We start from the raw sequence: 57,671 nt of genomic DNA on the forward strand, positions 1-57,671 counted from the left end.
CAGTAGAGATTGTTCCCCGGGGAAACTCCTAGCAGGGCACAGAACTGCTCGTAGTAGCTCACCCGCGCCTGAACCTGGGCGGGGTTCCCGCCGTTGCACTCCAGGGATCCGTTGATGGTGCGGATCGTCTCAGCGAAGCTGCCGCCAACAATGCCGTTGTGAGCGGTCTGGCTGCCTGCGCCGGTTTGAGTCATCCAGAACCAGAGCCCCGTTTGCCAGGCGACCTTCGCGTCGCGCGCTACCAAGTCGGGGTCCGCTTGCAGGTTTAGCCCCAGGGCTTGACCCGCTGCGCAGTAGTTGTAGTTCCAGCTCAGCTGAATCGGGCCGCGACCGTAGTAGCGTTTCCCTGGGGCACAGGGGCAGCCCGGGCTGGGCGTACAATACTCGCCCTTGGCGATCTCTTCGATGTACACGAGCTCCCCCGTCTCGTGCGCCATGTTCGCCAGGAACGCCGCGACCTCCCGCTTCTTCGTGGTGTCGTCTCCGGTTCCGGCGAAGCTAGGATAGGTCGCAGTGGCGCTGACCAGGTCCCAGTAGGTGTAGAAGCTGTTCCGGTTGGGGAACATGGCGTTGAACTGACTCTCGCTGATCAGAGCCGAGAAGCCAGTGCTACCGCTGCTGCCACCAGAACCGCCGCTGCCACCAGAACCACCGCTGCCCGTACCCGCGGTGCCGCCGCCTGAACCGCCGCTGCCTGCCGTGCTACCACCGGAGCCACCGCTGCCGCCTGCGCCACCGCTGCCGCCTGCGCCACAGGACGCGACCTCGTCCCACGCGTCCTGCCAGTAGAGACCAGTTCCCGGCTCGTAGCCACGGATCCCGCACCAGCCAGAGAACGGGAAGGGCTTGCACTGGAAGTAGCGCCCCACGTTCTCCACCACATCACCCGCGCCATAGCTCGTTCCCGCGCGGAACGGCTCCGCGCTGCATCCCGCGCCACCACCTGAACCGCTGCTGCCGCTGGCTCCGGCGCCAGACCCTCCGGCTCCACCGCCGCCGGTCGTGCCACCGCTCGCCCCGGTGCCAGCGCCTCCACCAGAGCCTCCTGCGCCGCCTTGACCGCCGCTTGGGTTCGACCCGCTGCACGACTCACCGTTGAGCCAGAACTCGCTCGGCAGGCCATTGCTCCCGCTCGTGGACGCGGTGAAGCCGAAGCTCTTCGACTCCCCTCCCCCGATCCGCCCATTCCAGCTCACGTTCTCGGCACTGACCGCCGCCCCGGATTGCGACAGCGTTGCATTCCAGTCGCTGGTCACGCGCTGGCCGCTCGGGAAGTCCCACTCGAGCACCCAACTCTGCTTGGCGCTGCCCTTGTTGGTCAGCGTGACGTTCGCCACGAAGCCACCATTCCACTGGCTGCTCACCTCATACTGCACCTTGCAGGCAGCGCTCTCGACGACCAACGGACGTGTTGCGCTCCCCACGGGTTCGCCCTCAACACACCCAAGCGGGAGCAAACCTGCGACGAGCAGCGCAAAGAACCGACGATTGGCTAGCATCTTGTGCATCGAACGACCTCCGCCGTTCAAGCTAGCGACCCCGACGGAGCGGACCTGTCCGAAACCGCTCAGAGCGGGGGTTCAAAGCCGTTCGCGCAGGGATGACTTGGTTCCGCTAGGATCCGCCAGATCCGAGGCGCAGAGCCCCATGAGCGACCACATCGCTCAACGCCATGTGCGTTCGGCGCAAACGTGGTGCAAAATCTCACTCGTGATGTCGATTTCGAATCGCGAACCAAAACGGCTGATAGAAAGCCACCCACATCCGGGCGAACGGGAGTCGGTCGCGAAGGATTGGATCAGCGCAAGCGGGCTTGCGCTTCGCGATTCCCAGGCTCTACCTGCAGCGCCTTCGTGTACGCATCTTTCGCAGAGGCCTTGTCACCGAGATCGGTTTGGATGTCACCCAGGAGCACCCAATAGCTACCGCTCTTGGGGCGTTGAACCACGAGCCACTTGGTCCAAGCGAGCGCTTCCTTCTTGCGGTTCCACCGCTCGAGCACTCGCGCCAGGCCTGCTGCGGCTTCGATGCGCCTTGGCGATAGCAACACCGCACGGCGATAGAGCCGCTCAGCCCGCGGGTAGTTGCGCTGGCGAAACGACTGGTCCGCTTTCGTCTGATTGATGTGCGCGAGGCTCTCGATTTGAGCGACATCGCCAGCCTCGATGTCGGCTGCTTTGAGCCACTCAGCCTTGGCCTCTTGGTAGTGGCCGGACAAGGCCAGGGCGTCGCCATAGAGCTGCCGCGAGTCGTCAACGTCGTCGTTGATCGCTTGCTTCAGATAGGTCGCGGCCTGTTCGCCGTCGCCCTGCATCATCAGCACGAGGCCTAACCCGCTCATCGCTCGCGTTTCCTCGGGGGAAAACACGAGCGCCTGGCAGTAGGCGCGCTGGGCGCGTGGCAGGTCTCCGGCTACGATTGCGCGCTTCCCGCGTTCAATCTCGCGCAGCGAGGCGCCCTTTCCGCCTGCCTCCGGGTCCTCTGCGGCGAGCGCTTGCTTGCACGTCTTGGCCTTGATTTGGATTGGCGTGGGCAAGCCCGATGCGTCACCCCCGGAGTCACTCGGCGGCGGCGCGGCCTCGGCAGGCTCCGGCTGTGGCATCTCGGCTTCCGCCGCCTTCGGCTCAGCGGACTTAGACTCAGGCGGTTTGGACTCGGTCGTCTTGGGCGCAGCCTGCTTCGCCTCGGTCTCGGTTGGTTCAGGTTTCGCTTCTGGCTCGGCGGGCGCGGGTGCCGTTTCCGCGGGCGTCGCCTTCGTCGGCTCGACGGCGCTTGCGGGCTCCTCCCGCTGTAGCGGCACGCTGGCGAGCGCTTTTGGCTCCGGCTTGCCCTTGCTTCCGAGGGCGATTGCGAGAATGAGCAGGAAGCACAGCGCACCCACGCCAGCCCCAACGCCGATCATCAGCTTCTGCCTGCGCCCGAGGCCCGGCTTTGGTGGTGGCCGCAGGCTGAGATTCGGCCCTGGGAGGTCCTCCGAGCCATCGCTCAGGTTGGGGACCGGCAAGTTCGGAGCCGGCCGCGCTCCTGGTAGCGGTGGCGCCGCCAGCGCGCTCGCGGCTGCCTCGGGGAAATGGTTTTCGACGGGCGGAGCGATCAGCTGAGTGCTGTTCAACCCCGCTGGCTGAGTGCCGACCCGCGGCAGCGCCGGTGGAAAGTCGGTCGGTGGAGGTGCAGGGATGGACTCCGGGATCGGCGGCTCTTCAGACTCTGCCAAGCCCAGCGCGACGTCGACTGTCGACATCAAGTTGGTCGCGTTGCTCGCGCGCCCTGGCTCGACGTGTACGCGACCGGAGCCGATGTTCAGCAGCGCCGCCAACGCCTGGGGCCCTTCCAAGCGAGCACCGGCCTGGGTGAATCCCACGGCGCCTGCGATCAGGTTCTGGGCGATCGACACCTGCACGTAGTACCGAGGATTCCGCACGGTAACACGCAAAGCCTGCTCTGTGGTCAGCGCCCGTACCAAGCGCGCGGGCCCGAGGGCTTCCAGTCGGGTGTCGAAGGCTTCCTCGGTCGCCAAACGCGTAGAGATCAGCCGCTCCGGCTCCGCCAGCCCAGCCAGGCGATTGAGCAACACGGATGTGTTGGGGACACCACGCTCTTCGGACCAGAGCTCGTCCCAGTGCACGACTAATAGCGATGCCCAGCGCAGTCGACGATGCTCGCGCATCATCTTGACCAGATGGTAGCCGGCGCCTTGGAGCTGATTGTCTCCGATCACCAGGACCATCGGATCCAGCTGCCGCAAACGCCCGAAGTGGGCCGCGGAAGGCTCCAAATCGGTCACCACGACCTGCGCGCCGTGAGCCCGCAGCTCCTGAGCAACCGCATCAGCGCGTGCCGAGTCGTCGTCAGCGAGGATGATCCGCAGGCCCGTGACATCAGCCGCAGGAAGCTCGTCCTCGAGGTCCGCGGCGAGCAGCTCCACGGTTCCCATCGCGCGCTCGTCGAACTCGTAGAGCAGCGGCTCCGCGACCTCGATCTGGCTGCGCACGCGGGTCACGAACTCGTCGATCAGCGTTGCCAGGGGACGTCCGCGACCCAGCACCAGGCGCACGCCTTCGCGCTCGCCTTCCTGTTTCACCGACAGGATTCCGCTGCGAAGCTCGTGGGCCAACGTGTCGACCAGCTCGTTGAGCGTTGCTTCGCCGACTCGCCCCAGCGCGTCACCGCGCTCGGGGATTTCACGCACCAGCTCGGAGATGCGCTCCGCCAACGTGCTCACGCTGGCGCTCTTCGGAATCACCGCAGCTGCGCCGTGACGGAACGCTGCCAAGCGCGCCCCGAGATCGGGATCGTCGGTGACCAGCGCCACGGGAACCACGGAGCTGAGCGGCGAAGATGCCAGCTCATCCAAGAGCGCTCGCGTCTCTTGCCGACCGCCATCACCCATCAGCACGACAAGGTCGGGCGCCGCCACGGTAACCGCTGGAACCACGGTCCCCGCTTCCGCCGTCTCCGCAAACACGGACTGGCGCCCCAGGGCCTCCGAGAGCGCCTCGCGTAGCTCGTCGCTGAACCCAACCAAGAGCACTGCGGGCTCAGCAGTTCCGTCGGGAACCGATGGCGTCTTGCGTCTTGCTCCGGACTTCTCCCGCGCGAGGCTCTGCAGATCCACCCGCCGCGTGGGCGCCTCGTCGTCGAACGCGTCGGGATCATCCGCGGGGGGGCGTGCTTCATCACCGAGCGGCGGTAGCTTCAGCTCGAGCCCTTTGGGCCTCGGCCCTGGCCGCTCAGCCAGTGGCTTGATGCTCGTAATGGGAACGGCTTTTACGTGGGTTGGTTCGTCATCCAACACCGCCAGGTCGGCGGGAGGTGAAATCGTTTCCGCGGCGTTCGCATCGTAAGCATCCTCGATTGGACCCCCAGCCGCCACGGCTGCGGGTGTCGCGGGCGGGACGATGGGAGTTGCCAAGGCAGGCGGCTTTGCGCCCGAGTTGGGCAGGACGAGCGCTCGGTCAAAGGTGCTCGAGCTGGGCGCCGGGATCACGGCGGTCTTTCCCAGATCCGTCTTTGGAGCGATGACTGCCGTCTTCCCGAGGTCCGCCTTCTCAGGCAGGATCGCCGTCCGCCCTAGATCGACTTTCTTTTGCGCCCCGCCCGACGCCCGGTTCCGCGGGGGAATGAGATCCGGAGAGACGCGCGCGGGCGGCGGCGGACGCTTGGGAGGAGGCGGGGGCACAGCGATCACCTCCGCCGGTTCTGGTTCGGGACTCGACGGCATGCGGGAAGGCCGCGCACCGCTTGGCCCCGGAATTCCAAGCAGAGTCTTCTGGGGCGCGCGGCGCGGGGCCGCTGGGAGCGACGCACGATGCGTCCCAGACCCAAGTCCAGAATCGTCTGGTCCCTTTGGACCTGGACGCGGGATCTTCGGACGGGGGTCGGCCATCCCTCCCATTCTTTCTCAGCGGGCGCCAGTGAACCAGCCCTGAAGCGTGAAAGCATTGAGGTTCGAAGTGCTTAGGTAAGTCGATCCCATGGCTGCGACGTGGACGGCGCTGTTCGAGCGTCCGTGGTTCGAGCGTCCGTGGTTCGAGCTGCCGTGGAAATTCGCTGCGGCTCGCCGAACAGCACACACGCGCCGCTCGTCTACTACCTGCGCGCGCGTGCACCACCGTGCTGGTCGATGCTGTTTTCTCGAGCCTGAAGAACCTTCCACTGCTCCACCAGTCCAGCGGCATGCTTCCGTGGATCGCAGCGATCACCGGGTGCGTGCGCCGTTGGCTGTGAGAGCCGGGCCTGCCATGCGCGCTGCATCCAGGAGTGGGGGCTGATGCACGCCAGTATTGGGTCCGGCGAATCAAGCTGGGCGTCAAGCGAGCGCCAACGCTCTTTGATGATCAACCGTCGTGCTGATCAACCGGCGTGCTGGCCAAGCGTGCACTTCGCAGAAGATCTGAGGCTCACTCACGCGCGCAGTCGCGAGGGCGGCAATTCTCGCACTGAAACACTTGATGCACGGTGGCTTTTCCCTCAAGGGAAACGCAGCGCGAAGGGTGACGTCAAGAGCTCGAGCGGTGCGCTCCTGGGCGGCGCACCCTTCCGTTCGGTGGCTGTCTCGAATGGCGCTTGGGTCGGGTCGCTGCGAAGCAACGCACCTCCCCCCCAAACCCCGCAAGGTGTGCCGGAAGCGCCAGAAACGCCTCCTCCGGGTGGTAACGGCCATTGTCGGACGCGGGAATCTGTCGGATTTTGTGCTGCCTGGCCGCGCGCTGCCGAATTCCGCGGGTGCCAGAGAAAAACCTGAGGTCGAAGTCAGTTTTCCGGGATGTGTCGGGCGTGATAAGAACGTCGTTCGCGTTCGACTCGCATCTGAAAAGACCCGAGCCGGACGACGACGAGGTTGGGCGACACACCGGGGCGCATGCACTGGGCTTTCTCAGGCAGCGAACCAATGGAGACGACGATGAAGCTTAAGGTTGTTGGGTTGGCTTGCTTGGCAGTTGGGATGAGTCTGAGCGCGTTCGGCTGCTCCAGCGACAGCGAGGGCGGAGGAAGCGCGGGCAACGGCGGTAGCGGCGCGAGCGGCGGGACCGGAAACGTCGGTGAGTGCATGCCCAAGGCTGCTGAGTGCTACGTCGATGGCCCCACGGGCCCAGGCGCCGAGTGCCTCGCGAAGGCAGACAACTCCAGCTCCGACGTCTGGACGGGTCGCTTCTCATACTTGAAGATCGACAAGCCCGCAGCCCTCGCCAACAAGCTGATTCAAGAGGTCGTCGTCAACAAGGGCATCGGCCTGAATCAAGAGGCCTGCAACGAGACCGGCGATGGCACCTTCACCTGGCTCATCGAGTTCGACTCGAAGGCGGGCAAGCTGAAGACGGGTGGTGGCGATCCCATCACGGATCCCAAGGCGGGCGCGTGCTTCGTCTCGATCCCCAACTCGAACCCGGCGCTCGACGTGAAGCCCGCGCAGGTCGACGTGACCGTCGACGACCAAGGCAAGTTCGGCGCGTCCGTGGACGGTGTCGTGGTGCCGATCTTCCTGGACGTCGCCAAGACGAAGGTGATCTTGCTGCCGCTACACGGCATCGACTTCGACGGCACGTTCAGCGCCGACCACAACTGCGTAGGCAAGTACAACGGCGACCAGTTCACGTCCGCAAACTTGTGCCTCCCGGACACCACCGCCGGTGAGACGACGTGGACCACCGGCGGTCACCTCAAGGGCTACATCACGATCGAGGAAGCCGAGGAAGTCTACATCGACGACCTGAGCACGAGCCTGTGCGCGCAAATCGCAGGTGCTGACTGGAAGGGCATGCCCGACGGCAAGTGCTCTGATACGGACGCTTGGAAGAACGGCGAGCGTCCCGAGGGCGACTGGTGCTCGACGACGAACGCCGCGGCGACTGCTGATTGCAAGGACGCATGGGCACTCGAGGCTGGGTTCGCGGCGTCTGCCATCAAGATCAACGGCGACTGTCAGTAGCGATTTCCAGCCACGGCTGACCACCCGTGAATCGAGCGAGCGTCGTCTCCGTTTGGAGCGGCGCTCGCGGCTTTTTGTAGCCAAGACGCACGCGTGTCTTTTTTGGACGCCCCGCTTGGCAGGATCCCAAGTGCGTGACTTCGTGGTAGAGGCGCGCGATGCAGCTGGCACGGCTCATCGGTCCGGAGCTGAAGGCGCTCCTCGAGGAGAGCCCGGCGGAGCTGCAAGAGCTGCTGGACGACATCCACCCCGAAGACGTCGCTGACGTCATCGAGGAGCTGGAGCGCGACCACGCCGCCAAGGTGCTCGAGAGCCTGCCGACGGAGTACGCCGCCCAAGTCTTCGAGCGCCTCGACGACCCGGTGCAGGAGTCGCTGGCCGAGGCAATGGGTGTCGAAGTCGCCGCGGAGCTCGCGGTGGAGATGGACACCGACGACCTAGCGGACTTCGTCGACGATCTCCCCCCGGAAATGAGCCTGCCGCTGATCAAGCGGCTCGAGGAGCTGGACGCCGAAGTCGCTACGGAAGTGCGCGAGCTACGTCAGTGGCAGGACACTTCCGCGGGTGGTCTGATGACCACGGACTACCTCTGGGTGGAGCCCGGCCTCACGGTGCAGGGCGCGATGGAGGAAATCCGCAAGCAAGCCGTCGACGCCGAGACGCTGGACGCGATCTATGTGGTCGACAGCGAAGACCTGGTGAAGGGCTACTTGCGGATCCGTGACGTGCTCCTGGCGGACCCGATGGCGAAGGTGGAAGAGGTCATGCGCCTCAACCTGATCAGCGTGCCGCCCGAGATGGACCAGGAGGACGTCGCGCGTACCCTGGGGAAATACGACATGAACACCCTGCCCGTGGTCGACGAGCGAGGTGTAATTCTGGGCGTCATCACGGCGGACGACATCCTAGACGTCTTGGCCGAGGAGCAGAGCGAAGACGTCCACAAGATGGGCGCCATCGACCCCCTGAGCGAGACGTATTTCGAGACGTCGCTGTTGACCTTCGTCAAGAAGCGGGCGCCCTGGCTGCTGGTGCTGTTCGTCGGCGGTTTCTTCACGGCAACGGCGATTCAACACTTCGACGGGGTGCTCGCCTCGATCGCTCACTTGAGCTTCTACCTGCCGATGTTGATCTCGGCGGGAGGCAACTCCGGCTCTCAGTCTTCAACGCTGATCACCCGCGGGCTTGCGGTGGGCGATGTGCACCATCGCGACTGGTGGCGGGTCCTCGCTAGAGAGCTCAGCCAGGGGCTGATCCTCGGCGGTACTCTCGGCGCCGTCGGGGCGCTGCGGGTGGTTGTCGCGGGGGAGAACTCCACGTTCGCGTTGCTCGTCGCGGTGACGCTAGTCTCCATCGTCGTGATGGGGTGCGTGGTTGGCGGGATGATGCCGCTGCTCTTGAGCCGGATTGGCCTCGACCCGGCGACGAGTTCGACTCCGTTCATCGCCACTCTGGTCGATGTCTTGGGCATCATGATCTACCTCGGGCTCGCCCGCTGGCTCCTGCTCGAGAGTGGCATGGCGGCGTTCACGGGCAGCGGATAGCGGCCCGCGTCAGAGACCGCTCCGCGTTCAGGCTCGGCGCTCCCAGCGCTCAGCATAATGGCCTTTTTCAGGGGGTTTGGGGGGAGGTGCGCCGTTTGTAAACAGTTCGGCCAGCCACACACATCCGTGTACAGTGTGCACGAGCGTTGACATCCCTGGGTACACCCAGAAACTTTCAGCCAGAAACCCCGCGCCAAGCCCCTCGTATGCCCACGCTTTCCTCGAGCATCGTCAAGCATTCCGTCGCCACGATGCGCGAGGTCGAAGACGCACTGGCGAGGCAGGTGCTGTACGGCGGTGACTTGCTGACGAACCTCCTGGAAATCACCCAGGTGGACGAAGGTCAGTTACTGAACCTGCTGAGCCAGCTCCACGGCCTGCAGCCGGCGCCACAAGGCACGCTCCCTCGCGCCACCGCGGAAGCGCTTCGTCTCTTGCCGAGCGACGTTGCGAGCCGACACGCCATCTATCCTCTGGACGAGCAACCGGGCGCTCTGGTGGTGTGCGTTGCGGGGCCGCTACCGGAAGACGTGGAGAGTGACCTCGGCTTCTTGCTGGGTGTCCGGCTGGAGCAGCGGGTCGCGCCCCGCGCGCGCATCGCTCAAGCCATCGCGAGGGACTACGGCGTTCCCATCGATCGCCGCTCGGCCCGCATCGTAGCGCGGCTGGACGGAGAGCCGGATCCGCACCCAAGCGAAGGGCCGCCAGCGATCGACCTGCCCCTGAATTTCGCGGACGTACCCCGGCCACCTTCCGTGCCGCCGATCGCGTTCCCCCCGGCCACGGAGCTGCCATCCATACCGCCCCCCAGCGCAGCTAGCGACATCCACGAAGCGCAGACGGACAACGTCCCTGAAGTCGCCCTGCGCGAGCTGGTCAAGCAAAGCCAGCCGCCGCCGCCGCCAGATTTCCCCGAGGAAAAATTCGAGGTGCCGTCACTGCGAGTCCCCGCAGGTGCGCCGAGTCTGCCCTCGCCCCAAGCTGCTCTGGAGGAACAGTCTCCGGCAGAGGCGAACCACCTCGACTTGTTCGGCCCCACCTCGGTCGAACCCGAGACCACCATCTTTCGCGCGTCGGATCCGCCAGCTCCCCCGGAGGCCAAGGAGGAGGCGACTGCCAAGCCAGACGAGCCGAAAAAAGGCAACGAAGAGAACCAGCGGACGCAGCCCTCGCTGCGGGTGCCGCCGTTGTCCACCGAAGATCACCACCCCAACGTCTCGGTGCAGCCATCAGTACATCCACCGGAAGCTGCACCGCCGGAGGCTGCACCGCCAAGAGCTGCTCCGGCCAACGCCACCGAGGCCCCTGCTGCTGCTCAGCCAGTCGCTCCTGAACCCAAGTTCGAAGAAGCGCCTGACGATGCGCCGCCGGTTTCCATCGGACCTTCCCCCAGTGAGAGGCTGGCAAACCTTGGACGCGACGTGGAACGCTGGAAGGCGGCGGAGCCCAAGGCGCGGCGACGCGGCCCCTACACGGCAGCCGAAGCCGAGCAGGATCTGATCGACGCTGAGTCTCGGGACGACGTCCTCTCGGCGTTCTTTGACTATTCAGCGCAGTACTTCGAGTACACGGCGTTGTTCGCAGTACAGGGAGACCTCGCGGAGGGTCGCAACGCCAGCGGCCCCGGCGCGACCACTGCGGAGGTGCGCGGGATTGGTGTACCCCTAGATCTCCCTGGCATCTTGCGCAGCGCGAAGCAGGCAGGCGCCCCGACGCTCCAAGCCCTCGCAGGCGACGGTCTCGACAGGAGCCTTTCCGAAGACCTCAAGCGCCCAAGCGAAACCGCGAAGCTCGCCATCCCTGTTTCCGTACGTAAGCATTGCGTGTTGATCCTGTACGGCTGCGAGGGCAACAACGACGTGCAGCTGGATGCGGTCGGGCAAGTCCTGGCGTTCTCCCCGCTAGTGAGCCAAGCCCTCGAGCGCGTGATCCTGAGGCGCAAGCTAGCAGTGCGCCGCGAGGTCAAACGAGAGATCCCAACGGGGCTCGCGCGTCTCGCCGAAGCGCGCAAACGAGAGCGCGCGGAACAGATCAAAGATCAACCGAGCCCAGAGGTGCGGGCATCGGCCCTCGTCTCGGCGCTGAGCGGTGACCCGAAGAAGCGAGCGAGCCAAGCGCCCGCAGGTGCAAGCACCCTGGCGCCCCCTCTCGCTGAAACAGCGCGTCCGGAGCGCGAGCTACTCGAGCCAGTAGAAAACCAGGTTCGCACTCAGGCGCCGGCGAAGCCGGTTTCTCAGCGTCCAACCGCGATGGTTCCACAATCAGTCGCGGAAGAGCTCGCGGCGTCATTTCCCGATCCGGTCGATGCGCCAGCAGATGTCGACCTCGCAAAGACCCAGGCCTCTGTAGCGTCGGAGCCACCGCCGAAGAGCGCCGACCTCACCAAGACTCAAGCCTCCGAACCCCCGAGGAAACAGGACCTCACGAAGACCCAGGCGTCGGAACCCGCACCGAAGCCAAATCTCGTGAGTGTGGTGAAGCCGGTCGCACCGGAACCTCCCGTCATCGACCTGGCCAAGACCCAAACGTCTGGACCAGCGCAAACGCCAGACTCCGCCGAGCCGGAAGCGAAGGCAGATCTCGCGAAGACCCAAGCGTCTGAGCCTCCGCAGAAGCGGGCCGCAGCGAAGCCCGAGACGGACCTTGCGAGCACGGGAGCCTCCGACTCTCCACGCCCCCCGGCTGACCTCGCAAAGACGCACGCGTCAGCCGAAGCTGAAGCCAAGCCACAATCCATTGCTCCGAGTCGGACCATCGTCATTGGCCCGAGCTCGACCGAGCGGGACGCCAGCCCCCCAACGATCACGAGTCCAACCCGAGAAGGGCGTGAGGACTCGGGTGAGCAAGAGCCGATCCCCCTCAGCGTCAACAAGCGTTCAAAAGCAACGGCGGTACTGGGCACCCTGGCGCACACTCAAGCCTCGGCAAAGCCAACCGACTTGAAGGCCGCTGACACGGGGGAACGACGCACCAGCACACCACCCCAAGGGACGCCAAGCTCGGTTTCGCAACTAGCGCGCGCGAGGCGCGAGGTCATGGCTCCGAACAGTCGACGCGTGCCGGCCCTGCTCGAGCAAGAAGCGAAGGCAGACAAACTACCTGAGAAGCCCAAGAAATCGATTCCGCGAGGCAAGACGCTTTCCTTGGGCTCGGTGGGCGAAACCGAGATCCAAGAGACTCCCCCAACGCGGCCTAGCGAGCCTCCGGTGTTTCCGCTCACCCGGCGTTCCGGCGGCAAGATGAAGGTCGCAGAGGCCGTCGAGTACGAGGCGGAGCACAATACTGACCCCGGCATCGGCAGTCAGCCGCTCCCGACCCCTTCGCACGAGGAAGGTCCAGAGATATCAGTGAGCGCGGTCGATGAGCGCGTGAGCTACCCAGACGAAGAGTTCCTCGACGAAGCACCGCTGGCCGCGTCTTCTCGCCGTATGTCGGTGGCGCCCTCCGCGCTGGTGTCTCGTCACGACTCGGTTCACCTACCGAAGGTAATCGTCAACGAGTCGGACACGCACGACCTCGTACAAGACCTGATCGCGGGCAACGAGATCGCCTTCGAAGCAATCGTGGAAGACGGCAAGCGATCTCTCGGTGCGCTGTTGGCGGCATTTCCCGGGCCAATCCATGCGGAACAGAAACCCGTGGGCTCTGACGGTCCCATCCGCGCCAGCGAGTGCGGCCCGGTGCTCAAGGCGCTCGCTGCAATCGGCCAAGACGCGGTCGGCTTCGTCGCCGTTCGTACTCAAGACCGCGATCCGGTTGTCCGTGGTTGGGCCACGCGATTGTTGGGGGAGATGCCCTGTGGCGAGTCGGCCCGCAACGTGGGCCGACGGGTGACCGACAAGGATCCGGACGTAAGACGCGCGGCACTGGCAGCCGGGCGCATGTTGCTCTCGGACGAAGCTTCCCGTAGCGAGCTCTTGCGAACCCTGATCCAATTCGCCGGAGATGCGCGCCAGAGCGAGGACGCAGCGCACGCGGCGATCGAGATGTTGGCCGACCTCAGAGAAGGTCGCGCGGTGAGTCCGCTGATCGACCTATTGAACAGCGAGTACACCGACATCGCGAAGAGCGCGCAATGGGCCCTTGTCGTGCTGACCCGGCAAGACTTCGCACAGGATCAGGCGGGGTGGAAGAAATGGTGGGCAGCCAATTCCTCGCGGCACCGCATTGAGTGGTTGATCGACTCGCTTCTCCACGAGGTGCCGGAGATTCGCCGAGCCGCAGGTGATGAGCTGAAGAGCCTGACGAAGGAATACTTTGGCTACTACGACGACCTGCCGCGAGCGGAGCGCGCCAAGGCACAAGCCCGCTACCAGGAGTGGTGGGAGTCTCGCGGCAAAGCCCGGTTCCGCTAACGGCAGACGCGCATAAGCGCTCTGGCTGTCCCTCGGCCTAGCGTTCGAGCGACCAACCCCGCATCGCTAAGATGTTGAAATCGCTACGATGAACCGCTGAATCCATGGACCGCCTCGACATCCATCGACACGCTGTGTCAGAACCCCGTCCCGATGTTGGACGATCAGCACGCCACCGCAATCCGCGCCGCCAACCTAGCGTTGAGCAACGGACAGCGCCGTGAGGCCAGCCGCTTCGCCTCCATCGAGCTGCGTTTCAGTGATCCTCGCGCGAGCCGCTGGGAAGTCGCCGCCCTCACCTCCGTGGCGGTAACAGCCACGCTGGTCGTGCTCGCGCTGTGGTTTCTATAGCGTTCACCAACAGAGGGCATCGGCACGCATTCGCCCCCTCAAGGTGAGGGGCGCCTGCGTGCCTGCGTATCCCCTAGATTGTTCACGCTACACCCTATTTTCTGAGGGGTCTCACCCGAGACCCCTCCTCTGTTCCTCGCGCTTACGCGCGGAAACAGAGTCTCCTACGCGCCCGCTCGCCGCTGAATGCAACGGCAGTTGCGCGCCCCAGCGGGGTGAGGGCGCTCAACTGCCTGCGTTTGCACACCCGTGCTCGCTCTTGCCTCTGCTTCTCGAGGGGATGACCCCATCCCCCTCCTCTGTTTTGCTCGCTGGCTCGCAAACAGAGTCTCCTCCCCAAGGGTGGAGCACTGAAGTGCATTGGCGCTCAAAGGATGCACCGATTGGGGTGGGGGCCCCGCTTGCGGGGGAAGCCACCCAACGCCCGAGCCGAAGCAATCACAACGTTTCCTCGCGGTTATTTGCCGTACCCTCCCCTATCAGCTCAGCGCCTGTTCGACGCTGCCGATTGGGGTGGGGGCCCCAGCGAAGCTGGGGGAGGGGGCGTCGGAAACGCCCCCTCAACAAGACAGCAGCGAGGGAACAAACCGCGCGGAAATGAGGTCGAGCGCGCGCCCTCGCCCCCGGGGCGCGGGCTCGACCGGTTCGCGCTAGTTCCCAAGCTTAGGTAGGCGCTTCAGGCGGGGGGTCGTGGATGAGGGTGCTGGGGTTGGCGCCGGGGCGCTGGACGAAGGTGAAGCCGAGGGCTTTACCGAGGGCCGCGGGATGCGCTTGAGCAGGTTCGGGATCTCGAGCTTGGGGGGCGCCGGGGTGCTGCTTGGGGCTGGCGTGGGGGCTGGCGGGGGCTCGGGCTGGCTTGTCGCCGGCGGCGTGAAAGTGGGGATCGGTAGCGGAAGCACCACACCAGGGATCGTCGGTTCTGGGGTTGGAGCCGGAGCGGGGGCCGGGCGACTCGGCGCCCTCGGGACCGGAGCCTGAGAGACTGGTTCCTCAGGGATACTCTGATTGAGCTCGGGTTCCAGCGCCGGAGGCTCGGCTTCGATGGGCGCCACCTCAGTCAGCTGGGCAGCGGGAGCCAGCTCCTGGGTTGCGACCGTGGTCTCGCCGCTCGTGTCGATCAAGCCTTGATCCATCGCGACCGCGAGCGTGGCGCCGCCCAGTGCAAGTGCAAGCGTCGCGAGGATGGCCGGCAGCTTGGAGCGCTTGCGTGGCCGCTCCTGCGGCATCGGCGTGAACACCAGGGGCGGCATCGCCATCGGTGAAGCTGCCATCGGTACACCCATGCTGGCCTGAGTCGGCAGGCCGGTGTGACCAGGGGTTGCGCGCATGGCCTCTGTGCCGGTGCGCTTCCCGCGGGACGATGGCACCTCCAGGGTGTCTAGCGTGCCGGCGATCGCTGCATCGAATTGCTCAGCAAACTCGATGGCAGTGTCGGGCCGCTTGTGAGGATCTTTAGCGAGGCCCTTGAAGATCACCGTCTCGATCGCGGGGTCCACCGTGAGGCCGCGAGTGACCAACGGCACGGGCTCGGAGCTCATGTGGCGGCTGGCCCACTCCCAGGGAGTGTTGGCATCTCCGTACGGCATCTCGCCGGTCAAGAGCTCGTACGTGATCACCGCGAGCGCATAGATGTCGCTGTGCTGGTCGACCGTGGACTCGGTGAACTGCTCGGGGCTCATGTACGCCGGGGTACCGAGCACACTGCCGTCGTTGGTTAGCTTGACGTCCTGGGTGGTCCCATCCGGACGGCAACGCCTCGCGATGCCAAAGTCGAGCAGCTTCACCACTTCGCGCTCACCGCGGCGCACCACGTAGATGTTGTCGGGCTTGAGGTCGCGGTGGATGACGCCTTGACCGTGTGCCTCACTGAGAGCGCTGGCGATCTGTCGCACGATGTGCGCGGCGCGCGCTGGCGCTAACGGCCCGTCCTCGAGCAACTCGCTGAGTGACTTGCCGTCGACATACTCCATCACGATGAACAGCACGCCATCGCTGGTCTCGCCGAAGTCGTAGACACGCACGGTGTTGGGATGGGCCAAACCGGCAAGCGTCTCGCACTCGCGATAGAACCGCGCAACGAGCACCGAGTCGTGGACATCACGCAGCGTCTTGATCGCAACCCGGCGCGAGCTGCCACCGATGGCTTGCTCGCCCTCGTACACGACGCCCATCCCGCCTTCGCCGAGTACTCTCAGCACGCGGTATCGGTCGTTGAGGACGCGACCAATCAGCGGGTCAGCGCCTGGGGCGACCTGCACCACCGCGCCGCACTGGTGACAGAAGCGCCCGGATCCCAGCTTCGCGCCGCACACTCGACAGTTCTGCGTTTCCATGCTCACGGGCTCCTCATGCCTCCCTAGCTTCCCTTGTGAAACCGGTTTGCACCTCTCACTTCGTTCTTTGGAGCTGGGTGTGGCCGCTCGCAACTGAAGTCTGTGCAGGGGTCACGTAGCTAAGTTGCGAGAATCATGCCACTTCTCACGAACTCAAGACCGCCACGTTGGTCCCCAGCCACTGAACATTCAAGGAGCTGCGGCCGCAGCCGTTCTCCCACGAGTCATGCTCGGATCTCGCACGCTCCATGGTCGCGCTCGTTGGCTGCTTACCCTCGCCCTGACTGGGGTTGGCGCTTTCGCCCAAGGCAGCAACACCGCGGAGGCAAAGAACGTCCCTCCGAAACCAACTTGGACCGCGACCATCGGCAGCCCGACTCACAGCGCCGGGTTCTGGGAAGCAGCGTCGACAGCTCGCTTCGAGGCGTTCAATGGCGCCCGCATCACGCTACATCCGTTCGCCGGTCAGCCAGCTCGCGTGCGACTGATGAACGAACGTCAGCGCATGATGATCGACGGCAAGATGCGTGTTCTCGCGATGCTCTACGTCGACCAAGGCCGAGTCGAAGTGAACACCGTCGCGACCGATGCTCATGTGCTGTTGTTCAGCAGCCACCGCGGAATCGCTGTCAGCTATGGCGGGCGCATGGAAGCGCTCGTCGAAGGTGAGTATGCGTCATTCGCCAATCGCTCGGGCAACGTGCTGACCAGCACCGGGCGTCGCTACTCTCCTCTCGCCACGAACCGCATCAAGAGCTTCAACAGCGCGATCCCGGAAGGTTCCGAGAGCTCCCTGCTCGCACCACCAAAGACCGTCAGCGCAGAGCGACAACTCTACGCTGTGACCAGCGCTCCCGTTCAGCTGGCCGGACTCAGCTGGAGCCCCGCGGAAAAGGCCAAGGGCTTCGAAGTCCGTTTGACGGGCAGCGACGTGAGGTACACCGTCGAAACCGCCCAGCCGACGCTGGCGTCAGTCCCCGTTCCACTGCGTCCCGGTACCTACGAGACCGTGGTCGCTGCGATCGACGGCTTTGGGCATCGCGGGATCGCCTCGACACCGCTGCCCATACGAGTGGTCGGTGTGGATTTACCTCCAGGCGCCTACGTGGACACGAAAGGCGTGATCCGTTTGGGGGAGAGCCAGGCCATGCACTTCACCGCGGCCCACGGCTTGCGGCTCACCCAGGGCGCAAGGCGCCCTTACACCGACGCGGGAGCCCCGATCGGTTTGCTGAACGATCAGCTCACCTATGTGCACCTCAGGTTGCCGGAAACGAACGAGCTCTTGACAACCAAGCTAGCTCCACGCGGAATCAAGGCGGAGGTCAAGCTAAGCCCTCGCCTCGCGACCTGGCCCAGGGATGATGTGAAGGTGCGGGTCGTGCTCAAGAACACCGATGGCGGCGGTGTCCCGAGCTTCATTCAGCCCAAGCTGAGCGCTACCCTGGGTGTAGACCCGCTAGACCTCGCCTGGCAGCGTGAGGGCGAAGCGTATGTCGCGAAGGTTCCGCGCCCCCGCACAGCTGGCCCCTGGGTCGTGCGCGTCCAAGTCGACGATCAGTACGGAATCGAGCTTGGGCGCGACGTGCTCGAGATCGTGCAGAGCAAGTCGAAGTCCAAGTAGCGCTCAGTCGAATCCGGACAGCGCGTCGTAAGCGGCGTACTTGAACGTTTCCGAAAGCGTCGGGAAGTTGAACACGAGCTCGATGAACGTGTCGACGGTGCCTCCGAGCGCGATCGCCGTCTGCCCGATGTGCACCAGCTCGGACGCGCGATCTCCCATGCAGTGACAACCGATCAGCTTGCGTGTCTGCTTGTCGAACACCAGCTTCACGATGCCTTCATGGTCTCCGATGATCTTGCCGCGCGCGTTGTCCCGGTAGAAAGCCCGCCCCACGACGATATCGCGCTTCTCCGCCTCAGCGTCTTCCTCCGTAAGGCCGACCGCCGAGACCTCGGGGATTGTGTAGATGCCGTACGGTAACAGCGTGTCCATGGATCGCTTGTAGGCAAAACCGAAGGCATGACACACGGCGACGCGCGCCTGCTCCATCGACGTCGAAGCGAGAGCCGGGAAGCCGATGCAATCACCCGCCGCCCGAATGCTGGGCACCGCGGTCTGATAGTCGGCGTCGACCTTGATGTAGCCACGCTTGTCGATCTCGATGCCGAGCTCCGTGAGACCCAGGCTCTTGGTGTTGCCCCCGCGACCAGCGGCGAACAGCAGCTGCTCGGAGACGACCTCCGTCCCCGACGCGAGGCGCGTCACGATCCCACGCTCGTCGCGCTTCACTGATTCGTGACCATCGCCAAAGTGAAGCAGCATGCCCTTGCTGCGCATCGCGCTCTCGAGGCGGCGAACCAGCTCATCATCCAGGAAGCCGAGGATCTCCGCGCGAGCCTCGACGAGGGTCACCTTCACGCCAAGCTCCGCGAACAGCGTCGCGTACTCGCAACCGATCACACCCGCACCGATCACCGTCAGCGACGCCGGCACCTGCGCGAGCTCGAGCACGCTGTCCGAGTCCTCGATGTCCGGATCATCGAAGTCGATGCTGGAAGGGCGGTACGGGCTCGAGCCAGTTGCCACCAGGAAATGTTTGGCGCGGAGCAGTAGCTCGCTGCCGTCAGGCCGCGTGACCGCGAGTTCATGTGGTCCGCGAAAGCGACCGTAGCCGTGGATCAGCTCGACGTGATGGCGCTCGAGGTTCCAGCGCATGCGCGCCACCTCTTCAGCTCGTACGGCGTCCTTGCGGCTTGCCAAGCGCGGCGCGGCGGCGCACCGCTCTACGGCGACGGATATCCCGTAGAGCTCTCGATGGCGGTGCCCAGCGAGAAAGAGACTCGCTTCTCGCAACGTCTTCGAAGGCAGTGTCCCCGTGTGGACGCAAGCGCCTCCGGGGTCCACTGCGCGCTCCACCAACGCCACGCGTTTGCCGAAGTAGGCAGCCTGGACGGCGCCCTTCTCTCCGGCGGGTCCACCACCGACGACCACCAGATCGTACTCCGCGTCGTGCGGTGCACGGGGAGTCGCTGGGTCGTCGGTGTCCGTCACGCGGGTTTCCTTCGGGGCCTACTCGCCTTCGCCGCCTTCGTCCTTGGCGTCCAGGTCGATGTCCCAGTCGACGATGTGGTCGTCACCGCTGAAGGGCGGAACGACGACGTTGGCCATCGCGTTCAGGATGCATTTGCCAAGGGGCGTGTCCTTGAACGGGCTGTTGATGTCTGACGCCTTCACGTTTCCGTCGGGAGAGAACGTCAGGGTGACCTTCGCCGTGCCCTGGGGGCCCTCGGAGGTCACGACACCAACGCAGCTCTTGGCAGAGCGTGCCGCGCGGATCAGCTCCAGCTCCGACTGGTGCTTGTCCCACTTGGCGCGCTTGTCCATATCGGTCTCTTCAGTAGGACCACCTGTGTCGGTCTGATTCGCAGCGTTCTTTTCGTCCTCCTCGAGCTGCTCGTCGAGGATCTCCTCCGGAGACTTCACGCCTTGAGCGCCGTAACTGGGGCCGCAGCCAACCGCGAGGGCCGCGAGCAACAACAGAGCAGACTTTCGCATGGCGGGAACATACCAGGCGCGTCGGGGCTGCAACAATGCTCTGACTAGCACCTGGCGTCGTGTGGCAGACCAAGGCAGCCACGAAGCGCCTCCCCCCCAAAACCCCCGGCAAAGGCTGCGCGGGCTGGCGGGTCCAAGGCCGCGCCGCTTCCGTCCAATTGCCGCAGCGCTCCGAAACGCAGCTGCCACACCGCGTTCAGAGGTCGGTGATCTGGTAGTCCTTGATCTTGTAGAGCAGCGCGCGGTGGCTGATCTCCAGGATTTCCGCAGCGCGAGTGCGGTTGCCCTTGGTCTTCTGGAGCGCTCGTCGAATCAGGATCTCTTCGATGATGCGTGTGGTCTTCTTCACGCTGAGCTCGCCGCTCTGCAACTGCAGCTGGATGGGGTCGCGTGCCTCACGCACGCGCTCAGGCAGGTCGGTGGCCACGATTTGCTGCCCCTCGGAGAGCACCATGGCGCGCTCGATGGTGTTCTCGAGCTCGCGGACGTTTCCGGGCCAGCCGTATTCGTAGAGCAGCCGCCGTGCCTCGGTGTCGAGGCCGCGGATGGCGGTGCCGAGGCGCGCGTTGTTGCGGCTCACGAAGTGCTCGATGAGCAGCTGGATGTCTTCGCGGCGTTCGCGCAGCGGCGGCACGTGGATCGGCAAGACATTCAGTCGATAGAACAGGTCTTCGCGGAAGCGACCGGCCTGGGTCTCCTTCATCAAATCGCGATGAGTCGCCGCCACGATGCGCACGTCGATCTGCGTATCCTTGCTGTCGCCGACGCGGCGAATGGTCTCCTCCTCGAGCACGCGCAGGAGCTTCACCTGCAGGCCGAGAGGCAACTCGCCGATTTCATCCAAGAAGAGCGTGCCCTGATCGGCTTCCTCGAAGAGGCCACGGCGGTCACTCGAGGCGTCGGTGAACGCGCCCTTCTTGTGGCCGAACAGCTCACTCTCCAGGAGGTTTTCCGGGATGGCGCCGCAGTTCACGGCGACGAAGGGCTTGCCTGCCCGACTACTGCGCCGATGCAGCGCCCGCGCTACGAGCTCCTTACCGACACCGCTCTCACCGGTGATCAACACCGTCGTCTTGTAGTCAGCGATCTTCGTGATGGTGCGGAAGATGCGCTCCATCTCGGCACTCTTCGCCAAGATGTCCTCGAACCGATGCTCCTTGCGCATCTCCTCACGCAACGCGCGATTCTCGCGCCTCAGCAGTTCACGCTCTTCAGCCTTCTTGAGGGTGAGCACGACCTCTTCCGGCTTGAACGGCTTCTGGATGTAGTCGTAGGCGCCTTGCTGCATCGCCTCGAGGGCAAGGTCCATGTTGCCGTAGGCGCTCATCACGATCACCGTCGCCTCGTGACCTTTGGCCTTGAGCGTGCTCAGCAGATCCAGACCATCGAGCTTCGGCATGCGCACGTCGGTGATCACGACGTCGGGCCCAAAGGAGTCGACCAGCGTCAGCGCCTCTTCGCCGTCTCCCGCGGTCTCCACCTCATAGCCATTGCGCTTGAGCAGCGTGCGCAGCACGAGCCGCAGGTTCTCTTCATCGTCGACTACGAGTACTCGGCGCACTATGCAAAAAATGCTAACTGCGCCGAAACTGGCATGCAAGAAGTTCCAGGTGGGCCCTGCAACCGGCGCCTAAGTGCCCCGACTTCATGGTCTATTGGCTGGCTGGATCTGCTAGGAAAGGCGCCATGCTCGTCGGACTCGACCAGATCGCAACGGGGCAATTCTCGGCCACCCGCCGCCGCCTCCGCAGCTCGCGCGTGGCGGTGCTCACTCACTCCGCAGCGACGGATCGCCGTGGCTACACGACGCTCGAGGCGCTCGAGGAGCTCGGCGTGCACCCGCGCGTCCTCTTCACGCCTGAGCACGGCCTCGACGGAGCAGCCCAAGCGCAAGAGCCAGTGCCGAGCCCTGACGGGAATGACAGCGAGTGGTCGCTGCGTTCGATCAGCCTGTACGGCGACACCAAGGAGTCACTGTCTCCGAGTGCGGATCAGCTGAGCGGCATCGATGTGCTGCTCGTCGATCTGTGCGACGTGGGCAGCCGCTACTACACGTACGTCTGGACCGCGTTGCTCGCGGCTCGCGCAGCGCGGGCCGCCGGCGTGCACACCTTGGTGCTCGACCGCCCGAATCCGATCAGCGGTGATCCGAGCTTGCTCGAAGGCGCACCCCAAGCAGAAGGCTTTCTGTCCTTCGTGGGTCTCGAGCCGATCCCGATCCGTCACTCGTTGACCCTCGGGGAAATCGTCGTGCGCTATTTGCAGCAAGACGGCGCAGAGCTGGGGCCTGAAGGCGCAGTGAGCGTGGTCCCAGTGCGCGGCTGGGAACGTCACAAGACTGCGCGCGCTTGGGGGCGCCCGTTCATTCCGCCGTCCCCCAACATGCCCAGCATCGAGACCGCGCTGGTGTATCCGGGCGGATGCTTGCTCGAAGGCACGAACCTCTCGGAGGGGCGCGGCACCACCCTGCCCTTCCTCACCATCGGCGCACCGTTCCTCGACGCAGAGAAGTTCGCACACGCCATCCGCGACGCCGTGCTCCCGGGTGTGATTGCGCGTCCCGTTGGCTTCAAGCCCAGCTTCGACAAGTTCGCGGGTCAGCTGTGTGGCGGCGTGATGCTCCACGTGACTGACGAGCGGACTTTCCGCCCGGTAACGACGTATTTGACGCTGATCAACGCAGCGAAGACCCTCGCGCCCGACGACTTCCAGTTCACCACCGACCCCTACGAGTTCGAGACGGAGATCCCCGCTTTCGATCTCCTGACGGGCTCCAGCGCCGCGCGCGAGGCGATCTTGGAGGGCTCCAGCTCCACCCGCGTGGCCGAGCTTGTCGCTCCCGTGCCCGAGGAATGGCAACGGGCCGTCTGGCAAGCGGAGACCGACCTCGCCCGCGCCTTGGCCTGACGCAGTATCTCCGGAAGTATTTTTGGGGGAGAGGCGCGCCGCAAGGTCAGCGCGCCCGACTGCACCCCACGCTCAGCCTTGCATCGCCGCTTCGACGTCGCCCACCGACTTCGGAATGCCACGCGTCAGCACATCGCGCCCGGTCTCCGTCACCAGCACGTCGTCCTCGATGCGGATCCCGCGCACGTCGTCGTACTTCGCGAGCTCATCCCAGTTCACGAGATCCGCGAGCTTGCCCGCTGCGTCGCGCTCGGTGAGTCCGGGGATCTGATAGAAGCCAGGTTCGATGGTGACCGCCATGCCTGGCTCGAGATCGCGATCGAGGCGCAAGTAGCGATCTCCAGCACCCGGTAGGCGAGAGCGCCCGGGCGCGTACCCCGCGCGGTCCCCCAGATCTTCCATGTCGTGGACATCCAGCCCAAGCAGGTGCCCAACTCCGTGGGGAAAGAAGAGCCCCGCGAGGCCAGCTTCGTAGCACTCTTGAGGGTCACCCTTCACGATGCCGAGCGCGCCGAGACCAGCGAGCAACGTCCGCCCGGCGTGGCGATGAATTTCCAAGTAGCGCACCCCCGGGGCGACACGCTCGATGGCAGAAACCTCCGTCGCCAGCACCACTTCGTAGATCGCCTTTTGAGTGGCGCTGAAGCGCCCGCTCACGGGCCAGGTACGCGTGACGTCGCCTGCCCACCCCTCAGCAGTCTCTGCGCCGACGTCCGCGAGGAGTAGATCCCGCGCTCCGAGCAAGTGGTGATGTTGCTCGTTGTGCAGCACTTCCCCATGCACGGTGACGATCGAGTTGTAGCTGGTGGTCATGCCCGCGGCGATGATCGGCTGCTCCATTGCCGCGCGGATCACTGCTTCACGGAGCCCAGGGCGGGTGGCCGCCATGCCAGCGCGGTGCGCGCGCTCCGTCACCACCGCGGCCTGACGTAGCTGGAAAACGGCGGCTTCATCATGACGCAGCCGGAGCTCGATCAACGCGTCCCCAAGCGGAGCCGCGTCTGCTTCCAGCTTATCTCCGCCACCCCCGACGATCTCGCGGTCCAGCTTCTCGAGCAGCCACATGGCTGTGTCGACGTCTTGCGGGGGAATGAGCACGACGTCAGACGACGCTTTCAGCTCGTCAAGCGGGCGCACCGGCAAACCCAGCTCGCCGGAGAGCTCCTCGAGGCTCGGCACGGGACCAGTCCAGAGCGCATCCGACGCATCCGCGGGCTTGGCAAAGAGCGTCCACTCTCCACGTGACAACACCAAGACAGCGCCCTCGAGGTGCCGTCCGACGAGGTAGAGGAAGTGGCTCTCAGCACGAAAACGGTAACGATTGTGGGGAAAGTTCCGCGGTCGAGAGTAGCCAGCAACGAGCCACACCGGCGCTTGCCAAGAGCTAGGCAGCAGCGCCAGCAGGCGCGCTCTGCGGGCCGAGAATGCGGCCGCAGGAGAAGGCTCTGTCCAAGACAAAGTCGCTGACAGACCAGCGCTGGGGTGATTCATGCCTGGCATCCTAGCGCGATCTAGCCCGCATGGAGTGCTGCCGTGGAGCGCTTACTCGCCCCACTTCAGAGCGTTTGCAGATCCAATCGCGCCGCTCGCTCGTAAGCGCCAAAGCCACCGAATGGGCGGTGGTATGCCTCGGAACGCGTCAGCCAGGCAACGCTCCGGCAGCCGCGCGAAGCAACCCATCAGAACCATTCTGCATGCGATTTGTTGAACGCTTTTCGGGGATCTGAAACCATGACTCGCCCTAACCGTAGGGGGGGAGGCCGAAGCACCGACAGGTCGGCTGCTTTGGGGGAGGCGGGCACGGCGTTCGTCGAACGTCGAGTCCGTCATCAATCAACAGGAGTGAGATTGAAATGAAGCTTGGAACCGCTATCGCGACCGCAGCCTCCGCAGGGCTGCTCTTGGGAACCATCGTGGCTTGTGGTGGCAACGCGCCCGACGCCGCTGCTCCAGACCCCGCCGCCGCCGCTGGCGAAAAGGCATGCTGCAAGGGCATGAACGAGTGCAGCGGCAAGGGCAGCTGCAAGACGGACGCAAACGAGTGCGCCGGCAAGAACGAGTGCAAGGGCAAGGGCGGCTGCAACGCGCACTGCCCCAAGTGAGCGACTACGCTGCCAACACCCTCGGGTGACGGCAGACAAAAGCGAGGGGCGATCCAAACGGATCGCCCCTCGTTTGCGTAGGGCACCTAGTCGCTAGCAGCGCCCTGTTCCCGGCGGGGATTCTTGCTAGCACGAGCGTGAATGCAGCGGAGAACCGAAAGCCATGTCTGAAACCATCGCACCTCGCCTAGGCGTCCCCGACCACGGAGTCGGCATCGGTCTGCGCGTGCCGCACTATCGCACCATCTTGGAGACTCGTCCGAGCGTGGACTTCTTCGAGGTGATCTCGGAGAACTTCATGGTCCCAGGGGGCAAGCCCCGCTACCACCTGGAGGCGGTGCTCGAGTCCTACAAGATAATTCAGCACGGCGTTTCCCTAGGGATAGGCTCACCTGACCCGCTCGATATGGACTACTTGAAGCGCCTGAAGGAGCTGGTGCGCGTCGTGAAGCCGGCGTGGTTGAGCGACCACTTCTGCTGGGGCGCTGCGGACGGCGTGAACATCCACGACCTCTTGCCACTGCCCTACACCAGGGCGGCGGTCGCTCGCGTCGTCGAGCGCGCGAAGATGGTGCAAGACTTCCTCGAGGTGCGCTTCGCGCTCGAAAACACCTCGAGCTACCTGAGCTACACCTCGAGCCAGATGTCGGAGTGGGACTTCGTGAGCGAAGTGGTGGAGCGAGCAGACATTGGCCTGATGTTCGACGTGAACAATGTCTTCGTGTCCGCCTACAATCACGGCTTCGACCCGTACGACTTCATTCACCACGTGCCTCACGAGCGCATCGTTCAGATCCACCTTGCTGGGCACACGAACCTCGGTACGCACATCATCGACACCCACTCTGGCCACGTGATCGACGCCGTTTGGGATTTGTACCGCGAGACCATCGAGCTGACTGGAGCCGTATCCACGCTGATTGAGTGGGACGACGAAATCCCGGAGCTCTCCGTCGTGCTCCAGGAGGCCGAGCGCGCCCGCGAGGTACGGCAGGCGGCGCTCGACGCTCGCGCTTTGCGTGAGAGCAAAGGCGAGCCCACGTCACCGAGCTACGTGCCTCACCCCCCGCCCCGTCCGATCCGTGTCGAGGAGGCTCAGCACGGCTGGAGTGTTGGCGGGCCGAGAGAGCATGCGAGCCAAGAGGCCGGGAGCGTCGCGTGAGCCTCGAACTGGACCCCGCGGAAACGCAAGAGCTGGACGAACTGCAGCGCTGGATGGCCGTCAAGCTGAGGGAGCTGCGCGGCTTGCCAAAGAGCCCCGAGACCTCAGCGCTATCTCGCGAGCGCTTCACTGGAAACGACCGGCTGAAACCCGTTGAGCAGCTGGAGATCTATCGTCAGCAGTTTTGGCTCCGCCACACGAGCGCGCTGCTCGAAGACTTTCCAGGGTTGAGCGGCGTGCTCGGGCAGGCCGACTGGGAGCGCTTGATCGAGAGCTACTTGCTCGAGCAGCCGCCGACCAGCTTCACGCTCCGCGACCTCGGCGCGCTGTTACCTGCCCATGTCGCGAACTCCGAGTGGCTCGCTTCCCGAGAGCTGTGTGAAGACATGGCGAAGCTCGAGTGGGCCTACGTTGAGCTTTTCGACGCGGCTCTGTTGCCGCCAGTGTCCGCGGAGAAGATCGCCAGCGTGCCAGAGGATGCGTGGAATACAGCGCGGCTAGTCTTGCAGCCGAGCCTGCAGTTCGTTTCCTCGAGGTACCCAGTAGCCGAGCTACGGCTCACGCTGCGCAAGTCTCAGGGCGAACACCACAGCGGAGCAATCGCGCTACCGGAGGCCAAGGCTGAGCGGCTGGTGTTGTATCGCCGCGGAAACGAGATGTACCGTGAGCCGCTGAGCCACGCGAGCTTCGCTCTGCTCCTCGAGCTGCAGGGCGGCGCGCCATTGCTGGCCGCCTGTGAGGCCGTGGGCAGCGAACTGCCTGAGGCAGCGAGCGAGGTCGAGTCGCAGATCGGTCCATGGTTTCAGCGTTGGGCGTCCCTCGGCTGGGTCGTCGACGTGGAGGTCTGATCTACCAACGCGAAAACCCGCCAAACGGCGGGCTTTGTTGCGCTCCTTCCTGAAGCGTTGCTCAGGGACAAGCCGTAGCGTAGTCCGAGCAGCAGTCGCCGTTCGCAACGCACGCGGAGTCGCAATAGCAGTTCTCGTTGGGGAATGAAGCGCCATCGCCACAGAAACCGACACAGCTGTCGTCGGGGGGCGTCGCGATCGCGGTGGTCATCGTCGGCGAGGCGATGGTGTAGCAGTCTCCTCCCGGAAGCACGACCGAGTGGTTGTTGGCGTTGAACGCGATCTCGCTCAGGGTGACATTGTCCATCGTGAGCTCAACCGTGCCGGTACTCGGCAGAGTGCCTACGGTGAGTGTGCCAGACGTCTGAAAGAAGACCTTCTGGCTACCGCTGCTGCCCACGTCTTGGAGCATTCGCAGACACTGATAGCAGTACGCGTAGTCGTCGTTGACTCCAGGCTCGGCCAAATTGAAGGTCCCAACACCGTCCCAGTAGAACTCGAAGAACAGGATATCCTGGAGTCCGCCGCCGATGTTGGGAGCAGCCGTGTAGTACACCCACGCGCTCGGATCGTTGGTCAGGTAGACAGGTGTCACCGAGATCTCGGTGCAGTTGCCGCTCATGCCGCCCGTGCCGCCAGTGCCGCCGGTGCCACCAGTGCCTCCGGCTCCACCCGTCGTGCCGCCACTGCCGCCGGTTCCAGCTCCGCCAGTGGTCCCACCGGCTCCACCAGTTGTTCCGGCGCTGCCGCCAGTCGTGCCTGCGCTGCCGCCAGTCGTGCCTGCGCTGCCGCCAGTCGTGCCTGCGCTGCCGCCAGTCGTGCCTGCGCTGCCGCCAGTCGTGCCTGCGCTGCCGCCAGTCGTGCCTGCGCTGCCGCCAGTCGTGCCTGCGCTGCCGCCACCCGTTGTGTGCGCCTGTTGTGCTGCCAGCTCCAGTCGTGCCTGCGCTGCCGCCGGTCGCGCCACTAACGCCGCCGGTTCCACCAGTCATCCCCCCGACGCCACCCGAGGTCGCACCAGTACCGCCGTTGGCGATGAGTGTGCCTCCCGATCCACCGTTCTGGATTCCCGCGGAACCGGCGTTCCCCGCGGAACCACCCGAGCCGGCGCTTCCTGAAGTACCGCCGGAGCCGCCGGAGCCGCCGCTCTTGCCATCACTCGAGCAGCCCTGGAGCGCAATCAGACCACCAAAGAAAACCGGGACTAGGTTCAAGCGTTTCATGGAAAGACTCCCAACTGGCCGCGCAACACGCAAAAGCGGCTCACAGCACGAAATCCCGGACACCAAGCAGCCCGAGCACGGTGCGAGCTTCTGTCACACTCGCGGCATCCCTGCCAGCCCTTTGGGCTGGAACGCATGCTCAACACGTCGACGCATGCTCGCGTTGTACGAAGCGCGCCATTGCGTGCGCGTCCATGCGGTCCTTGAACGCGAAAACCCGCCAAACGGCGGGTTTTCTGAACTGTGCGCGTCCTCCGAGACTATGGGCAAACTGCGGTGTAGTCCGAACAGCAATCGCCAGCACTCAGGCACGCGTAGTCGCAATAGCAGTTCCCCGCTGGGAACGAGCCGTTGCTATACTCACAGAACCCCACGCAGCTGTCTTCTGGTGCGAACAGGCTCGCCGTGGCGGTGGTGGGCGTGCTGATCGTGTAGCAGCCTCCGCCCGGCACCAACGTGGAGTGGTAATTGTTGGCTGAGTCGATGGTCACCTCACTCAGGGTCACGTTGTTCAGCGTGATCTGAGGCGTGCCGCTGCTCGGCGAGCCGGAGACCGTGATGCTGCCTGCCGTCTGATAGAACACGGGTTCCACCGTGGACACGTTCGCATCTTGGAAGAGCACGATACATTGGGTGCACGTCTCGTAGTTGTCGTTGTCGCCAGCGCTTGTCAGGTTGAAGGTGCCCGACGAGTTGGCGTAGAACTCGAAGAACAGCACGTCTTGCAGCGTTGAGTCGCCGATGTTTGGAGCGTTGCTGAAGTAGATGTACGGCCCCGATTCGTCGATCACGTAGATCGGCGTAGCCGGAAGCTGTGTGCAACCGGACCCGCTTCCGCCCGCCCCAGTTCCGCCCGCGCCGCTCCCGGCGTTGCCGGCCCCGCCGCTGCCGCTCCCAGCGTTGCCTACGCCGCCGCTGCCACTCCCAGCATTGCCCGCGCCACCAGCACCACTGCCAGCGTTCCCGGCCCCCCCTGCACTGCTACCCGCGTTGCCAGCGCCGCCCGTTCCAGCGCCGGCCGCTCCGCTGCCGCCCACGCCTCCGCCACCAGTATTCCCAACGTTGCCGCTGCCACCGCTGGCTTGGGTGCCACCGCTCGAGTCGCTGCCGCCATTCCCCGCGGTACCACCATTCGCAGTGCTCCCGCTTCCGGCGTTGCCGCCGTTACCCACGCTGAGATTGCTGTCTTCGCTCTGAGCGCAGGCTCCGAGTGCAGCCAAAAAACCTACCAACCACGGCAATAAGCTCGAGCGCATGTACCACTTCCGGGGAGAGGGGGCCGCGCTCAGGTGCACAGCCACGGGTTTTCGCGTGTGGCTGCGAGCGGCCTACCAAGCAAACGCCGAGCCGCACCAACCGCGAAACGGAGCTTCTGTCATGCGCGCTCTACCTTGGCCAGCGAGTTTTCGCGTCGCCCAGGAGCAAGCTCCAAAAAACTACGCGGAACTCGCTAAAGCTAAAGCAGAAACTTCGCGCGCACCGCATAGTGATCCGAGAGCGCCGGCTCGACGAATAGGCGCTCGGCGCCGACCGCGCGCGGCTCGATGCCCCGAAACAGCACATGATCGATGCGCAATCCTCCACCATCCGGGTGTGGCTGGAGCGGATTCCCATAGCAAAACGTGCACTGGTCCGCAGCACGCGAATCCGCTCGCCGGAGCCCCGTCTGTCGAAGCAGCCGCGCGAAGTGCTGAGGTAGCCGCGCTTGGTACTCCGTGGAGCCAGCCCCGCCGTGCGTCCCGGTATTCAAGTCACCGAGCAGTACCAGCGGACTGCTGGCTGACTGCGCATTGATCAGCCCGCTCAAGCGCTCGATTTGCCGCGACTGCTCCGTGATGAACTGCCCAGCCGGCGGGTGCTTCATGCCCCGCAAGAAAGGCGTGAGGTGCGTGCAATAGACGTTCAGTGAGCCCAGTACCGGATGCGCGACTTGCGCGTGGATCACGCCCCGCGGGTGCATGCTCGACTCGAACGAAACATACTCGACATCTGTAACCGGCAACCGACTGACCAACGCGGTCCCGTAGCTTCCGCCGAGCAAGTAGGGCTTGGGGGGGAGGCTGACATCGCTCTCCTCGGCTGCCGGGGCGGCACATCGAGCCAAGCTACCGAGCGGGTCATCCAGATCAGCGCTCAAGCACGCCGCGCAACCGTCGCTCAACCCGTCGAGCTCGGCACGGCAGCTGTGGATCGCGCAGCTGGCCACGCTCGATTCCCCGCGGCAATGAGAGGCGACACAGCTCACGAGTGACGTGAGCTCCGAGTCGCCGCAGCTCAGCCCAGCGACAGACTCCCGGGGTGGGCTCAGCCAGCTGGCGCCACCATTCGTGAGCGCCGCTTGAAGCGACTTCTGGTGCCGCGGGAGCCACACCTCTTGCAGGCACGCCACGTCGAACTCCGCCTGCGTGAGCGTGTCGGCGATCTCGGTCGCGCGTTGATCCACGTTGGGGATCACACCCGGGGCCAGTCCGGTGTTGAACGTCAGCACCGACAGCTGGTGTGAATCCGTTGCGTCAGTGCGTGAACTCGGATTCGCTTTCAGGCGCACCGACGCGCTCTCGCTGGACAACACACGCAGCGAGGGCCCGCACGCAGGCAGCAACGGAAGCGCGAGAAACGCCAAGAGCGTGTCGATGCGCCCCAGGCGGTGCCTCCCGCTGGGTCGTATTGAAGAACCTTGCACGGGTGGGGCTTCGCAAGCGGAGTGCCAAGCTCCAAGCGCACATCGGTTCAGAGACCGGTGTTCGCCGGGTGTCTGAACGCCGCCCCGTCAAGCAGCATTCAGAGCACGTCGAACGGGTAGCCGTTATCTTCGTAGGCGCGCGAGGCGATCAGCTTGCGTAGCTCGTCGTCGTTGTTGTCGAGCTTGTTCAGGTTTCCGCGGATGCGCAGGATGGCGGCCCGAGAGAACATGCTGGTCATGTCGAGCTCGCGGCGCGCTCCTTCTTCGCCGCGCTGCTGTATCGCACGTGAAGTACGCGCGATACAGGCGGCCAGGGCGTAGAGATCGATCGCAGCGTTCGCGATGCGTAGCTGTACGTACTGCATCTCGGCAATCTCGGTGCCGTGCTCGGTCAGCGCACGATCCACTGCCTGCTGGAAAGCGTCCGTAGCCTCTTCGAAAGCGACGGCCTCACGCCCGAGCAGCGGATGAGCACGGGAGAGGCGCTCCCGACGAAACGTCTCCTTCACTTTCCGCACGGCAAAGTCTCGCAGCAACCCGAAGCCTTTCACGGGTTCGCGCATCGCACCCACGACTTCGCTACGCTTCTTACCTGGTCCGTGCATCCCGCTGAGGGCAATGAAGCAGCGAAGGATCTCATTGGTGCCATCGATCACGAAAGAACCGCGGGCGTCGCGGAGGTAGCGTTCGAAGGCGTGCGGCCGCACATAGGCGCTGCCGCCCGCGAGGGACACCGCGTCTCCCACTACGCGCCACAACGCCTCGCTTCCGGCGACACGGCACATGCTGCTCTCGAGGCTGTAGTCCTCGATGTGTTGATCCACGAGGCCAGCCGTCAGGTGCACCATCGACTCGATCGCGAAGGTGTCGCTGAGCATCCGCGCGATCTTGTCTTTGATGATGGAGAACTCCCCAATGCTGCGCCCGAAGCTGTAACGTTCCTGGACCCAGCGCACACTCTCCCCCACCACCTTGCGACACATGCCAAGGAAGACGCCGCTCAACGGTACCCGCGCGGCGCTGAGCACCTCCATCGCGATCGCGTGACCCTTGCCCGGTTCCCCGAGGATTGCCCCTTGGTCCAGGGCCACGTCGGCTAGCCGCAAGTCGCACATGCCCGCGCCACGCAGCCCAAGCTTGTCGTGGTCATCGCCGGTGGCCACGCCAGGCCCGCGCTCGACCACCACGGCGGTCATATTTGGTTTGTTGCCGGTGTGCGGCGCGCTAGTGCGCGCGAACACCACGAAAATGTCAGCGAGGTTGCCGCCAGTGACCCAGCGCTTCTCCCCGCTGAGGCTGTATCCGTCACCCTTCGCGCTGAGCAGCGTGCGCATCGCGCTCGCGTCGCTCCCGGAGCCTTCCTCCGCGAGCGCGAAGGCGCCCAAGCGTTCCCCGCTCGCGAGCTTCGGCAGGTAACGCTGCTTGAGCTCTGGACTGCCGAACTGCTGAATCGTTCGTGCCGCCAGTGACTCGCTGGCGAACACGCTGAGCGCCACGGAGGGATCTGCAGCGCCTAGCTCCTCGAGCACGCGGGTGTAACCCATGCACGTGAGCCCCATGCCGCCGTGACTCACCGGAAGCCCGGTGCCGAAGAGGCCTAGCTCCTTCAGGCTCACCAGCAGCTCCGGGCTGAGCTGAGCGTCGCGATCGATGCGCTCCGAATCGATCTCCGAGTCCGCAAGTCGGCTGATGACGTGCACCAACGTCTGGACCCGCTCGCGCTCGGGATCCGCGAGGAGAGGATAGGGAAAGATGAGATCTTCGGCGATCACGCCGAAGAACAACGCCTTCGAGAAGCTTCCTTCAATCATGTTCAAGCGACGTCATCGTCTCGCACGCGGCGCACCGCGGATGACGCGGTGCGAGCGAGCTCGTTCAGGCTCTCGTTCTCAGCTTCCGCCTCTTCGGATCCCGGAGGCAATGACGGGGGCATGGTGCTCGAGCCGTGGATCTGAATTTCAGGCGCCGAAGGTCGGTTCATCGCGCTCGAAGGGACCCCGAACTCCTCAGCGCGCTTGGCCTGCCATTGATACTTGATGCGGTGGTGATTCATGTTCACCAGCGTGTCCGTCATGCGGTTGATGATGATGCGCATGTCCATCAGCTCGAGTCCCGACTCATCGAGCTGCCCCGAAGCCAACTTGGTGAACACGATGCGCTGGATCATCGCCTCGAAGGTGTCCCGGTTCGGCGTCTCGACGGTGCGGGAGGCGGCCTCGATGGAGTCCACCACCATCAAGATCGCTGTCTCCTTGGTCTGCGGCTTCATCCCCGGATAGCGGAAAGCTGACTCATCAAGCTCCTTGGGGTTGCCCTGCTGCAGGCACTTGTTCCAGAAGTACTCGACCAGCTGCGTCCCGTGGTGGGTGTACGCGAATTCCACGACGGGCTCCGGCAGCCCGCCTTCCCGCATCAGCTTCGTGCCCACCACGACGTGGGCCATGATCGCGTCCGCGCTGACTTCCGGATCGAGTTCATCGTGGGGTGACTGCTCGTCGGGACCGAGGTTCTCCACGAAGTAGCTGCGCTGAATCGTCTTGCCGATGTCGTGGTAGTAGGCGCCGACGCGAGTCAGGAGCGCGTCGGCCCCGATGGCACTCGCGGCTTGCTCGGCCAAATTCGCCATCGCCCGCGAGTGCTCCCAGGTGCCAGGCGCTTCGGTGGCCAGGCGGGTCAAGAGCGGCTGCTCCAAGTCAGTGAGATCCAGCAAGCGCTCGCGCGGAACCTGACCCAGGACACGCGCGACGAAGCTGCGGAGCAGGGCCGCAATGGCGCCACTCACCACACCACCACCTACGCAGGCGAGCAGATCGGAACTCGCAAGTCGCTTCAGATCCGCGAGAAAATCGAAGGATCCCTCGACAGTGTAGCTGATGGCGACGTAGACGAGGGCAGCGCAAAGTCCGCCCAAAAGGCCGCTGAAGACCATGTGCCGCGGGTGCTTGCGATCCAGATAGAGCAGGGTCGCCGCCATCCCGCGGGTCAATAGGACGCTCAACAGGATCAAATCGAGCTGCATCAGCGACGCGACGATGAACGAGGAGATCATCGTCACGAGGAAAGCCGTCCGCCGATCGAACGCGGTCGCAACCCAGAGAGGCAACGCGCTCACCGGCAACCACAGCTCGGGCAGCGAAGTGAACAACAATCCCAGCTTGCTGAAGAACAGCAGCACGCCGAGGACAATGAAGAGCCCCACTTGGGTGCGCAGGAGCTTCAGGCGGTTTTGACCAAACTTCCTAAGGTACGCCGTCAGCGCCAGCGCAAGGGAGAAGAAGATCGCAAACACGCCGAGGAGCCGCTGGGTGCTCGGTGGGCGCGCGCGCTGTTCCTGCGCGTAGGCGACGCGGTGCGCACTGATGTGCGGCTGCAGCACGACACCCCGAGCGACCAAGACGTCTTCATGCACGTAGTGCAACTCCGCTCGGCCGGTCTGCGCATCCCGCTCGATTCGCGGCCCGTACGGCAATCTCAACGTTGTGTGCGCCGGTTCTCCGAAGTGAGGCGTCCAACTAGAGATGAAGCGGTCCCCGGAGTGGACCAGCGTCCACAACACCGCACTCACGAGGCTGATAATCAGGGCAGAACCAAGCCCTGCGCGTATCCGTGTGCGCAGCATCCCTACACCGTTCGTCCGCGCGCAAGCCCGCCGCGTGTGCGATGGCGGGCAGCGACGTTGGCCCCGGGCGGCGGAGAATCGTCACCGCTGGGCATGGAGTGCTGGAGCTGGCTCATCCGGTGTGCTGGGCACGTTAGCACTTCGCCCGAAATCGCTACAGGCATCGCGCGCAGGTCAGCCACCGCGGGGCGCCTCGCGAAGCGGACCACCAGGTCAGACCCAGCTGGACTTGCATAAGCCGCAAGCCTTGCTCAACCCGTTCGCCACCGCGCAAATCCGCCCGCTCGGTGGACTCGAAGGACAGAGCGAGTGGAGCTTGCAGAGGCCGGCCCCGCTTGCTACCCGAAAGTTTGTGGGAGGCTTGAGCACATCGCTCGGATCCAAGCTGCTGGCCGTGCGTCGCACGGGCAGCGCCGCGGTGATGGGTGTGCTCAACGTCACGCCCGACTCCTTCTCCGACGGCGGCGACTTCCTCGAGCCGGGTGCTGCGCGAGCCCGCGTCGACGCGTTGCTGAATGATGGCGCCGACATCGTAGACATCGGCGGCGAGTCTTCCCGCCCCGGTGCCCCAAGTATTCCCGCTCGGGAACAGATCGAGCGCATCGAGCCGGCGCTGCGCTACGCAGTCGAGCGGAAGGCCCTGGTCAGCATCGACACCACGCTTCCGGAGGTGGCAGAGCACTGCCTCAACGCGGGCGCCACCCTGATCAACGACGTATCTTGCCTCGCGGAACCGGACCTTGCGGCGGTGGTCGCGAAGGCGAGCGGTGACCTGTTGATCATGCACGCACGCGGACCGATGAGCCGCATGCCCGGATTCAGCGAGTGGCCCGACGACGCCTACGCGGACGTGGTGGCGGAGGTTGCGAAGGAGTGGAGTGCGGCACGCGACCGAGCGGTCGCGCGAGGTCTGCCCCGAGAGCGCATCTTCTTCGATCCTGGGCTCGGCTTCGCAAAGAACGCTCGCCACTCCTTCGAAGTGCTACGCCGCCTGCGAGAGTTCCGCAGCTTGGAGGTGCCGATCTTCGTAGGTCCTGGGCGCAAGTCGTTCATCGCCTCCGTGGACCCGGCGCCACCGAGCGGGCGCCTGGGCGGCACCATCGCCGCCTGCATCATTTCCGCGCAGAAAGGCGCGCACGCGCTGAGGGTGCACGACGTTCGTGAAGTCCGCCAGGCCCTGGCTGTGCTCGGTGCGAGTGAGGACAACGAGGTGGGCCATGCTTGAGCGCCTCGTTGCCTACTTCACGGATCGCACTTGGGTGCAGCTCGGTCGAGACTTCCTGGATGTCAGCATCGTCTACTACCTGTTCTATCGCGCGCTCCTCGTCGTACGCGGCACTCGCGCCATCCAGGTCGGGTTCGGCTTAGGCGCCGTGCTCCTGCTGTACGTCGTCGCCCAGCGACTGCAGCTCGAGACCGTGATCAACATCCTGGGCGCGTTGATCTCCAGCATGATCTTGCTGGTCGTGGTGGTGTTCCAGAACGACATCCGCCGGGGATTGATGCGCCTCGGGCGGGGCGCCACCTGGACTGGCACGCGCAACGCCGAGACGCGGGTCATCGACGACGTCGTTGAGGCCGCCACGGAGCTCGCGCGGCATCGCATGGGTGCAATCATCTGCTTCGAGAAGGACGCGAACCTCGACGAGTTCGTCGAGCAAAGCCACAAGGGCATCGACCTGGACGCCCAGGTCTCCCGCGAACTCTTGGTGAGCTTGTTCATTCCCGAGGGAACCAACAAGCTCCACGACGGTGCGATCATCATTCGCAACCTGCGCATCGCCAAGGCCGGCGTGTTCTTTCCGATGGGTGGGACGAAGACCATCGAGACCAAGTTCGGTTCACGCCACCGCGCTGCGATCTCGATCACCGAGGAAACGGACGCCGTGATCGTCGTGGTGAGCGAGGAGCGTGGCACCATCAGCTTCTGCTTCAACGGCAACATCGTGTCTCCGATCTCCGCCGGAGACCTGCGCAGCATGCTCGAGGCCGAGGTCGGCCCGAAGAAGAAGCCCGCCAAGAAGGCAGCCCAACGCGCTTCGGCGACGCCACCCGTGAGCAAGTTGCCGGCCAGCAAGGCGCAAGCCCCTGCGGACCGAAGCTCGCGCATCAGCGTGCCTCCTCCGAGGCCGACCGTTGCTCCCGAGGATCGTCCGAGTCGGCCAGAGGATCGCAAGACCGCCACCAGCGTGGAGGACGCCGGTCCGGTGAGCATTCGCTTCTCGGGCACGCCCGACAGCGAGCGGCGTCCAACTCAACCTTCGGAGGACACGCCGAAGCCGCTTCGCATGCGCCCTCAACCCAAAGAAACCACGGAACCCGAGACAGGCGATCGCCCAAGTCTCGATCCGACTCCCCTCGACCCGACTCCCCTCGCCCCGGCGAGCACACCGAAGCCACTGCGCGGTGACAGTAACGACGGTTCGCCAAGCGACCCCGGAGAAGGTGCGTGATGGCCGCGTTCTGGGCGTGGATTGGCAACGCCTTCACCGAGAACATCGGCCTCAAGCTGCTGGCTTTCACCTTCGCGTTGGGGCTCTTCGCCTACCAGCACAGCCGTGAAGATCAGCAGCAGCGTACCGTCCCGGTGGGTGTGGTGCTGCGTCTCCCCCCGGAAAGCGAAAAGCGTGAGCTGATGACGCCGACGCCAGCCAACGTCCACGTGACGTTGCGTGGCTCCACCCGAGCCATCGATCGCCTGATCGCCACTGGCATCGCTCCCGTCGAGCTAGACCTTCGAGACGCGCACACGGAGCGCATCAACTTCGAGCCCGATATGTTCTCGCTGCCGATGGACGTGGAAGTGACCATCGTCGATCCGCCGAGCATCGAGCTCGAGTGGCAGGACGTCGTCACCCGACAAATCCCGGTGCAGGCATCGATCACAGGCAAAGCCGCAGAGGGCTACGTGGTGAAGGGCGATCTCAAGGTCGATCCCACACACGTCACCGTGGAGGGCCCTGTCAGCCTGGTGGAAGTGATGCAGTTCGCGCGTCTGTCCGCGTTCGATGTGTCGGGTCTCACGGAGGGCGTTTACCGTCGGCGCATCGCCATCGACGATCCGCCACCGCGGGTACGCTACGCGGATCCGAAGACACCTCGCCCCGCGGTCACGGTCACCATCGCTCGCCGGGTGAGTGAGCAGCCTTTCCCCAATCGCCCCGTGGAAGTCATCGGCGTCACTACGGGTAAGACCAGCCCCCGCACGGTGGACGTCACCGTGATCGGCCCGCCCGAGGTCATTCGCTCGCTGCGCCCCGAACAGGTCGTGCCCCGCGTCGACTTGACCAAGGCGGTGGACATCGACCTCGACGAGCAAAAGCACGGCTCCGCAACCCTCACCGTCGAGGTGGAGATCGCTGATGCCGAGGTCAAGATCCAGCCGCCCAAAGTCAACGTGCGCTGGTAGCCTGTTCACACCTACCGGGTGCGAATTGGGCGGACTCGATCGCGGTGTGATGTGGCCACGTGCGATGTCGTGGTTGTGCCAGTTTGCGCCCCCCAATGAACGCTCCGGTGCGCCATTATCCTGGGCAATCTCCGTGATTTTTGGGGGGTGAGGGATGGCACGCCGCGTGTATCCGTACGGGATATGCACAGGCTTACGCGCGCGCTCCTGCTCCCCTTGGCTCTCGCTTTCGCCGCCTGCGGCGGCAACACCTCAGGCAACGATCCTGGAAGTGGCGGCTCGGGCGGCAACGGGGGCAACGCCGGAAGCGGCGGAGGCTCTTGCGCTGGCGTGGACTGCAAAGACGGAAACCAGTGCTGCAACGGCCAGTGCATCTCTCTGGATTTGGTGTGCGAAGGAGAGCCCTGTGGTGACACGGTTTGCACCGGCAACACCTACTGCTGCAACGCGAGCTGTGGTACCTGCGTCGCACCGGGCGAAGGCTGTACGGCGATTGCGTGCGGAACCGGCGGCAGCGGCGGCGGTGGTGGCGGCGGCGGCCAAGCGGGAGGTGGCGGCGCCGGCGGCGCGACCTTCCAGTGCGGCTTCGAGACTTGCCAGTCAGGCCAGCAGTGTTGTGGGATCGAGTGCGGTGGAGGCTTCTGCGCTGATGGGGAGCTGCCCTGCCCGCCCGTTGACTGTCAGCCTGTGCTTTGCGGCCAGACCTACTGCGAGGGCGGCACCTATTGCTGCAACGACAGCTGCAGCACCTGTGCGAAGCCCGGTGAAGGTTGCACGAACGAACTGTGTGAGCCCGACTGCTCAGCGCAGCGAGCTGAAGGCTACGGCGACTGCGACGGCTTCTTTGGCTGGGCCTGGACGGGTACCTACTGCACCGCGATCGGTGGATGCTCCTGCAATGGCCCGGACTGCGACTCGCTGTACTACTCCGAGGAAGACTGCTGGAAGGCCTACGGGATGTGCCCCATCCCGCTGTAGCTTCAAGAACACCCTTAGGAAGGTGTTCAGTCCGCTGCTGGCGCCGTTTCTTCTCCGGAAATTGATTCCGCGAGGAAATCCACCGTACCGTCGATCCCCATCGAGTTCGTCTCGACCACGTGGTCCGCCTGAGCATACAGAGGAGTGCGCGCTTTGAGCAGCGCCTTCAGCTCGGCCATGGCGTTGGTGCGGTTTCGCATGGGTCGCGTGTCACCTTGGGCGAGCACTCGCTCCATGTGATCTTCCGGGCGCGCCCGCAGCCACACCGTCGTCGAGCTGCGCTTCAAGAGATCGAAGGTCTCCGCGTCACTGACGATGCTGCCGCCGGTGGCCAGCACACCACCCGAAGTATCCCGCAGGAACTTGCGTAACGTCTCCCGTTCGAGCCGCCGATAGAAGGCTTCGCCTTGCAGCTCGAAGACCTCGCCCAGGGTCATGCCCGCGTTCTCTTCAACGAGCTGATCGAGCTCGACGAAAGGCAACTTGAGGCGGGCCGCCAAGCGGGGTCCGACGGTGCTCTTGCCCGCGCCGCGCATACCAAGCAGCGCAATCACATTGCTCGACTCCGGCTCCGCCTTGCGCAAGAGCTCAGCCGCAGTGGTCCCCAGCGCTTGGGCGACGTCACACAAGCGAACCACGGAGATGTTCCCGCGGCCCGCCTCCAGCTCGTGAAGGAAGCGTTCACTGACGCTCGCGCGCTTGCTGAGTGCGCCGATGGTCAGGCTGCGTTCACGCCGGCGCATACGAACTGCGCGACCAAGAGCCAGAAGAGTGGGGTGCGTCGCTCGAGCCATGAGGCGGGCAGTATACTTCCGGCGCGCAGACAATCAACTGCATGATACTTCTTGAGCGCAAGGATTTCTGAGAGTAGTCTACCGCACCCCCATGGAGCCTATTCGTTTCGAGACCCACCCGGACCGCTACCGCCACTGGAAGCTCAGCTTCGACGGTGCCACCGCCAAGCTGGATTTGGACATTCCTGAGGACGGCGGGTTGGTGCCTGGCTACGTGCTCAAGCAGAACAGCTACGACCTGGGCGTCGACATCGAGCTCGCAGACGCCATTCAGCGCATCCGCTTCGAGCACCCGGAGACCAAGTGCGTGGTGATCGCGGGCACGAAGGACCGCGTGTTCTGCTCCGGTGCGAACATCTACATGCTCGGCAGCTCGACCCATGCCTTCAAGGTGAACTTCTGCAAGTTCACCAACGAGACGCGGCTTTACCTCGAGGATATGACCGACAACAGCGGCATCCACACCGTCGCCGCGCTGGGTGGCGCGTGCGCCGGCGGTGGCTACGAGCTGGCGATGGCCTGCGAGCGCATCCTGCTGCTCGACGACGGCTCGAGCGCCGTCAGCTTGCCCGAGGTACCGCTGCTTGGCGTGTTGCCCGGCACCGGTGGTCTCACCCGCCTGGTGGACAAGCGCAAGGTGCGCCGCGACCTGGCGGACGCCTTCAGCACCGTGGCCGAAGGGGTGCGTGGCAAGCGCGCCGTGGAGTGGGGCCTGGTGGACGCCGTCGCCAAGAAGAGCAACTTCGACGAGGCGCTCGCCAAGCTCACAACTCAGTTCTGCGCGGAAACGGCTGAACGTAGTGGCCCGGCAGTGACGTTGAAGCCCCTCTCCCCCACCCGCGAGGAAAACGCCACGCGCTACGAATACGTCAGCCTGGAGATTGACGAAGAGAAGCGGGTCGCGAACCTCAAGGTCAGCGGCCCCAAGGCCGACACGCCTGAAGACGCGAAAGCCTTGCGTGAGCTCGGCTCCGACGTGTGGGCGCTCAAGGCGTTCCGTGAGCTGGACGACGCGATCCTCGACCTGCGCTTCAACGAGCGACAGATCGGCCTCATCGTGCTGACCACCGAGGGCGACGCCGAGCGCGTACTGCAGAGCGATCGCACCATCCAGAAGCTCGCCGAGAGCGACTGGTTCGCGAAGGAAATCTTGCTTCATATGAAGCGAGTGCTGAAGCGCTTGGACCTCAGCGCGCGCACCGTGTTCGCCATCGCGGATCAAGGCACCTGCTTCGCGGGGAGCCTCTTCGAGCTGCTCATCGCCGCGGATCGCAGCTTCATGCTGGATGTTGAAGACGGCCCCACGCTGCGGCTCTCGGCGCTGAACTTTGGCCCGCTGCCCATGGGCAACGGCCTCTCGCGCTTGGAGTCGCGCTTCTTCGGCACCCCCGGTCGCGTCGCCGAGCTGAAAGAAGAGAGCGACGCCATCGACACCGAGCGCGCGGCTGAGCTCGGCCTGGTCACCTTCACCCCGGACGACATCGACTGGGAAGACGAAGTGCGTATCGCGATCGAAGAGCGCGCAGCGTTCAGTCCCGATGCGTTGACCGGCATGGAAGCCAGCCTGCGCTTCGTCGGTCCTGAGACCCTCGAGACCAAAATTTTCGGCCGCCTCAGCGCTTGGCAGAACTGGATCTTCCAGCGGCCAAATGCAGTCGGCGACCGCGGCGGCCTAACCACCTACGGCACACCCGAGCGCCCGAAGTTCAACTACGAGCGCACCTGATCAGAGGAAGCCATGAGCCAGATCGACCACAGCGAGAAGATCCCGAACAACGTCAATCTCTCGAGCGACCGCAAGCTCCAGCGCGCTCTCGAGAAGTGGCTGCCCAACTACATCAACTGGTGGACGGAGATGGGCCCCGAAGGCTTTCAGACCAAAGACGTCTACCTGCGCACGGCTATCAGCGCCGATACCGAAGGCTGGGCGCACTTCGACTACGTGAAGATGCCCGAGTACCGCTGGGGTATCTTCCTCGCGGATCCAGTCAAGGATCGCACCATTGCCTGCGGCGACGACTACGGCAAGCCAGTGTGGCAGGAAGTCCCCGGCGAGCACCGCAACACCTTGCGCCGCATCATCGTGACTCAGGGCGACACGGAACCGGCGAGCGTCGAGCAGCAGCGCCTGCTCGGCCAGACCTGCCCCAGCCTCTACGACCTGCGCAACCTGTTCCAGGTCAACGTCGAAGAGGGACGTCACCTGTGGGCGATGGTCTACCTGTTGCACTCCTACTTCGGACGCGACGGTCGTGAAGAGGCGGAAGCGCTACTCGAGCGACGCAGCGGTGACAGCGACAACCCGCGCATCCTCGGCGCCTTCAACGCGCCCATCGACAACTGGCTGTCGTTCTTCATGTTCACGTTCTTCACGGATCGCGACGGCAAGTACCAGCTCCTCGCCCTCGCAGAGAGCGCCTTCGATCCGCTGAGCCGCACCACGCGCTTCATGCTGACGGAAGAAGCCCATCACATGTTCGTCGGTGAAACCGGCGTGCTTCGCATCATTCAGCGCACCTGCGAGCAGATGAAGGCGAACCCGGGCAAGGACCCGCGTGAGCTCGGCCTCATCGACCTCCCGACGATCCAGAAGGCGCTGAATTTCTGGTACTCGATCTCCCTCGACCTGTTCGGCGGTGAGGTCTCGAGTAACGCCGCGAGCTACTTCGCGTCTGGGCTCAAGGGTCGCGCGAAGGAAGCGCAGTACGACGACCACATCTGCCTCGAGCAAGTCTTCAACATGGACAAGATCGAGGACGGCAAGGTCGGCAGCGAAGAGGTGCCGCTGCGCAACGCGATGAACGAGGTGTTGCGCACCGAGTACACCGAGGACTGCCAGCGCGGCGTCAACAAATGGAACCGCATGATCGCGGAGCATGGCGTCGACTTCGAGCTCACGCTGCCGAGCCGCCGCTTCAACCGCCAAATCGGCCTCTACGCGGGCATTCACTTCAGCCCCGCTGGTGAGCTGATCAGCAATGAGCAGTGGGAGGCGCAGAAAGCAGCCTGGTTGCCGAGCGAGGCGGATCTCACCTACGTGAAGAGCCTGATGAATCGCTCCGTCACCGAGCCAGGCAAGATGGCCAACTGGATCGCCGCGCCGAAGCAGGGCATCAAGGGCCGTCCTGTCGACTTCGAGTACGTGCGCCTCGACTGAAATGTCCTGGCGTCGCTTCTTCGCCGCGGGGCTGTTCCCCGCGGCACAAGCATTCCCCGCGGCAGTAGCAGTCGCAGCGACAGCCCGAGTCCCGGCGGCAGTGCTGTGTTGGTCGCTCGCCTGCACCTCACTCGCGGCGGTGAGCTGCGGCGGCGGAAGCGCAACCAGCGCCCCTGCTTCGGCTCCAAGTCCTCTGCTGAACCAGCCGCTGAAGCCCATCGGGGGGCGAACCACCGCGGGCGCCCGCATCGACTTGAAGGCCCTCGAGGGGCGGATCATCGTCGTGAAGTTCTTCGCCAAGTACTGCAAGCCTTGCGAGAAGACGCTGCCCGGCGCCCAGCGTCTGCATCAAGAGAGCGCCGATGTGGCGGTGATCGGGATCTCCGAAGACGAGTCCCAGGCAGACCTAGACTACTTGGTGCAGAAGCACGGCCTGAGCTTCCCCATCGTCCGTGATCCCGGCAACGTGATCGCCGGGCGCTTCCGCGTCACTGCGCTGCCCGCGACCTTCATCACCGACAAGACAGGCAAGGTGGTGTGGGTCGGCGGCGAACAGCAAACGGAAGCTGATCTGGAGAGCGTGATTGGCTCAGTGCGCGCGGAGGCTGCGCCGGGGGTTGCCGGGCCCAAAGCCGCGGCACCACCAGACTGACCTCAGGTCTCGAGCGATTCCCCTCGGACGCTGTCGCTCTTTGGAGCTTGCTCCGGATCCTTGCTGACGTCGTAGTCGGAGTCTGGCTCGATGAAGATGCGCTTCATATGAGGCAGCTTCTCGCGGATCCGCGCCTCGACCGCGTCCGTGATGGCTTCGACTTCCTCGACGGTGATTCCCTTCGGAAACTTCACCTTGAGCGCCAAGATCGCGGAATCCGGGCCGAGGTGGAGGCTCAGGATCTGAGTCACATCCTCCACGCCATCCGTGTCCCGCGCAAGGCGCAACGCCAGGCGCTTGTCCTCCGGGGTGACACCTTCTCCGATGATCAGCCCATGAGTCTCATAGGCGAGGATGACGCCAATCCCGCACAGCAGCAGGCCGATCACAATCGAACCGATTCCGTCAGCGAAGGTGCTGCCGGTCAGCCAAGAGACGCCAACGGCGATCAAGGCGACGACCAAACCGAACAGCGCACCAGCGTCCTCCAAGAGCACGACGGGGATCACTGGATCCCTGCCCTTGAACAGTGCCTCTTTGACGGGTCGCGAGCCTCGCTGGTGGTTGAACTCCTTGATCGCGACAAGGAAGCTCTTGCCCTCGAGCAAGATCGAAATCCCAAGCACCACGACCGGGGCTATCAGTGAGCCCGGGGCGGAGTCCGGCTGCGTCACCTTGTGAATGCCTTCGTACAGCGCGTACACACCGCCGAGGAAGAACAGCATCAAGGAGACGATGAACGCCCAGAAGTATTGCTCCGCGGCCCTTCCCATGGGGAAACGGTCCGGATCACGCCGGGCAGCGAGCCCCATGCCGACGAGCAGCAACGCTTGGTTGCTGGTGTCCGCCACCGAGTGCACGCCCTCAGCCACCATCGCGACGCTGCCCGAGAGCCACGCCGCCACGAACTTCGCGATGGCAATGCCCCCGTTTGCGAGCAAAGCGGCCATTACGACCTTCTTCGGATCTCCTCCGCCACCAGCCATGGGCTCGCGAAGTTAGCAGACCTTTCGACTCCGCCAGCTGACAAATGGCAGTCGCTCCGCCCCTCACTGACACCGGCAGGGCAGCCCAGCTCGGCTAAAGCAGCGAGATGTGTACCCGCGCCCGTACGTTCTGGAAGAAGTTCTGCAGCGCGAGAGAGAGCCGCCGGCTGATGTACCAGTTGCGCAGGAGCGGCTCGACTTGGTTGAACGCCTGACCGCGGAAAGGCGTCTCGGCGCTGCGATGCAGCGTCTCGAGCTCGGCGCGACTCGGGCGCAGCATCGGGGTGATCATGCGATCGATGTACAGGCTCGCCCGCGCCTGCCGCCGGAACACTCGCAGGAGCTCCGAGGCACCTAGTCCCTCGGCGGCCGCGGCCTCAGCCAACCGCACCTTACCCCCGACGCGCTGGACCCAGGCCTTGGCAGACTGCTGAGCGCGTACGCGGAGCTCGCGCTCGCTGGGGGGGCGATCGATGCGCAGAGCCGCAAGCAGCGTCTCCGAGATGTGGCGTTCGAGCGCTGCGCGTAGGTGCCGTTCCCGATACGGCAGCTTCGCTTGAGGGCGAAAGCCGCGGTCGCTGAGCGCCTCCAGGCGCGCCTCGAAGGCTAGCTCCCGTTCGAAAATGAACTGCGGATTCTCGACGCCGCCCGTCTCCGCCGCGATGAAGCGCACCACGGCGCGATCGATGAGCAGCGCGCGCTTGGTGTCTTGATGAGGGATCTGGGCCGGCGCGACGCTCGGCTTTTTTTCGGGGGGAGGAGCAGCGGTCTTCGCCGGGTCCTTCACAGAGCCTTGCGCCTGCTCGGGAGCCTGCGCCTGCTCGGGAGCCTGCGCATGCGCGGCGCCGGGCAGCGCCGCCAAGCACAGGACCAGCGCTGCCCCACGGAAACGCCTACTTACCGCCGAGCCACGGAGCGAAACAGCGCGCCTCACCCCCAACCCCATCAACGTGCGCTGCTGGCTTCAGTGGAGCTAGGCGGTGCGGAGTCGTCGTCGAGCTCGCCGTGGTCGGAGTCGTGGTCGGATTCCTCGACGCCACCTTCCACTCCATCGTGTCGCTGAGCGTAGCTACGAGCTACCCGGCGTGCGCGCACGAACTCGGCGAAGGTCAGCACCTTATCGAGATCCCGCGAACCCAACGTTTCTGCGACCTCCTTGAGCTGCTTGCGCAGCGACTCCGCGTTGCGCACACGACGCCCCGTGAGTTGCTCTTGGGAAATCGGCGCGGCCTCCTTGGGAGGCTGACTCGGAGCCGCAGGACGCGCGACGGGCTTGAGCGCGTGAGCCGCGAGCCAGGCTTCCATGAACACCCGCAGGCGCTCGCTGCGGAAAGCAAACCAGCGCTCGCGCTCGGGGCCATAGGACATGAGCACATCTTTGAAGCGCCGGAACGCGCCCTTGCCATCGATCGCGGCGGTCAGCCGATCGCGCAGCTCGGACTCGTCCACCATCGGAATGAAGCGCTCCATCCAGCGGTACTGCTCCCGAGAGCTGACCGGATCGATGCGCATGTAGCTGTCATCGGCGGCAATGCGGGCGTGCATGTCTGGATCGGCGATGCCGTCCACGACCCGCAACACTTCACCCGTGTCGAGGTGCAAGTAGCTGTGCACCTCGGGTGCGTTGTTCTCGAAGGCGTCTTCCAGCGCCTCCCAATCCACGGGGACCTCTCGCAAGTCCGTTCGATTGCTCCCGTTGTCCTCGTTCGCCATTTGGCTTCCTCACCTCGAGAGTGACGCTCCCTTGCGCCACTCCTTCAAGAAACGCTCACACAGCCCCACCGCATGCCGTGCGGCGGGATGCAGCCGTGATGGTTGCGAGCCGTTGCGCTCGTCTTGATGTGTCTGGTGTCCTGATCCGTGTTCGTCGATTGCTGGTTTCGCCTCAGCTCGCACTTCGCGCGCGCCTCACGGCATCACGCCAACCCTCGAGGCGGCGCTCCCGTTCCGGACCGTCAATCGTGACACGGAACTGATCTTGAATCTTGACCATTTTCGCCGCGTCCCGTGCGTCTTTGAATAGCCCAGCGCCGATCCCAGCGAACATGGCGGCGCCCCGTGCGGTGGTTTCGAGGTCGCTTGGCCGCTCGACGGTCACTCCAGCGAGGTCGCTCTGGAGCTGCATCAGGAGATCATTCGCCGCCGCTCCGCCATCGACCCGCATCAGGCTCAACGGCTTTTCCAAATCGTCCCCCATCGCCCGCACCAGGTCGGTGACCTCGAGCGCGATGGATTCGAGGGTAGCGCGAACCAGATGAGCCCGGGTGGTGCCACGGGTCAGACCACAAATCAGGCCGCGGGCGTCGGGATCCCAGTACGGCGCGCCCAAGCCGGCCAGCGCTGGCACGAAGTAAACCCCGCCGGAGTCCTCGACACTCCGCGCCAGGCTTTCTGTCTCCTTGGCGCTTTGGATCAGCCCGAGCCCGTCCCGCAGCCACTGCACCGCGGCTCCCGCGATGAAGGCGCTGCCCTCGAGGGCGTAGACCACGTCGTCGCCAATCTGCCAACCCAGCGTGGAGAGCAAGCCGCAGCGACTGCGGATCACCTGATTTCCGGTGTTCATCACCACGAAGGCGCCGGTGCCGTAGGTGCATTTGACCTGGCCAGGCTCGAGGCACGCTTGACCAAACAACGCCGCGTGTTGGTCGCCGGCCATGCCGGAAATTGGGATTCCGTCCGGCAAGAAGCTCAGGCCCTTTGTCTCGCCGACACGTCCTGCGGAGGGCACGATGCGTGGCAAGCAGGCTCGAGGGACTCCGAGCAGTTCGCATTGGGCCGCATCCCAACTCCGCGACTCGAGGTTCATCAGGAGTGTGCGGCTGGCGTTGGTGACATCGGTTACGTGAGGCGCTTCTGCATTCGCCCCCGCCAGTCGCCACACCAGGAAGGAGTCGATGGTACCGAACACGAGCTGTCCCGACTCAGCCTTGGCGCGCGCACCGCTGACCTCGTCCAGCATCCAGGCGAGCTTGGTGCCGGAGAAGTAAGGATCGAGCACCAAGCCAGTGCGCTCACGGACCGCATCTTCGTGCCCCGCGGCTTTGAGCTTCGCGCAGCGATCCGCGGTGCGTCGGTCCTGCCAGACGATGGCGCGGTGGGCTTGGGCTCCGCTCTCTCGGTCCCAGAGCAGGGTGGTCTCCCGTTGATTGGTGATGCCAATCGCCGCAATCTCTTCCCCCACGACCCGCGCGGCACGCATGGCCTCGCGCACGGCGCCTTCAACGCTCTGCCAAATCTCGTCCGCGTTGTGCTCCACCCAGCCCGGCTTCGGGAAGTGCTGAGCAAACTCCCGGTTCGCTCGCCCTAGTGTCTTCCCGTTGGTGTCCATCACCAGCGCCGTCGAGCCGGTGGTGCCTTGGTCAATGGCTAAGATGTGTCGAGTCATCGCCGGGGGAGCCTACCAAACCTCAGCCTACCAAACCCGCACCCAGAAAAACCTGACCGTTACCCTACGCCACCTCTCCCCCGTGGTGTGACCTAGCGTTGGCATCTTATTTGTCGAGCGCCCCCATCCGGGCCATCCGCTGCGCTTGTAGCTCGGCGGGGGGCCGGGTAGCCTTGGTCGCAATGGCGCGCCTCATCCTCGCGACTCCCGACGGCCAGCAGGTCGTCGAACTCCGCGCGCACAACACGTTGGGTCGTCACCCCTCGAACTCGATCCAGCTCCTCGACAAGATCGTCTCGAAGGAACACTGCATCGTCGAGAAGCGCGGTGACCAGTTCTGGCTGCGGGATCTCGGCAGCCTGAACGGGACCTACGTCAACGGAGAACGCGTCCAAGGGGAGCGTCAGCTCTTCCACCAGGACGACATCACTCTGGGTTCGACCCGAGCGCGCTACGACGATGGTGCTGGTGTTTCCGACCCGCCCCGCGCGGGAGTGGAGCCGGTTGGAGCGGCCGCGTGGCAACCAGCGATCAACCCGGGTCCGCCGGCGATGCCCCTCGGCTCGACCAACCACCCGAATTCTCAGGCGCAGCCCTCGATGCCGGGAGGCATCCAGAGCATGCCCACCCCAGCTCAGTCGATGCCAGGCCCTTCGCTGCCCGGCCAGTCGCTGCCGGGCCAGTCGATGCCGGGCCAGTCGATGCCAGGCGGCGTCTTGAGCCAGGCACCGGCACCCACTTCGAGCCAGGTCGGGTTGCCGCCGATGAATCAAACGCGGGTCGATGTGAACGACGCCGCCCGCGCCATCGGCACCCAGATGGCCGCCACCCAGAAGGGGTTTCTGCCGTACGACCAGCTCGCCGGCAATCCGCAGCAGCTGGCCGCTGACTACGAGCGCCTGCGTCTGTCTCACGAGCTAGGCCGCGAGATCGCACTCGAGCGCGACCTGCCCACACTGCTCAACAAGATCTTGATGAGCGTGTTCAAGTTCGTGCGCGCGGATCGCGGAGTCATTTTCCTCCGGGATCCACAAGGCAAGCTGGTGCCCGGCGCCAGCCTGCGCCGCGACGGCACCGAGACACCCATCACCGTGTCCTCCACGATCATGAACCACGTGATCAAGGAGCGAGCGACCGTGCTCACCCACGACGCCGCGATGGATTTCGCAGCCTCCAAGGGCAAGAGCATGATTCTCAACCGAATCAGCTCTGCCATCGTGGCCCCACTGCTCCACAACGACGACATCCTCGGTGTGCTGTGGCTGGACAGCGAGACGCTGGCCCAGTTTCAGCAGAAAGACATGGAGATCGTCACGAGCATCGCCGCCCAAGCCGCGATGTTCATCGAGATCAACATCCTGGGCCGTAAAATCCAGGAGGAAATCATTAATCGGGAGCGCTTCAGCCGCTTGCTCTCACCGAACGTCGCCGAGCGGGTGATGAGCGGCGAGCTCGAGGTGAAGAAGGGCGGGTCACTGCAGCAGTCGGTGACGGTGTTCAACTCGGATATCCGCGGTTTCACGCGCATGAGCGAAGGCGCCCAACCGGAGAGCATCGTCGAGATGCTCAACGAGTACTTCGAGCTGATGGTCGAGACGCTGTTCAAGTTCGACGGCACCCTCGATAAATTCATGGGCGACGGCATCATGGCCCTGTGGGGCGCGCCGGTGTCCGCTCAGGACGACCCGATCCGCTGCGTCAGCTGCTCCCTCGAGATGATGGAAGTGCTCGGCAAGTTCAACCGTGAGCGCATGGCAGACAATCTGCCGTCGCTGGGCGTGGGCATCGGCATCCACACCGGTCCCCTGGTGGCGGGCTACATCGGCTCCTCCAAGGCGCTCAGCTACACCGTGATCGGCGACACCGCGAACACCAGCGCCCGCCTGTGCGGTGTCGCTACGGCGGGACAGATCATCGTCAGCGAAGCCACCTTGGGCATGCTGCGCAATCGCTTTCAGTACCAAGAGCTGCCGGCAGCCAGCCTCAAGGGCAAGGAAAAGCCCTTCAAGATCTTCAACATCACCGGGCCTCAGGTCACCGCTCAGGTCCCCGCCAGCTACCAAAGCGGCGAGTAGCCGTCCGCCTTCGAGCGACCGAACGGCGCCTGCGGTTCACGTGGAGACCGCGAACTGGAAGCCAATTCGGCGCTCCGTTTCGCAGCTTTCGCAGCCGCCAAGGTTGGGGGTGAGGGAGCTCCGTGCTCAACGGACCACGCCCGGGTGTGACACCAGCACCACACTGGATAGCACCTGCTAGCTACGGGTTCCGCACGGCAGCATCTGAAAGCGAGCACTAGAAGTCAGCAGTTTCGCGGCTCTACCGCGCTGATCAGACGAAAACGCGTACGACTGCTCGGGCTTGGGGCAACTGGCATGACCAGTGCTTAAGCAGCAGACCATGCACACCCGACTGACGGCGACCGGCTTGCTCCTAGCTTCTTGTCTGCTCCCCTCGCTGGCGAGCGCACAGCCGAGCGACGACGGCTCTTGGTCCTCCCCGACGGACGCACCGGCAGAAGCGCCGCCCCCCACGGCGGCTCTCCCCGTGGCTCCGGCAGGTGACGCGGCGCCTCAGCCTGCAGCTCCTCCCCCGGTGGCGGCAGCGGCCCCGGCGACCCCCGTCGCACTGACCAACTGCCGGGTGAACCCGTCCCCCGCCATTGACCGCGCGACGGGTGTGACGATTGGTGGGTTGGTGTGCGATTCCTTGCGGTCACAAATCAGCGGGGTGGGCGCCCTGAGTGAAGGCTACCAGCCGGGCCTACCGGGCTACGACGTGTCGATTCAACGCCTGGGCCGCAAGATCCTGCTCAAGCTCCAGCGCACGAACGCCGCTGGCCAAGTCGACCGCACCGAGACACTCACCCTCAGCGGCGTCGAAGAAGCGACCGAAGCCGCGCCGCGCCTCGCCGCAGCGATGAGCGAAGAGGTCGACATCAAGGAAACCGAGCGCGTCGACAACCTGGTGGGCGATGAGACCCGCCGCTACAAGAAGAAGTCCGGCGAGTCGATGTTCGGCCTCGGCATCGGTGCGCAAATGGCGGGCGGCGACTTCGCCGGAAGCACCCTGCACCTGAGCTACCAGTACGAAACCCCGGACTTCGGCTTGCTCGCCCGCGGCTCCGTTGGCGGCCTCGGCGACAACCAAGACGAAGACTGGATGTACAACTACCTGTCCGTCGGCGCCCGCTACTTCTTCAACAGCGAGAACATCTCACCGCTGATCGGCGGTGGCCTGAACATCTCCGGCATGAGCAACGACCGCACGAGCGACGGACTCTACGATCATCGCTACGAAGGCAGCGGCGGCGGCGCCTACCTCGAAGCCGGTGTGGAGGCCCTACGCCTGCACAAGACCCGGCTCGAGCTGTCTATCCGCGTGGATTTGCCGTTCTACTCGCTCAAGCGCCAGAACGACTACTACTACAGCAGCAACGGCCAGGAAGTGGCGTCGTCGGAGCCGGGGAGCAAGTACGTCGCGCCCGTCTCGCTCAACGCGACGATTCATTTCTGAGAGTGGGTTCGGGTTCGGGTTTGAGGTCGGGTTCGAGTTCGGGTTTGAGTTCGGGTTCGAGTTCGGGTTTGAGGTCGGGTTCGGGTTTGAGGTCGGGTTCGGGTTCGGGTTTGAGGTCGGGTTCGGGTTTGAGGTCGGGTTCGGGTTTGAGGTCGGGTTCGGGTTTGAGGTCGGGTTCGGGTTTGAGGTCGGGTTCGGGTTTGAGTTTCGACACATCGAGCTGTGCCAGGAGATGGGTTACACTTCGCCGGGCTTTGGCTGCGCCTCGCCCGGCAGGCTTTCTTCAAGGCTGGCCGGCATCGGCTGCGCCTGGCCGGCAGCTTTTGTAATGGCTAGCCGGCATCGGCTGCGCCTGGCCGGCAGTTCTCAGGGCTCGCCGGGCTTTGGCTGCGCCTCGCCCGGTGCTTCTCATGGCTCGCCGGCATCGGCTCCGCCTCGCCGGCACGTGTCTGTAAGGGCTTGCGACTCGCCGGTGCGTTTCCGCGCGGCCCTGCAGACTTCTTCAGGGCTAGCCGGCATCGGCTTCGCCTGGCCGGCACGTGTCTGTAAGGGCTCGCCGGCATCGGCTTCGCCTGGCCGGCAGATATCTCCAGGGTCGCGATTTGAGTGTTCGTTCGTTCGTGGATTTCGCACTTTGCCGGCGTGCTCGGCGTTGTCCAGGCCGGGGCCGGGCTGCGCCCGGTGCTCGCTGTGCTCGCAGCCTGGACAACGCCTGCGACTCGCCGGCGTGGCGATCGGGTGATCGAAAGGAGGTCACCTAATGCTCGATATCTATCCATTCATTCTCGAAACCATCGTGACAATCCGTCCGCTTGCTGAGCGTATTTTCCGTGAGGATCCGGACCTCGGCAAGCAGCTGCGGCGGGCTCAGTCCTCTATCGCGCTGAACGTAGCTGAGGGCTGCTACAGCCGTGGGCGCAATCAGGCCACCCGCTTTCACAGCGCGATGGGTTCCGCGCGTGAAGTGCTTGCTTGTCTCGAAGTCGCCGAGGCGCTCGGCCTGATCAACGCGCTCGACCAGGGAGTGCACCAGCGCTTCAACCGCATCCTGGGCACCCTGCATCGTCTCTGCATCTAGTAACGCGGGTTAGCCGTGGGGCGGGTTCTCACCTCACGGCTTTTCCCATCTGCACGCGCGCTAAGGCGACGCCGAGAGCGGCTCGCACCGCAGGCCAGTCAGCTCGCCGATGCGGCGGATCTCGGCAATCTTGTCTTCAAACGGCGCCCAGTCGTCGCGCTCGGCGACGTGTGTCCACAGCGACTCGATTTCGTCGATCAAGAGGTCGCATGGCGTTTCACCACGGAAGTACGCGTCGCTGAGCGCTTCGGTTACGCCAGGGCGTGGCGTGTAGTCGCGCCACAGTGAGAGCAACGGCTCGATCTCCGGGCGCTGGTAGTCACGGCTCCTTGGGCCGCTCAAGGCGCGCTCACGGCTCAGCTCTCCCCCAAACCAGTCGAAGAAAAAGCCTGCAAAGGAGCAGCGCGAGCGCTCCAAGAAGGTGACGGCGGCTTGCGCTAGCGCCACGTCGGAGTCCGGTTCGTTGGGGGTGAGGCCGAGGCGGCGCAAGATGGCGGCGGCGTGGGCTAGCTCGAGTTCGGGTTCGAAGTCACTGATGGCCCCTTGGCGCTCTTCGCGGCTCGCCAGGCCTTCCAGGCTACTGGCGAGCCGCTGGAGATTGCGCCACACGGCGCGCGCTTGGTGGCCATAAGCGTACAAGCCTGTGTGGTCGAAGTAGGCTGCGGTGAAGCTAGGGTCTAGTTCCGGGAGGAACCTGTATGGTCCGTAGTCGAAGCTTTCTCCGGTGACGTTCAGGTTGTCGGAGTTCAACACGCCGTGGACGAAGCCTGCCGAGAGCCACAGAGCGGTAGTGTGCGCGGCGCGGCGGGTCACTTCACGCAGGAAACCGACGCACCTCTCCCCCCGACCTGCTGAAGCAGCGAACGAGAGCCCTAACAAATGCTGATTGCAGTAGTCGACGAGGCGCTCGATGGAGTCCGTGTGCCCGAGCGAATACAGGCGCTGAAAGGTGCCGATGCGCACGTGGGAGTGGCTGAGGCGTACGAGGACGCAGGAGCGCGTTGGGGAAGGCTCGTCGTGGCGCTCCAGGGCCTCGCCGGTTTCGATCAGGCTGAAGCTCTTGGAGGTGTACACGCCAAGGGACTCGAGCAGCTCAGTCGCTAGTACCTCACGGAAACCGCCTTTGAGGGTCAGTCGTCCGTCGCCCCCGCGGGAATACGGCGTGCGCCCGGAGCCTTTGGTGCCGAGGTCCAGGAGCCGCGCGTTCGCTAGATCTCTGAGCTGCGCAAACAGGAAGCCTCGTCCGTCTCCCAGCTGGGAGTTGTACACGTCGAACTGATGCCCGTGATAGCTGAGCGCCAGTGGCTGGCGCTGCGCCCCAGGCAACGGCACGAAGTGCCCAAAGTGCGCGAGCCACTGGCCTTCGTCCAGGGCATCCAAACCGACTCGCTCCGCCCAGCGCTGGTTGCGAAAGCGGATTTTCTGCACGGCAAATTTACCGGGCGCCACGACTTGGTAGAAGCGCTCGCCGAGCGTCTCGTGCACGCGCTCGGGCTTGGGCCCACTAGTGGGATCCGACATCAGCCGAGCAGCAGCGGCTCGAAGGTCTCGCTCTCCGGGTTGAGCAACCACTCGGGCTGGCCGCGCTCCAGGGCGCAAATCTGCCCTGGGCGGAACGGCGGAAAGCCTGGACGGCTGCTCAGAAAGGCGCCGAGTCCGCTGATCCCGGGCTCGTGTCCGACAACCAGCACGCTGACGCCGAATGTGGCCAGCTCTTCAGCGGGCAAACGTGGCGGATAGCCGGGCGCGAGGCTCGGCAACACTTGCACCCAAGGCGCACTTCCATCGGGTTTGAGCGCAGCCTGGACCAACTCCGCGGTTTGCACCGCGCGCACCAGCGGGCTCGTCACTATGGCGTCGCACTCCACACCGCGCGCGCGCAAGAGCTGCCCCATTTGCGTGGCACGGGCTCGTCCGGGCGCGCTCAGGTAGCGCTGCTCGTCAGTCATCCCGTGATCCGCTTGAACCGCCAGCGAGTGGCGCATCAGAAAGACTCGCACCAGGGCAGCGTCGTCCGCAGTCAACGCGCCGTCAACGCTGACGCCAATGCCGCGCAGCGTTGCGCCCTCGGAAGGGCTCGACTGACCCTGGAAGAGGCTGTGAAAGCGCCATGTTTGGCAGCGCTTTCGCGTTGACCGGCCCCCCCCTTGCGCCTAAGTTCCGCGCCTGTCAGACGCTCGGTAATGTCGCGCCGCTTCAGTCCGGAAATGCCTGGAAAAGCGGCGCAGCGAGAGCCGGCGTTCGACCAGCTTGCGCCGACCCAGACTCGGCGCCAAAACCCGCGGGCCACGCATCGGGCTTCTGAGCGGACACCTCCGCCTCAATCTCGCGGAAACGCGCACTCACCCAACTAGGAGTAGTCATGTCGGTAAAGGTTGGCATCAACGGCTTCGGCCGCATCGGACGCTGTGTCTTGCGCTCGCTCTACCAGCGCGGAATCAAAGATGTCGAAGTCGTCGGCATCAACGATCTGACGGATCCCAAGACGCTGGCTCACCTGCTGAAGTACGACTCCATCCACCGCACCTTCGACGCCGCGCCCGTGGGCGTGCGTGACGGCGGCATCACCGTCGGTGGCAACGACATCCAGATCACCGCGATCAAGGATCCCAAGGAGATCCCGTGGAAGAGCCAGGGCGTGGACGTGGTGCTCGAGTGCACTGGCTTGTTCACCGACAAGACCAAGGCGATTGGTCACGTGGAAGCTGGCGCGAAGAAGGTGCTGATCAGCGCCCCCGCAAAGAACCACGACCTGACGGTGGTGATGGGCGTCAACCAAGACCAGTACGACGGCAACAAGCACCAGGTGATCAGCAACGCCAGCTGCACCACGAACTGCCTGGCGCCCGTCGCGAAGGTGCTCCTCGACAACTTCGGTGTCGTCGCTGGCCTGATGACCACGGTGCACTCGTACACCAACGATCAGGCGCTGCTCGACCTGCCGCACCGCAAGGGCGATCTGCGTCGCGCCCGCGCTGCTGCCGTCAGCATGATCCCGACGAGCACCGGCGCTGCCAAGGCGGTGGCTGAAGTCATCCCCGCACTCAAGGGCAAGTTCGACGGCCTCGCGGTGCGCGTGCCGACGATCGACGTGAGCCTCGTGGACCTCACCCTGACGACCGAGAAGGACGTCAGCGTGGACAGCATCAACGCCGCCATGAAGGCCGCCGCCGAGGGTCCGCTCAAGGGGATCCTGCAGTACACCGAGGAAGAGCTCGTCTCGAACGACTACATCGGCAACACCCACTCCAGCATCTTCGACGCCACCATGACCAAGACCCAGGGCGATCGCTTCGCCAAGGTCTTCTCCTGGTACGACAACGAGTGGGGATTCGCGAACCGCATGATCGACCTGGCGCTGCTCGTGGCCAAGGGCTGAGCGAACTCAAAGCGTATCCTCAAGGAAATAAGCATGGCGTACCTGGACGGGATCAAGTCGATCGAAGAGCTGGAGCTCTCGAACCAGCGCGTGTTCATCCGCGTGGACTTCAACGTGCCGCTGGACAAGCAGCAGCAGATCACCGACGACGAGCGCATTCGCGCGGCAATCCCCACCATCCAGTACGCCCTCGATGCGGGGGCCAAGGTGATCCTGGCCTCCCATCTCGGCCGTCCGAAAGGCAAGGTCGCGCCGGAGTACAGCCTCGAGCCCTGCGGCGCGCGCCTGGCCGAGCTGATGAAGGTCGAGGTGCACATGCCCGACGACTGCATCGGGGACGCACCGCGCAAGGTGATCCAGGACCTGCGCGCTGGCCAAGTCTGTCTGCTCGAGAACCTTCGCTTCCACGCGGAAGAAGAAGCGAACGAAGAGGGCTTCATCAAGGAGCTCGGTGAGCTGTGCGATGTGTACGTCAGCGACGCCTTCGGCGCCGTGCATCGCGCCCACGCCTCCACCGCGGGGTTGCCTCGCATCAAGCCGGAGCGCGGTATGGGCTTCCTGGTGAAGCGTGAAATCGCCTCCCTCGCCCGCGTCGTAGACTCCCCGGCGCGTCCCTTCGTGGCCGTACTTGGCGGCGCCAAGGTCGCCGACAAGATTGCAGTCATCGAGAGCCTGATGCAGAAGTGCGACGCCATCTGCATCGGCGGTGCGATGGCCAATACTTTGCTCGCGGCTCAAGGGCACAAGCTCCAGGCCTCCCGCGTGGAGGAGGACTGGCTCGCTCGCGGCCGCACGCTGCTCGAGCAAGCACGGGACCGCAAGGTGGACATCCTGCTCCCGAAGGACGTCGTCGTCGCGACGTCACTCGAAGCCCAAAGCGGCAAGACGGTTGGCGTTGGGAGTATCCCCGCGGATCACATGGCCCTCGACGTCGGCCCGGAGACACTCGAGCTCTTCGGTGCGCGCATCGCCAAGGCGCAGACCATCTTCTGGAACGGACCGATGGGCCTGTTCGAGAACCCAGCGTTCGCTAGCGGCACTCAAGGCATCGCGCAGCGCGTCGCGGACGCCTCAGCGTTCTCCGTCGTGGGCGGTGGCGACAGCGCCGCGGCCGTGCGCCAGGCGGGGCCGGAGCTCGCTGAGAAGATCGATCACATCTCCACCGGTGGCGGCGCCTCCCTGGAGCTCATTGAAGGCAAGAAGCTACCCGGCATCGAAGCCCTGCGCAGCGCAGGCTGAGCGTCGTTTAGGGAGAAGCAGAAATGACGAAGCGCGTTCCGCTGATCGCGGGCAACTGGAAGATGTTTCACGGCGGCCGCACCGGCTGCGATCTGGCCATCGACATCATGCGCGGCCTGCGCTCGGCGGATTTGCCGGCGGGTACGGCTGACGTGGTGATGGCGCCGCCCTACACCGCGCTCGCCGCGGTGGCCGCCACGGTGGAAGAGGCGCGCGCCGGCTTGAAGGTTAGCGTAGAAATTTCCGCACAGAATTTTCACCCGAAGAACGACGGCGCCTTCACCGGTGAGGTCAGCGCTCCGATGCTGCTCGACGCGGGGTGCAAGTGGGTGATCATCGGTCACTCCGAGCGCCGCCAGTTGTTCGGCGAGACAGACGCCGGCGTCGCTGAAAAGACCCAGGCCGCGCTCGATGCGGGCTTGCGCCCCATCGTTTGCGTGGGTGAGACCCTCGAGGAACGCGAGGCGGGGCAGACCTTGGCCGTCGTCCAGCGCCAGGTCGGCGCCTTCGCTAAGCTGCTTTTGGCTGACGTTGGGGTGGGCGCAATCGCTTACGAACCCGTCTGGGCCATTGGTACTGGGCGCGTCGCCGGGCCCGAGCAGGCGCAGGAAGTGCACGCCGCGATCCGGGCTCAACTAACCGGAATCTCACAGGAATTGGCGGTGGCCACGCGGATCCTCTATGGCGGCAGCGTCAAGCCGGACAACGCGGCGGGGCTTTTGGCTTGCGAGGACGTGGATGGCGCTCTAGTTGGAGGCGCCTCGCTCAAGGCTGAATCGTTCCTGGGTATCTTGCGCGCGCTGTAGAGCGCGCGAGCAAGGCTCACACGAATCAACCTCGCGCCCCTTCTGGAAGCTTTTGGATGCTCCGGTGCTTGAGAGCCTCAGCCTCTCGTCCGCAGCCGCCATCCCTCACAAGAATCGATAAGAGCCCGCATGCTCAAGTTCCTCGAGACCCCGCTCACCGTCGTCCACGTCTTCGCCTGCCTC

General features: G+C 64.7%; 43 protein-coding genes (2 of these 43 running past the window's edge). 23 read left to right on the plus strand and 20 right to left on the minus strand.

The annotated features are described in order from the left end of the window. Positions 1-1,508, minus strand: the 5' portion of a protein-coding gene (locus H6718_06310; GenBank protein ID MCB9584991.1) for a cellulose binding domain-containing protein. Its footprint begins 4 nt before the window's first position; 1,508 of the gene's 1,512 nt are visible here — the first part of the coding sequence; it begins with the start codon at positions 1,506-1,508; its stop codon lies off the left edge, out of view. Positions 1,509-1,798: 290 nt separating this feature from the next. Then, positions 1,799-5,221 (minus strand): tetratricopeptide repeat protein, encoded by a 3,423-nt coding sequence (locus H6718_06315; GenBank protein MCB9584992.1) that lies wholly within the window; start codon positions 5,219-5,221, stop codon positions 1,799-1,801. Between the two features lie 1,182 nt (positions 5,222-6,403). On the opposite strand from H6718_06315, the gene H6718_06320 reads away from it, so the two are divergent. The 4 genes from H6718_06320 (at position 6,404) to H6718_06335 (ending at position 13,679) form a co-directional block, all read left to right on the plus strand. Continuing rightward, on the plus strand, positions 6,404-7,429 hold the full coding sequence (locus H6718_06320; protein MCB9584993.1) for a hypothetical protein: 1,026 nt from the start codon (positions 6,404-6,406) through the stop codon (positions 7,427-7,429). 158 nt (positions 7,430-7,587) lie between these two features. After that, entirely contained in the window at positions 7,588-8,973 is a 1,386-nt protein-coding gene (gene mgtE, locus H6718_06325) for a magnesium transporter (GenBank protein MCB9584994.1), read from the plus strand. Between the two features lie 206 nt (positions 8,974-9,179). Next, entirely contained in the window at positions 9,180-13,328 is a 4,149-nt protein-coding gene (locus tag H6718_06330) for a hypothetical protein (GenBank protein ID MCB9584995.1), read from the plus strand. 153 nt (positions 13,329-13,481) lie between these two features. Further along, complete coding sequence (locus H6718_06335; protein ID MCB9584996.1) at positions 13,482-13,679, plus strand: hypothetical protein; 198 nt, start codon at positions 13,482-13,484, stop codon at positions 13,677-13,679. A gap of 650 nt (positions 13,680-14,329) precedes the next feature. On the opposite strand, the gene H6718_06340 is transcribed toward H6718_06335, so the two are convergent. Beyond that, a complete protein-coding gene (locus H6718_06340; protein ID MCB9584997.1) occupies positions 14,330-16,018 on the minus strand; it encodes a serine/threonine protein kinase in 1,689 nt (562 codons plus the stop codon). A gap of 220 nt (positions 16,019-16,238) precedes the next feature. Between H6718_06340 and H6718_06345 the strand changes: the two genes are divergently transcribed. Continuing rightward, positions 16,239-17,636, plus strand: coding sequence for a hypothetical protein (locus H6718_06345; GenBank protein ID MCB9584998.1), 1,398 nt, complete (start codon positions 16,239-16,241; stop codon positions 17,634-17,636). A 3-nt stretch (positions 17,637-17,639) separates the two neighbouring features. Here H6718_06345 and sthA read toward each other — a convergent pair whose 3' ends face one another. From sthA to H6718_06360, 3 genes are all read right to left on the minus strand, one after another. Further along, positions 17,640-19,067 (minus strand): Si-specific NAD(P)(+) transhydrogenase, encoded by a 1,428-nt coding sequence (sthA, locus tag H6718_06350; GenBank protein ID MCB9584999.1) that lies wholly within the window; start codon positions 19,065-19,067, stop codon positions 17,640-17,642. 18 nt (positions 19,068-19,085) lie between these two features. After that, complete coding sequence (locus tag H6718_06355) at positions 19,086-19,571, minus strand: hypothetical protein (GenBank protein ID MCB9585000.1); 486 nt, start codon at positions 19,569-19,571, stop codon at positions 19,086-19,088. A gap of 196 nt (positions 19,572-19,767) precedes the next feature. Next, positions 19,768-21,132, minus strand: coding sequence for a sigma-54-dependent Fis family transcriptional regulator (locus H6718_06360; protein ID MCB9585001.1), 1,365 nt, complete (start codon positions 21,130-21,132; stop codon positions 19,768-19,770). A 125-nt stretch (positions 21,133-21,257) separates the two neighbouring features. Here H6718_06360 and H6718_06365 point away from each other — a divergent pair, with 125 nt between their 5' ends. After that, complete coding sequence (locus tag H6718_06365) at positions 21,258-22,478, plus strand: DUF1343 domain-containing protein (GenBank protein ID MCB9585002.1); 1,221 nt, start codon at positions 21,258-21,260, stop codon at positions 22,476-22,478. 72 nt (positions 22,479-22,550) lie between these two features. Here the strand turns inward: H6718_06365 and H6718_06370 are convergent, their stop codons facing one another. Then, on the minus strand, positions 22,551-23,969 hold the full coding sequence (locus H6718_06370; protein MCB9585003.1) for an aminopeptidase P family protein: 1,419 nt from the start codon (positions 23,967-23,969) through the stop codon (positions 22,551-22,553). Between the two features lie 362 nt (positions 23,970-24,331). Here H6718_06370 and H6718_06375 point away from each other — a divergent pair, with 362 nt between their 5' ends. The 3 genes from H6718_06375 (at position 24,332) to H6718_06385 (ending at position 26,590) form a co-directional block, all read left to right on the plus strand. Then, entirely contained in the window at positions 24,332-24,580 is a 249-nt protein-coding gene (locus tag H6718_06375) for a hypothetical protein (GenBank protein ID MCB9585004.1), read from the plus strand. A gap of 163 nt (positions 24,581-24,743) precedes the next feature. After that, the gene (locus H6718_06380; GenBank protein ID MCB9585005.1) at positions 24,744-25,742 is read left to right on the plus strand and encodes a DUF692 domain-containing protein; all 999 of its coding nucleotides are present in this window, start codon (positions 24,744-24,746) and stop codon (positions 25,740-25,742) included. After that, entirely contained in the window at positions 25,739-26,590 is an 852-nt protein-coding gene (locus tag H6718_06385; GenBank protein MCB9585006.1) for a putative DNA-binding domain-containing protein, read from the plus strand. The genes H6718_06380 and H6718_06385 overlap by 4 nt, the downstream gene beginning before the upstream one ends. Positions 26,591-26,651: 61 nt before the next feature. Here H6718_06385 and H6718_06390 read toward each other — a convergent pair whose 3' ends face one another. The 5 genes from H6718_06390 to H6718_06410 all read right to left on the minus strand — a co-directional run bounded on the left by H6718_06390 (position 26,652) and on the right by H6718_06410 (position 34,112). Beyond that, entirely contained in the window at positions 26,652-27,572 is a 921-nt protein-coding gene (locus H6718_06390; GenBank protein ID MCB9585007.1) for a hypothetical protein, read from the minus strand. Between the two features lie 498 nt (positions 27,573-28,070). Further along, the gene (locus H6718_06395; GenBank protein ID MCB9585008.1) at positions 28,071-29,066 is read right to left on the minus strand and encodes a hypothetical protein; all 996 of its coding nucleotides are present in this window, start codon (positions 29,064-29,066) and stop codon (positions 28,071-28,073) included. A 200-nt stretch (positions 29,067-29,266) separates the two neighbouring features. Next, complete coding sequence (locus H6718_06400) at positions 29,267-30,493, minus strand: endonuclease/exonuclease/phosphatase family protein (protein ID MCB9585009.1); 1,227 nt, start codon at positions 30,491-30,493, stop codon at positions 29,267-29,269. Between the two features lie 98 nt (positions 30,494-30,591). Then, positions 30,592-32,304, minus strand: coding sequence for an acyl-CoA dehydrogenase family protein (locus tag H6718_06405; protein ID MCB9585010.1), 1,713 nt, complete (start codon positions 32,302-32,304; stop codon positions 30,592-30,594). Between the two features lie 2 nt (positions 32,305-32,306). Next, the gene (locus H6718_06410; protein MCB9585011.1) at positions 32,307-34,112 is read right to left on the minus strand and encodes an HDIG domain-containing protein; all 1,806 of its coding nucleotides are present in this window, start codon (positions 34,110-34,112) and stop codon (positions 32,307-32,309) included. 361 nt (positions 34,113-34,473) lie between these two features. Between H6718_06410 and folP the strand changes: the two genes are divergently transcribed. The 4 genes from folP (at position 34,474) to H6718_06430 (ending at position 38,499) form a co-directional block, all read left to right on the plus strand. Continuing rightward, the gene (folP, locus tag H6718_06415) at positions 34,474-35,337 is read left to right on the plus strand and encodes a dihydropteroate synthase (GenBank protein MCB9585012.1); all 864 of its coding nucleotides are present in this window, start codon (positions 34,474-34,476) and stop codon (positions 35,335-35,337) included. After that, positions 35,330-36,565 carry a TIGR00159 family protein gene (locus H6718_06420; GenBank protein ID MCB9585013.1) on the plus strand — a complete coding sequence of 412 codons (1,236 nt, stop codon included), beginning with the start codon at positions 35,330-35,332 and terminating at the stop codon, positions 36,563-36,565. Before folP ends, H6718_06420 begins: the two co-directional genes overlap by 8 nt. Next, on the plus strand, positions 36,565-37,521 hold the full coding sequence (locus H6718_06425) for a YbbR-like domain-containing protein (GenBank protein MCB9585014.1): 957 nt from the start codon (positions 36,565-36,567) through the stop codon (positions 37,519-37,521). Before H6718_06420 ends, H6718_06425 begins: the two co-directional genes overlap by 1 nt. A 183-nt stretch (positions 37,522-37,704) precedes the next feature. Continuing rightward, positions 37,705-38,499 (plus strand): hypothetical protein, encoded by a 795-nt coding sequence (locus tag H6718_06430; GenBank protein MCB9585015.1) that lies wholly within the window; start codon positions 37,705-37,707, stop codon positions 38,497-38,499. A 26-nt stretch (positions 38,500-38,525) separates the two neighbouring features. Here H6718_06430 and H6718_06435 read toward each other — a convergent pair whose 3' ends face one another. Then, on the minus strand, positions 38,526-39,293 hold the full coding sequence (locus H6718_06435) for a helix-turn-helix domain-containing protein (protein ID MCB9585016.1): 768 nt from the start codon (positions 39,291-39,293) through the stop codon (positions 38,526-38,528). Between the two features lie 91 nt (positions 39,294-39,384). Between H6718_06435 and H6718_06440 the strand changes: the two genes are divergently transcribed. Genes H6718_06440 through H6718_06450 form a run of 3 tightly spaced genes read left to right on the plus strand, consistent with a single transcriptional unit; the run spans position 39,385 to position 43,102 of the window. Further along, positions 39,385-41,019 (plus strand): benzoyl-CoA-dihydrodiol lyase, encoded by a 1,635-nt coding sequence (locus H6718_06440; protein ID MCB9585017.1) that lies wholly within the window; start codon positions 39,385-39,387, stop codon positions 41,017-41,019. Between the two features lie 12 nt (positions 41,020-41,031). After that, positions 41,032-42,450, plus strand: coding sequence for a benzoyl-CoA 2,3-epoxidase subunit BoxB (gene boxB / locus H6718_06445; GenBank protein MCB9585018.1), 1,419 nt, complete (start codon positions 41,032-41,034; stop codon positions 42,448-42,450). A 1-nt stretch (position 42,451) separates the two neighbouring features. Then, the gene (locus H6718_06450; GenBank protein MCB9585019.1) at positions 42,452-43,102 is read left to right on the plus strand and encodes a TlpA family protein disulfide reductase; all 651 of its coding nucleotides are present in this window, start codon (positions 42,452-42,454) and stop codon (positions 43,100-43,102) included. Between the two features lie 2 nt (positions 43,103-43,104). Here the strand turns inward: H6718_06450 and H6718_06455 are convergent, their stop codons facing one another. The 4 genes from H6718_06455 to glpK all read right to left on the minus strand — a co-directional run bounded on the left by H6718_06455 (position 43,105) and on the right by glpK (position 47,473). Beyond that, entirely contained in the window at positions 43,105-44,088 is a 984-nt protein-coding gene (locus H6718_06455; GenBank protein ID MCB9585020.1) for a cation diffusion facilitator family transporter, read from the minus strand. 94 nt (positions 44,089-44,182) lie between these two features. Next, positions 44,183-45,022 carry a hypothetical protein gene (locus tag H6718_06460; GenBank protein ID MCB9585021.1) on the minus strand — a complete coding sequence of 280 codons (840 nt, stop codon included), beginning with the start codon at positions 45,020-45,022 and terminating at the stop codon, positions 44,183-44,185. 11 nt (positions 45,023-45,033) lie between these two features. Next, entirely contained in the window at positions 45,034-45,801 is a 768-nt protein-coding gene (locus H6718_06465) for a hypothetical protein (protein MCB9585022.1), read from the minus strand. A 172-nt stretch (positions 45,802-45,973) separates the two neighbouring features. Next, positions 45,974-47,473, minus strand: coding sequence for a glycerol kinase GlpK (glpK, locus tag H6718_06470; GenBank protein MCB9585023.1), 1,500 nt, complete (start codon positions 47,471-47,473; stop codon positions 45,974-45,976). 182 nt (positions 47,474-47,655) lie between these two features. Between glpK and H6718_06475 the strand changes: the two genes are divergently transcribed. Further along, positions 47,656-49,548 carry an FHA domain-containing protein gene (locus H6718_06475; protein ID MCB9585024.1) on the plus strand — a complete coding sequence of 631 codons (1,893 nt, stop codon included), beginning with the start codon at positions 47,656-47,658 and terminating at the stop codon, positions 49,546-49,548. 322 nt (positions 49,549-49,870) lie between these two features. Continuing rightward, a complete protein-coding gene (locus tag H6718_06480) occupies positions 49,871-50,986 on the plus strand; it encodes a hypothetical protein (protein MCB9585025.1) in 1,116 nt (371 codons plus the stop codon). Here the strand turns inward: H6718_06480 and H6718_06485 are convergent. Continuing rightward, entirely contained in the window at positions 50,964-51,200 is a 237-nt protein-coding gene (locus H6718_06485) for a hypothetical protein (GenBank protein ID MCB9585026.1), read from the minus strand. The two genes, H6718_06480 and H6718_06485, sit on opposite strands and share 23 nt — an antisense overlap. Before the next feature lie 546 nt (positions 51,201-51,746). Between H6718_06485 and H6718_06490 the strand changes: the two genes are divergently transcribed. Beyond that, positions 51,747-52,064, plus strand: a complete 318-nt coding sequence (locus H6718_06490; GenBank protein ID MCB9585027.1) for a four helix bundle protein — start codon at positions 51,747-51,749, stop codon at positions 52,062-52,064. A gap of 60 nt (positions 52,065-52,124) precedes the next feature. Here the strand turns inward: H6718_06490 and H6718_06495 are convergent, their stop codons facing one another. After that, positions 52,125-53,585: a YdiU family protein gene (locus H6718_06495; protein ID MCB9585028.1), complete on the minus strand. Its 1,461-nt coding sequence runs from the start codon at positions 53,583-53,585 to the stop codon at positions 52,125-52,127. Continuing rightward, the gene (locus tag H6718_06500; protein MCB9585029.1) at positions 53,585-54,064 is read right to left on the minus strand and encodes a histidine phosphatase family protein; all 480 of its coding nucleotides are present in this window, start codon (positions 54,062-54,064) and stop codon (positions 53,585-53,587) included. The genes H6718_06495 and H6718_06500 overlap by 1 nt, the downstream gene beginning before the upstream one ends. Positions 54,065-54,426: 362 nt before the next feature. Between H6718_06500 and gap the strand changes: the two genes are divergently transcribed. From gap to secG, 4 genes are all read left to right on the plus strand, one after another. Further along, on the plus strand, positions 54,427-55,443 hold the full coding sequence (gap, locus tag H6718_06505) for a type I glyceraldehyde-3-phosphate dehydrogenase (GenBank protein MCB9585030.1): 1,017 nt from the start codon (positions 54,427-54,429) through the stop codon (positions 55,441-55,443). 33 nt (positions 55,444-55,476) lie between these two features. Further along, positions 55,477-56,682 (plus strand): phosphoglycerate kinase, encoded by a 1,206-nt coding sequence (locus tag H6718_06510; protein MCB9585031.1) that lies wholly within the window; start codon positions 55,477-55,479, stop codon positions 56,680-56,682. Between the two features lie 23 nt (positions 56,683-56,705). After that, complete coding sequence (locus H6718_06515) at positions 56,706-57,488, plus strand: triose-phosphate isomerase (protein ID MCB9585032.1); 783 nt, start codon at positions 56,706-56,708, stop codon at positions 57,486-57,488. A 129-nt stretch (positions 57,489-57,617) separates the two neighbouring features. Continuing rightward, on the plus strand, positions 57,618-57,671 hold the start of the coding sequence (gene secG, locus H6718_06520; GenBank protein ID MCB9585033.1) for a preprotein translocase subunit SecG. It continues 501 nt past the right edge of the window; only the first 54 of its 555 coding nucleotides appear in the window; it begins with the start codon at positions 57,618-57,620; the stop codon falls past the right edge of the window.

The organism is Polyangiaceae bacterium (genome assembly GCA_020633205.1).
Classification (GTDB): domain Bacteria; phylum Myxococcota_A; class Polyangia; order Polyangiales; family Polyangiaceae; genus JAHBVY01.

What these genes read in the sequence shown, in the direction of transcription:
- H6718_06315 (MCB9584992.1), bottom strand. Translation starts at nt 5,221, where the DNA reads ATGCCGTCGAGTCCCGAACCAGAACCGGCGGAGGTGATCGCTGTGCCC.
- H6718_06320 (MCB9584993.1), top strand. Translation starts at nt 6,404, where the DNA reads ATGAAGCTTAAGGTTGTTGGGTTGGCTTGCTTGGCAGTTGGGATGAGT.
- mgtE (MCB9584994.1), top strand. Translation starts at nt 7,588, where the DNA reads ATGCAGCTGGCACGGCTCATCGGTCCGGAGCTGAAGGCGCTCCTCGAG.
- H6718_06330 (MCB9584995.1), top strand. Translation starts at nt 9,180, where the DNA reads ATGCCCACGCTTTCCTCGAGCATCGTCAAGCATTCCGTCGCCACGATG.
- H6718_06335 (MCB9584996.1), top strand. Translation starts at nt 13,482, where the DNA reads ATGTTGGACGATCAGCACGCCACCGCAATCCGCGCCGCCAACCTAGCG.
- H6718_06345 (MCB9584998.1), top strand. Translation starts at nt 16,239, where the DNA reads ATGCTCGGATCTCGCACGCTCCATGGTCGCGCTCGTTGGCTGCTTACC.
- H6718_06355 (MCB9585000.1), bottom strand. Translation starts at nt 19,571, where the DNA reads ATGCGAAAGTCTGCTCTGTTGTTGCTCGCGGCCCTCGCGGTTGGCTGC.
- H6718_06365 (MCB9585002.1), top strand. Translation starts at nt 21,258, where the DNA reads ATGCTCGTCGGACTCGACCAGATCGCAACGGGGCAATTCTCGGCCACC.
- H6718_06370 (MCB9585003.1), bottom strand. Translation starts at nt 23,969, where the DNA reads ATGAATCACCCCAGCGCTGGTCTGTCAGCGACTTTGTCTTGGACAGAG.
- H6718_06375 (MCB9585004.1), top strand. Translation starts at nt 24,332, where the DNA reads ATGAAGCTTGGAACCGCTATCGCGACCGCAGCCTCCGCAGGGCTGCTC.
- H6718_06380 (MCB9585005.1), top strand. Translation starts at nt 24,744, where the DNA reads ATGTCTGAAACCATCGCACCTCGCCTAGGCGTCCCCGACCACGGAGTC.
- H6718_06395 (MCB9585008.1), bottom strand. Translation starts at nt 29,066, where the DNA reads ATGCGCTCGAGCTTATTGCCGTGGTTGGTAGGTTTTTTGGCTGCACTC.
- H6718_06405 (MCB9585010.1), bottom strand. Translation starts at nt 32,304, where the DNA reads ATGATTGAAGGAAGCTTCTCGAAGGCGTTGTTCTTCGGCGTGATCGCC.
- H6718_06410 (MCB9585011.1), bottom strand. Translation starts at nt 34,112, where the DNA reads ATGCTGCGCACACGGATACGCGCAGGGCTTGGTTCTGCCCTGATTATC.
- H6718_06420 (MCB9585013.1), top strand. Translation starts at nt 35,330, where the DNA reads ATGCTTGAGCGCCTCGTTGCCTACTTCACGGATCGCACTTGGGTGCAG.
- H6718_06425 (MCB9585014.1), top strand. Translation starts at nt 36,565, where the DNA reads ATGGCCGCGTTCTGGGCGTGGATTGGCAACGCCTTCACCGAGAACATC.
- H6718_06430 (MCB9585015.1), top strand. Translation starts at nt 37,705, where the DNA reads ATGCACAGGCTTACGCGCGCGCTCCTGCTCCCCTTGGCTCTCGCTTTC.
- H6718_06435 (MCB9585016.1), bottom strand. Translation starts at nt 39,293, where the DNA reads ATGGCTCGAGCGACGCACCCCACTCTTCTGGCTCTTGGTCGCGCAGTT.
- H6718_06440 (MCB9585017.1), top strand. Translation starts at nt 39,385, where the DNA reads ATGGAGCCTATTCGTTTCGAGACCCACCCGGACCGCTACCGCCACTGG.
- boxB (MCB9585018.1), top strand. Translation starts at nt 41,032, where the DNA reads ATGAGCCAGATCGACCACAGCGAGAAGATCCCGAACAACGTCAATCTC.
- H6718_06450 (MCB9585019.1), top strand. Translation starts at nt 42,452, where the DNA reads ATGTCCTGGCGTCGCTTCTTCGCCGCGGGGCTGTTCCCCGCGGCACAA.
- H6718_06455 (MCB9585020.1), bottom strand. Translation starts at nt 44,088, where the DNA reads ATGGCTGGTGGCGGAGGAGATCCGAAGAAGGTCGTAATGGCCGCTTTG.
- H6718_06465 (MCB9585022.1), bottom strand. Translation starts at nt 45,801, where the DNA reads ATGGCGAACGAGGACAACGGGAGCAATCGAACGGACTTGCGAGAGGTC.
- glpK (MCB9585023.1), bottom strand. Translation starts at nt 47,473, where the DNA reads ATGACTCGACACATCTTAGCCATTGACCAAGGCACCACCGGCTCGACG.
- H6718_06475 (MCB9585024.1), top strand. Translation starts at nt 47,656, where the DNA reads ATGGCGCGCCTCATCCTCGCGACTCCCGACGGCCAGCAGGTCGTCGAA.
- H6718_06480 (MCB9585025.1), top strand. Translation starts at nt 49,871, where the DNA reads ATGCACACCCGACTGACGGCGACCGGCTTGCTCCTAGCTTCTTGTCTG.
- H6718_06490 (MCB9585027.1), top strand. Translation starts at nt 51,747, where the DNA reads ATGCTCGATATCTATCCATTCATTCTCGAAACCATCGTGACAATCCGT.
- H6718_06495 (MCB9585028.1), bottom strand. Translation starts at nt 53,585, where the DNA reads ATGTCGGATCCCACTAGTGGGCCCAAGCCCGAGCGCGTGCACGAGACG.
- gap (MCB9585030.1), top strand. Translation starts at nt 54,427, where the DNA reads ATGTCGGTAAAGGTTGGCATCAACGGCTTCGGCCGCATCGGACGCTGT.
- H6718_06510 (MCB9585031.1), top strand. Translation starts at nt 55,477, where the DNA reads ATGGCGTACCTGGACGGGATCAAGTCGATCGAAGAGCTGGAGCTCTCG.
- H6718_06515 (MCB9585032.1), top strand. Translation starts at nt 56,706, where the DNA reads ATGACGAAGCGCGTTCCGCTGATCGCGGGCAACTGGAAGATGTTTCAC.